Source organism: Alienimonas chondri, assembly GCF_013036045.1.
GTDB classification, from domain to species: Bacteria; Planctomycetota; Planctomycetia; order Planctomycetales; family Planctomycetaceae; genus Alienimonas; species Alienimonas chondri.
Window position 1 is genome coordinate 1 of the sequence record NZ_WTPX01000021.1, and the last position, 48,180, is coordinate 48,180.

32 protein-coding genes are annotated in these 48,180 nt (G+C 68.1%); 16 read left to right on the plus strand and 16 right to left on the minus strand.

The annotated features are described in order from the left end of the window. Positions 1-226: 226 nt before the first annotated feature. Positions 227-829, minus strand: a complete 603-nt coding sequence (locus tag LzC2_RS05080; protein ID WP_171184441.1) for a hypothetical protein — start codon at positions 827-829, stop codon at positions 227-229. A 440-nt stretch (positions 830-1,269) separates the two neighbouring features. Further along, complete coding sequence (locus LzC2_RS05085) at positions 1,270-2,787, minus strand: hypothetical protein (RefSeq protein ID WP_171184442.1); 1,518 nt, start codon at positions 2,785-2,787, stop codon at positions 1,270-1,272. Positions 2,788-3,117: 330 nt separating this feature from the next. Here LzC2_RS05085 and LzC2_RS05090 point away from each other — a divergent pair, with 330 nt between their 5' ends. Further along, entirely contained in the window at positions 3,118-3,543 is a 426-nt protein-coding gene (locus LzC2_RS05090) for a hypothetical protein (protein WP_171184444.1), read from the plus strand. A 236-nt stretch (positions 3,544-3,779) separates the two neighbouring features. Here the strand turns inward: LzC2_RS05090 and pstB are convergent, their stop codons facing one another. The 4 genes from pstB to LzC2_RS05110 all read right to left on the minus strand — a co-directional run bounded on the left by pstB (position 3,780) and on the right by LzC2_RS05110 (position 10,543). Beyond that, entirely contained in the window at positions 3,780-4,709 is a 930-nt protein-coding gene (gene pstB, locus LzC2_RS05095; RefSeq protein WP_171184446.1) for a phosphate ABC transporter ATP-binding protein PstB, read from the minus strand. Between the two features lie 51 nt (positions 4,710-4,760). Further along, positions 4,761-6,593 (minus strand): phosphate ABC transporter permease PstA, encoded by a 1,833-nt coding sequence (gene pstA, locus LzC2_RS05100; RefSeq protein ID WP_206678562.1) that lies wholly within the window; start codon positions 6,591-6,593, stop codon positions 4,761-4,763. Positions 6,594-6,659: 66 nt separating this feature from the next. After that, positions 6,660-9,422 (minus strand): ABC transporter permease subunit, encoded by a 2,763-nt coding sequence (locus tag LzC2_RS21755; RefSeq protein WP_206678563.1) that lies wholly within the window; start codon positions 9,420-9,422, stop codon positions 6,660-6,662. 20 nt (positions 9,423-9,442) lie between these two features. Next, positions 9,443-10,543, minus strand: a complete 1,101-nt coding sequence (locus LzC2_RS05110; protein WP_171184448.1) for a PstS family phosphate ABC transporter substrate-binding protein — start codon at positions 10,541-10,543, stop codon at positions 9,443-9,445. 538 nt (positions 10,544-11,081) lie between these two features. Here LzC2_RS05110 and LzC2_RS05115 point away from each other — a divergent pair. From LzC2_RS05115 to LzC2_RS05130, 4 genes are all read left to right on the plus strand, one after another. Beyond that, complete coding sequence (locus LzC2_RS05115; RefSeq protein WP_171184450.1) at positions 11,082-11,504, plus strand: hypothetical protein; 423 nt, start codon at positions 11,082-11,084, stop codon at positions 11,502-11,504. Continuing rightward, on the plus strand, positions 11,504-12,526 hold the full coding sequence (locus tag LzC2_RS05120; protein WP_171184453.1) for an MOSC domain-containing protein: 1,023 nt from the start codon (positions 11,504-11,506) through the stop codon (positions 12,524-12,526). The genes LzC2_RS05115 and LzC2_RS05120 overlap by 1 nt, the downstream gene beginning before the upstream one ends. 154 nt (positions 12,527-12,680) lie before the next feature. Beyond that, complete coding sequence (gene csrA / locus LzC2_RS05125; RefSeq protein ID WP_171184454.1) at positions 12,681-12,869, plus strand: carbon storage regulator CsrA; 189 nt, start codon at positions 12,681-12,683, stop codon at positions 12,867-12,869. Between the two features lie 194 nt (positions 12,870-13,063). Beyond that, a complete protein-coding gene (locus LzC2_RS05130) occupies positions 13,064-13,726 on the plus strand; it encodes a cysteine hydrolase family protein (RefSeq protein WP_171184456.1) in 663 nt (220 codons plus the stop codon). Positions 13,727-13,739: 13 nt separating this feature from the next. On the opposite strand, the gene LzC2_RS05135 is transcribed toward LzC2_RS05130, so the two are convergent. Both LzC2_RS05135 and LzC2_RS05140 read right to left on the minus strand, forming a co-directional pair. After that, positions 13,740-14,363, minus strand: coding sequence for an FMN-dependent NADH-azoreductase (locus LzC2_RS05135; protein ID WP_171184458.1), 624 nt, complete (start codon positions 14,361-14,363; stop codon positions 13,740-13,742). Positions 14,364-14,490: 127 nt separating this feature from the next. Beyond that, positions 14,491-15,867 (minus strand): Gfo/Idh/MocA family protein, encoded by a 1,377-nt coding sequence (locus tag LzC2_RS05140; RefSeq protein WP_171184460.1) that lies wholly within the window; start codon positions 15,865-15,867, stop codon positions 14,491-14,493. Between the two features lie 236 nt (positions 15,868-16,103). Here LzC2_RS05140 and LzC2_RS05145 point away from each other — a divergent pair, with 236 nt between their 5' ends. Together LzC2_RS05145 and LzC2_RS05150 are read left to right on the plus strand one after the other, a co-directional pair. Next, positions 16,104-17,816 carry a hypothetical protein gene (locus tag LzC2_RS05145; protein ID WP_171184462.1) on the plus strand — a complete coding sequence of 571 codons (1,713 nt, stop codon included), beginning with the start codon at positions 16,104-16,106 and terminating at the stop codon, positions 17,814-17,816. Between the two features lie 109 nt (positions 17,817-17,925). Next, entirely contained in the window at positions 17,926-19,215 is a 1,290-nt protein-coding gene (locus LzC2_RS05150; RefSeq protein WP_171184464.1) for a putative sugar nucleotidyl transferase, read from the plus strand. Between the two features lie 90 nt (positions 19,216-19,305). Here the strand turns inward: LzC2_RS05150 and LzC2_RS05155 are convergent, their stop codons facing one another. From LzC2_RS05155 to LzC2_RS05170, 4 genes are all read right to left on the minus strand, one after another. Further along, entirely contained in the window at positions 19,306-20,790 is a 1,485-nt protein-coding gene (locus LzC2_RS05155) for a Gfo/Idh/MocA family protein (protein WP_171184465.1), read from the minus strand. A gap of 103 nt (positions 20,791-20,893) precedes the next feature. Then, on the minus strand, positions 20,894-21,595 hold the full coding sequence (locus LzC2_RS05160) for a response regulator (RefSeq protein WP_171184467.1): 702 nt from the start codon (positions 21,593-21,595) through the stop codon (positions 20,894-20,896). A gap of 122 nt (positions 21,596-21,717) precedes the next feature. Next, entirely contained in the window at positions 21,718-22,515 is a 798-nt protein-coding gene (phoU, locus tag LzC2_RS05165) for a phosphate signaling complex protein PhoU (protein WP_171184469.1), read from the minus strand. A 173-nt stretch (positions 22,516-22,688) separates the two neighbouring features. Continuing rightward, positions 22,689-24,092, minus strand: coding sequence for a sensor histidine kinase (locus LzC2_RS05170; protein WP_171184471.1), 1,404 nt, complete (start codon positions 24,090-24,092; stop codon positions 22,689-22,691). A gap of 151 nt (positions 24,093-24,243) precedes the next feature. On the opposite strand from LzC2_RS05170, the gene LzC2_RS05175 reads away from it, so the two are divergent. The 3 genes from LzC2_RS05175 (at position 24,244) to LzC2_RS05185 (ending at position 29,258) form a co-directional block, all read left to right on the plus strand. Further along, complete coding sequence (locus LzC2_RS05175) at positions 24,244-25,290, plus strand: DMT family transporter (protein ID WP_171184473.1); 1,047 nt, start codon at positions 24,244-24,246, stop codon at positions 25,288-25,290. A gap of 62 nt (positions 25,291-25,352) precedes the next feature. Continuing rightward, positions 25,353-27,839 carry a DUF1588 domain-containing protein gene (locus tag LzC2_RS05180; protein WP_171184475.1) on the plus strand — a complete coding sequence of 829 codons (2,487 nt, stop codon included), beginning with the start codon at positions 25,353-25,355 and terminating at the stop codon, positions 27,837-27,839. 72 nt (positions 27,840-27,911) lie between these two features. After that, positions 27,912-29,258 (plus strand): DUF1552 domain-containing protein, encoded by a 1,347-nt coding sequence (locus tag LzC2_RS05185; RefSeq protein WP_206678564.1) that lies wholly within the window; start codon positions 27,912-27,914, stop codon positions 29,256-29,258. A gap of 218 nt (positions 29,259-29,476) precedes the next feature. Here the strand turns inward: LzC2_RS05185 and LzC2_RS05190 are convergent, their stop codons facing one another. From LzC2_RS05190 to LzC2_RS05200, 3 genes are all read right to left on the minus strand, one after another. Then, positions 29,477-32,398: an alpha/beta fold hydrolase gene (locus tag LzC2_RS05190; RefSeq protein ID WP_171184477.1), complete on the minus strand. Its 2,922-nt coding sequence runs from the start codon at positions 32,396-32,398 to the stop codon at positions 29,477-29,479. 100 nt (positions 32,399-32,498) lie between these two features. Then, complete coding sequence (locus LzC2_RS05195; protein WP_246254768.1) at positions 32,499-35,216, minus strand: PVC-type heme-binding CxxCH protein; 2,718 nt, start codon at positions 35,214-35,216, stop codon at positions 32,499-32,501. 136 nt (positions 35,217-35,352) lie between these two features. After that, on the minus strand, positions 35,353-36,414 hold the full coding sequence (locus tag LzC2_RS05200) for a ThuA domain-containing protein (RefSeq protein WP_171184481.1): 1,062 nt from the start codon (positions 36,412-36,414) through the stop codon (positions 35,353-35,355). 159 nt (positions 36,415-36,573) lie between these two features. Between LzC2_RS05200 and LzC2_RS05205 the strand changes: the two genes are divergently transcribed. From LzC2_RS05205 to LzC2_RS05225, 5 genes are all read left to right on the plus strand, one after another. After that, complete coding sequence (locus tag LzC2_RS05205; RefSeq protein ID WP_171184483.1) at positions 36,574-39,042, plus strand: DUF1592 domain-containing protein; 2,469 nt, start codon at positions 36,574-36,576, stop codon at positions 39,040-39,042. Continuing rightward, positions 39,039-40,406, plus strand: coding sequence for a DUF1552 domain-containing protein (locus LzC2_RS05210; RefSeq protein ID WP_171184489.1), 1,368 nt, complete (start codon positions 39,039-39,041; stop codon positions 40,404-40,406). The genes LzC2_RS05205 and LzC2_RS05210 overlap by 4 nt, the downstream gene beginning before the upstream one ends. A gap of 2 nt (positions 40,407-40,408) precedes the next feature. Then, positions 40,409-41,833 (plus strand): ankyrin repeat domain-containing protein, encoded by a 1,425-nt coding sequence (locus LzC2_RS05215; protein ID WP_171184491.1) that lies wholly within the window; start codon positions 40,409-40,411, stop codon positions 41,831-41,833. A 377-nt stretch (positions 41,834-42,210) separates the two neighbouring features. Further along, positions 42,211-42,624 (plus strand): hypothetical protein, encoded by a 414-nt coding sequence (locus LzC2_RS05220; protein WP_171184493.1) that lies wholly within the window; start codon positions 42,211-42,213, stop codon positions 42,622-42,624. 173 nt (positions 42,625-42,797) lie between these two features. Continuing rightward, the gene (locus LzC2_RS05225; RefSeq protein ID WP_171184495.1) at positions 42,798-44,303 is read left to right on the plus strand and encodes an efflux RND transporter periplasmic adaptor subunit; all 1,506 of its coding nucleotides are present in this window, start codon (positions 42,798-42,800) and stop codon (positions 44,301-44,303) included. A gap of 53 nt (positions 44,304-44,356) precedes the next feature. Here the strand turns inward: LzC2_RS05225 and LzC2_RS05230 are convergent, their stop codons facing one another. Further along, complete coding sequence (locus tag LzC2_RS05230; protein WP_171184496.1) at positions 44,357-44,713, minus strand: four helix bundle protein; 357 nt, start codon at positions 44,711-44,713, stop codon at positions 44,357-44,359. A 74-nt stretch (positions 44,714-44,787) separates the two neighbouring features. Between LzC2_RS05230 and LzC2_RS22105 the strand changes: the two genes are divergently transcribed. Next, on the plus strand, positions 44,788-48,144 hold the full coding sequence (locus LzC2_RS22105) for an efflux RND transporter permease subunit (RefSeq protein WP_171184497.1): 3,357 nt from the start codon (positions 44,788-44,790) through the stop codon (positions 48,142-48,144). The last annotated feature ends 36 nt before the right edge of the window (positions 48,145-48,180 follow it).

Consider the following 48,180-nt stretch of genomic DNA (forward strand, 5'->3'; position numbering starts at 1 on the left):
TGGACACATCCGGCCCGGTCGGCGTCGCCTCGTGAGCGTGGCGGATCGGCCGAACCTCGTGGGCGATGGACGCCGACCGCCAGCGTCGCCGCGAATACTAAAGAACCAAACGGGTACCCTGCCGGGGAGGGCGTGTCTCTCTAGTGCCCAATGAGGAACCCCCGCGAATAACGGCGGACGGAATATCATCGGCCGCCTTATTGGGGGACGTCGATGCGTGAAGCGCTTATCGCCATTTAAGCTCTCCCTTGCGGCGGCCATCGCCCTCGTCGGGCAGAGGGTCGAAAATTGTTCGACAACGCTCTTCGTCAATACCGACTTCCCCGAACTCCGTTTCCACGCTCTCCACCGACGCGCAATAGCGGGTGCCCCCGTCTCCGAAAATGCGAAAGCTGAAAGGATATTCGGAGACCCTGTCGATTACCTTTATCTCTACCTGCCCGCCCGCCGGGATGCGGCTTAGCCGCACGATCTTGCGGCCGTCAATGCCGTCGGCGACAGTCTTTTCGACGCTGCACGCGATTTCGGGGGCTTCGCTGATGGGATTGAAGACGACGGACACCTCCCGGGCCGGGGTGTCGGCGGAGTTGTTGATAAAGACGGCCAACGTGCCGGATTCAGGGCGGCTATCGGTCGTGAGTTTATTCTTTTTCACGAAGTGATAGGACAATTGCTCTGGCTGTGCGTAGTAATAGGGACTGCTGGATTTGGCGTAGTAGGCAGCCCAAATTGAGACGGTCAGCGCGAAGGCGGAAAGCGCGTGGGGCGTCCACTCTTTCACGATCGCCCATTTGCTAGGCTTCGGTGCGGCGGTCGGTGCGGCGGTCATCGGTTTTGCGGGTAGGTCGGACGGGCGGAGCGCGGACGGATCGACCGCGGGGCGGAGCGCCGCCCGGGGAGAATAACGCAAGACGGGCCAGATCGGTTCACGGTTATTCGGTGCAAGCGGGAAGGTTATTGTGCTTTTGCACGTCACGCGCTCCGGCCCCGGCCCTTGGGGGGCCGGGCCGTCGCTGCTATTGCATATCGGACTGATTCGGTTTTGTCTTTTGCGCCGCCGGCCTTGGGGCCGGCGGCAGCGTCGAATCGGAATAAGGTTTGAGTCGGGACGGGTTATTCAGTTCGGTCGAATATCTCTCTGATCGCGACAGTTTGTTTTTCTGCTCTATTTGCGCAGCGAGAGCACCCCAACACCGGCCGCTCCCCCATACACCCGGAAGAGTTGGCCGTAAGCCGTTGTGCCAGAAGGCTTTGCGGCTGAAAAATCCGCTACCCCAGAACGGGGTCGAAATCGAACCGTTCCCGGTACTTTCCGACCATGAGAGAACGCGCCAAATCGGCGTCGCCGACCTTCGTGATAATCGAATCGTGCACCGACAATGCGTACGATCCGCGGTCCAGAAACGCCGTCAGAATATCGCGAATCAGGGCGCCGTCGGCACATTGCAATTCCAGTCCGACGCCGCTTCCGAAGTGATCCGCAATATCCCGGTGCGCCGATCGGATGCGGTGTAGCATGTCAGCCGCGGTCATCCCGTAGAGGCGGCAAGCGTCGCCGACCGTCGGCCCTTCCTTCGCGTTCCCGACGAGGTTGAAGCCGACTCCGTCGTCGTTCCCGATCGCGCCCACGGCCGAGCGTTCGGTGCGAGCGTTCAGGGCGATATTGGTCCAGACCTTCACGGCCCTACGCAGGTCCGCGAACGCCGGGGCGTCCGGGGCGCCGCACAGTTCGGGCAGGATGCGGCGGGTGCGGTACAGGTCTCGCGCCCGTCGATCGATCCCGGCCCGGTGATAAAGGATGCGGATGTGAAACGAGGCGTAGTCGAGTTCGACGGTCTCTTCGCCGTCGATCGTGATCGTCTTCCGCCAATCCTGTTTGATATTCGTGTGCCCGTCCGGCGTGAGGGAATAAAGCCGGCCGCCGCGGTCGAAGGTTTCGTTAAAGATCGCTTGCACGTTGACGAGCAATTGCCGCCGCGTCGCCCGCCCGGTTTCGTCGGTGCGCGTGTAGCCGAGCGCGTGATCCGCGGCGGCCTCGTTTAACCGGAGCACCTGTTCTTCGTCGGCCCGCACACGTTTGAGCGTCGCGGCCGTCTGCCTTCCCCACGTCACGGGGTTTCTGTCCTTGTCACGCAGGATCACCGGGGCGAATTCCGCAAACGGCGCCGGCCGGCCCCTCCGGGCGAGCGTGCGGCGGTCCCCGGATGCGGGGGGCGTCGGCTTGGGCGAGACGATGCGGCGAAGGGTCATATCGGTATCGTCTAGCAAGGTGCGGAGAGCGGCCGAAGGTGCGTAGCGGGTGACGAGGCGACTCCGTTCGCTCCCTTTGCAGATCTCCGCCAATCCGGCGGCCACGAGGGCGTCCCAAGCCTTCACGCGCTTGGCGCCGGGCGTCCCGTTCGTCCGGGAGTCGCTGACGACGACGCCGGCCGCGTGGGCGAGCATCAGCGTCGCCCAGCACAGCCGGGCCGCGGCGCGGGCGGCGTCGCGGGTCCGGGGAGTGTCCGGCAGCGCCGTGAGGAGCGGCAGCACGTCCGCGTCGAACCGTTCCACGAATTCGTCGGCAAGCGGGTAGCCCCGCACCGGGATCGACATCGCCTCGTCCCACGCCCCCGCCTCGTCGTTCCAGTGGAAACGTAGGGCGTTCGGGTTTTGCTCGCGGAGTCGTCGGGCCGCGTCGCGGACCGCCGGCGGAGCGATTCCCCGCAAGTTGGGCCACGGGCCGGGTATAAATACGAGCGTGCCGGCGTAAAGCCGCAGGCATCCGTGAGGATATTCGGTCGTCATTGAAGTATTCCCATTGAAAACGACCGCCCGACCGTCGCGGCGGGAATAAAACCGCGACGGTCGGGGGCCGAAAGAGCCGGCGGTAGCAACTCCGCCGTCGACCATCATGCCCCCGTTTATATTCCCCGCAAGCTCCAATCGCAGGTTCGCTTTATGAATGCCTTATAGCGGTCGATAAAGTTTCTGCGGCGGTTTCGTCCGCAGCGCCTCGTGCACGCTATCGGACGTCCGGGAGAGGTGAACATCCGGGCGATGTGAACGCTTGTGCTGATCGCGGGAGCCGATTAGCGTTTGCAGTCTCGTTATTCCGCCGGCACACCGCGAATATCTATGTCGACTCCCGCCATCGCGTCCGCCCAATCCGGCGACTTCAAAGGCACCGTCGCCATCGACGGATTCGACCGGAGACTTCTCGACAAGCTCCGGCCGAAATGCAATCTGCCGGGCGGTTACACGCCGATCGGGTTCAGCCTCTATCGCGGCGGAACGGCCGGCGGCGCCCCGCCGCGGTGGCAGGTCCGCGTCGTCTGCGTCGATGCGAGCATTGCCGGGGTGCTGCCCGTCACGGTGAGAGCCTACGCCGACGGCGAAGAGGAAATCCCCGCCTTCAGTTTCGCGACCGATCTCACCCTTGAGGACGTTTTGGAACACGCAAAACGGTTCAACCTGTTCGCGTTCGATCGGCACATGATCGGCGGCAAGCCGGTTCGCATCGTGGAAGAGGTCGCCAGCGTCGCGACCGACGAGGAAGAGTAACCCCGGTCCCTGCCGCCCCCCCGCGGGGCGTGAGGTTGCCCCCGGCCGGCAGCGCCGTCGGCGGTTGGCCGTTCACTCCGTCCGCAGTTCGCCCCAAACGGTGCTCGTCTTACCCGTCGCGACGAACGCCAGTGTGTGACGCCAATTGCTTGGCGGAGACGACGAGGTACACGGGCGGACGAACGATCGGCGGGACGGCGGGCGAGGGTCGATCCTAGTCGCCCGCGCTCCGCCGATCAGCCGAAGCGGCCGGTGACGTAGCTGTTCGTTTCGTCCAGCTTGGGGTTGGTGAAGATCGCCTCGGTCGGGCCGTACTCCATCAGACGGCCGAGATACATGAACGCCGTGTACTCGCTGATGCGGCTCGCCTGCTGCATGTTGTGGGTGACGATCAACACGCTGTACTCGCCCTTGAGCCGCTGAATCAGGTCTTCGACCTTCCCGGTGGCGATCGGGTCGAGGGCGCTGCATGGCTCGTCCAACAACAGAACTTCCGGCTCCGCGGCGATGGCGCGGGCGATGCACAGCCGCTGCTGCTGACCGCCGGACATGCCGAGGGCCGATTCCTGCAGGCGGTCCTTCACCTCGTCCCACAACGCGGCGCCGCGGAGGGAGCGCTCGCAGACCTCGTCCAGCACCCGGCGATCCCGTTCGCCGTCGATGCGGAGGGGATAGACGACGTTTTCGTAGATGCTCATCGGGAACGGGTTGGGCTTCTGAAAGACCATCCCCATCCGCTTGCGAAGCTCGATCACGTCCACGTCGCGGGCGTAGATGCTGTCGCCGTTGAGGGTCATATCGCCCTCGATCCGAACGATGTCTAATAAATCGTTCATGCGATTCACGCACCGTAACAGCGTGCTCTTGCCGCAACCGGACGGGCCGATCATGGCCGTGACCTGCCCCTTCGGCACGTCGAGGTTCACGTCGAACAGCGCCTGCTTCTCGCCGTACCACAGTTTGAGGTTCTGCACCCGAAGCACATGCTCTTCGGTCGCCAGTTCCGGGTGCACTTCCGCGGGGATGACCTCCCCGCGGGAGATCGCGGCGAGTCGGTCCGAGGGCGGTTCCCTGGGCGGAGCGCCGGCCAGAATGACTTCATCACGGCCGCCCCCGGTCGAGCGGGCGGCACGGGCGTTCGGCGGGGCGAGCGGGTGGGCGACCATGAATTCTTTGGTAAGCGAGGGGCGTCCGCCCTCTGAAAGAGACAGGAGATTCTAAAACGATGCGGAGGTGAATCGGCGTCGCAATCGCGCCCGCAGCCACATGGCGGCGAGGTTCAACGTGGCGACCAGCGCAATCAACAGCAGCATCGTCGTGTAGACCATCGGCCGGGCGGCGTCTCCGTCCGGCGCCTGGAAGCCGAGGTCGTAGATATGAAAGCCCAGGTGCATGAAGCTGCGTGAGGGGTGCACGAACGGGGCTTCGAGGTCGACCGGCAGCGCCGGGGCGGTGTTCACGGCGCCGACCAACATCAACGGGGCGACCTCCCCCGCCCCGCGGGCCACCGCGAGGATCATTCCGGTCAGAATCCCCGGCAACGCCCGGGGCAGCACGATCCGGCGGATCGTCTGCCATTTGCTCGCTCCGCAGGCGTAGCTGCCTTCCCGCATGCTGTTCGGCACCGCGGAGAGCGCTTCCTCCGTCGCCACGATCACCACCGGCAGCGTCAGCAGGGCGAGGGTGAGACTCGCCCACAGCAGCCCGCCTTTGCCGAACGTCGGGTCCGGCAGGCGTTCGGCGTAGAACAGTTGGTCGACGCCGCCGCCGATCAGGTAGCAGAAGAACCCCAGCCCGAAGACGCCGAACACGATGCTCGGCACGCCGGCAAGGTTGTTCACCGCGACCCGCACGGCGCTGACGATCACCCCCTGCTTGGCGTATTCCCGCAGATACAACGCCGCGAGCACGCCGAACGGCACGACGAAGACGGTCATCACCAGCGTCATCGTGACCGTGCCCCAGATCGCCGGCCACACTCCGCCCGCCGTGCCGGCCTGTCGGGGCTCTTCGCTGAGGAACTCCCACCACCGCGACAGATACACGCCCAGCCGGCCCCACCAGGACAACGCGTTCGCCCGATAACCGCGGACGACCTCGGCGGTCTCGACCTCCACCTCCTGCCCGGAGGCGGTTCGCATGACGAGATACTCCGCGGCGTTCTCCGCGGACAGCTCGCTCATCGCCGCCAACCGCGGTGCGTCCTGAATGTCGTTTCTCCGTTCGAGCAGAACGTACTCTTCAATCGCTTCCCGCAGGTCCGCCGGCTTCTCGGCGAGTTCCGCTTCGAGCCGCGTTCGCTCCGAGGCGCTGAGGGCGGATTCGCTCAAGGCGCGGGCCAAGTCGCGGCCGTCGACGCCCGTACGCATCTCCGCCGACCGCACCCGCAGTTCGGCTTCGCGGATCAGCACGCCGCCGGCGCCGCTTTCCTCCTCCAGTTCCTCCCGCCGCTCGTTGCGTTCGAGGGCGGCGGGGCGGAGCTTCTGAAACGCCTCCCAAGCCGCCTCCGGCCCCTCGTAGGTTTGCTCCGGCGTCACCAGACGGACCGGTTCGCCGAGGAACCGCCCCTGATCGGAACGTTCCAGTACCACCGCCCACGACGGCGTCGTCTTCGAGCCGGGTTGAACCTCGAACGCGTCGACGTAGGTGAACGTGGAGCCGCTCTCGCGGCGATTGTCGGTGCGGAGCAGTACGCGAACGGCTTCGATGGCGTCCTCGCCCTCCGGGAAGGCGGCGAGAGCGACCGGCCGGGCCTCGGCGGGCAACAACGGGACGGAGGCCCGCCGCAGTTCGTAGGTCTCCGTGCCGTACTCTTCGCCGAGCACGGCGGAGCCGTCCCGCAGCGTGACCCGCACCAATTCGCCCGGCCAGAACGTGCCGATGCCGTTCCACAGGATCAGCGCCAGCAGTCCGCCGATCATCGCCAGACAGATCGCCAACGCGGCGCCGGAGAGCCAAACCGCCGGTTCTCCCCCCGCGACCACGCTGCGCGCCGGCCCGCCCCGCACGCGGCGGGCGGGAAGAGCGGCGGAGGTCGGGGAGTCAGTCAATCGTTCTCTCTATCGGGCGCCCCGCTTCGCCGTCGCCGACAGGCGGCGCGCCGTCGGGGCGAGGGGTCATATCTGGGAAACGCGCTTGCGGAACCGCAACCGCACGACCTCCGCGGCGGTGTTCACGGCGAAGGTGATCCCGAACAGCAGCAGCGCGGCGAGGAACAATGTGCGGTAGTGGGTCGTGCCGGGGGCGGCCTCCGGGATCTCCGTGGCGATGTTCACCGCCAGCGTGCGGAAGCCGTTGAAGGGGTTCACCTCCGTGATCGCCGTCCCGCCGGCGGCCATCAGCACGATCATCGTCTCGCCCACCGCCCGGCCGAGTCCCACCATCAAGGCGCTGAACAGCCCGCTCATCGCGGCCGGCACCACGACCCGCACAGTCGTCTGCCATGTGGTCGCCCCGGCGCCGAGGCTGGCGCTGCGGAGGCTGTCCGGCACGCTGCTGAGGGCGTCGTCCGCCAGCGTGTACACGATGGGGATGATCGTGAACGCCATCGCGAAGCCCACGACCACGGCGTTGCGCTGCTGATAGGTGTCGACGATCTCCCCCCGCGGATCCCAGGCCGAACCGGCGATCGCGGCTCCCAGCTCCGTCAGCCCCTTCGCCGACGCCCACGCCAACCCCAGTACGAACATCACGCCGAGCAGAAACGTCGCCACCCGCAACAGGGCGAAGTGGTTTCGCTTCCAACCCCGCGCCCCGCGGACGATCCGCGGCGTCGCCACATAGGCGGATCCCAGCAGCGCCGCACCCGCGGCGATCGGCAGGGTGAGGAACATCCATGCCCCGACCGGCGTGCCGATGCGGCCGTTCAGCCAAGCCTTCACGTTTCCGGCGAACAACGCTTCCTCCACCGCCGGGGCGACCGCGTTCGCGGCCAGCACGCCGATCGGCAGGCAGATCGCGCAGGCGATCAACCGCCAGCGCTTGTGCCGGAGCGTGAAGGTCTGCGGCAGCGCCTGCCACAGATAGGCGCCCAGCAGCACCGCGACGGGAACCGTCACGATCCCGCACAGCACGGCGACCAGAAAGCTCTCCACGAACGGGGCGAACGCCACGGCGGCCAGGAAGCCCAGCACCACGCTGGGCAGTCCGGCCATCACCTCAACCGCCGGCTTCACCTTCGCCCGAACCTGCTTGGAGAGATATTCGCCGGTATAGATTGCCGCGAGAATCCCCAGCGGGGCGGCGAACAGCATGCTGTAGAAAGTGGCTTTGAGCGTGCCGAAGATCAGCGGCCACATCCCGTATTTCGGCTCGAACCCGACGCCGGCGCCGGTGCTCTGCCACTTCGCTTCCGGCCCCGGGCCGCCCTCGTACCAGACGGGCAGGAACAGGCTCGCCAGCGTGGCGTCCGCCGCGCCGGCGTCGAAGGGCGCCCGACTCAACGCGGTCTTCTGCCCGCCTTTGTTCAAGGCGAGTTCGTGTTCGATCAACGCATAAAGAAACGAGCGATCCGTCCGCGGCGTGAGCGTCACGGCGGTCGCGGCGCCGGCGGGCGTCGTCTCGCCGGCGAGCGTCGTTTCGCCGACGACGCTTTCGACCGTCGTCTGAACGACGCGGGCGGTCCCGTCCCCGTAGGCCACGGCCGCGAGGCGATCGACCGGGTGAGGACCGATCGCGGTGACCGCCGCGGCGCCCTGCGGGTACCGCTTGGCGAGGGTGAGAGAACGAGCGCCGCCGTCGGCGTTCCCGCGGGAGGCGAACCAACCGGTCAGTGCCCCGGCATCGTCGCCCGCCAGCAGCGTGCCCCGGCCGGTTACCCATTCCAGCGCCGTCAACGTCCGGCCGTCCTCGACCAGCTGCAACGCCTCGGCGAACTTCGGATTTCTCGCGTTACGGGTGTTAAACCGTACCGCACGCCCGTTCGGCCAGGCGGCGATCACCTCGGAGGCCCGCGCCGCGACCCGCACGAACGTCGGCGGGCCCGCGGGCAGTTCGGTTCCCGCGGGGATCGTCAGATCCGCCACGTCGCGGGGGGTCAGCGTCGAACCGGATCGACGGAAGGGCAGGAACTTCAGCCCCTCGCCCTCCACCCACCCCGCGACCGCCGGGCCGCTGCGGGACTCGAACACGCCCAACGTCCGCACCGGTCCGTCGCCGAGCGAAAACGTTTCTTCGCCCAGCTCCGCCACGACCGTTTGCACCCGGAATCGCCCGCCGCGGGTGGCCTCTGCGACCGCTCCGACTTCGAACTCGCCGGACGCCGGCACGGGAACCGTGTCGCCTTCTGCCATGTCTTGGGCGGCCGCGGGCAGCGACTCGGCGGACCGGAACGCTGAATCGAACCGCACCTCGCCGAGCCGGACGACCCCGTCCTCAAAGCCGACGACCACCATCACCCCGTCTGGAGCGGCGACGATCGACGTCGGCTCGACTTCGGAAAGCCGCTTCTCGCCCAGCGCCTGGCCGGTTCGAGCGTCGATCGCCCGCACAGCGCCGCTCGGATCGACGACCGCCGCGGAGACGGCGAACTCGTCCACCGCGAACCGCGCCGGCGCCACGTCGCCGGGCGCCGCCGGGTCCCCGGCTTCGTTCGGCTCGATTTTGTTCGGCTCGATCACGGGGGCGTTCGCCGCGTCGATCCGCGGCGTCTCGCCCCCCGTGAACGTCGTGGGGGTCTCCAGATCGCCCGGAGTGAACAGCGGCACGACCTGCCAGACCAACACCAATCCCACGCCGAAAATCGCCAGGATCGTGCCGACCCCGCCCACAGAAATCAGCGCGGACGCCAGCCGATCCGCCCATTTGACGGACGGCTTCGTCTTGCGATCCCGCCGGCGCCCCGTGAACGAGGCGCCAGCGGCTGGATTGGGGTCAGTCATAAATATCGACGAAGGGCCGTTCAGTTCGCGTCCGCGGAGATGCCGGCGACCTCGAGTTGATCGGCGGCCTCCTCCGCGGAGATCGGGAAGTACCCCGCCTGGACCACCTTCTGCTGTCCCTGCTTGCTGAAGACGTACTTCAAGAACTCGCGGGGCAGCGGATCGAGATCCTGATCCGGCGCTTTGTTGACGTAGATCAGCAGGAAACGAGCGAGGGGATAGTCGCCCGTGTCGGCGTTCTCGACGGACGGCTCGAAGTACTCGCCGCCCTCATCGGCGGCCAGGGGGAGCGCCCGCACGCCGGCGATCGTGCCGCCGACTCCGCTGTAAGCGATGCCGGCCGCGTCGTCGGCGACCGCCTGCACGGACCCGCTGGTGCCGGACTGCTCCTTGACGGCGTTGCTGTAGTCGCCGTCGCCCAAGGCGACTTCCTTGAAGTAACCGTAGGTGCCCGAGGCGCTGTTCCGGCCGTACAGGCTGATCGACTGCTCGGCGAGCGGCCCGTCGACGCCGGCCTGCCCCCACCGAGTGATCGGCTCTTCCATACCGAGGTTCCGGTTGGCGCTGAAGATCGCGTCCACCTGCGGCAGGGTGAGATGTTCGACCGGATTGTCCTTGTTCACGAACACGGCCAGCAGGTCGCGGCTGGTTTTCAGTTCAGTCGGTTTATAGCCGTACTTGGCCTCGAACGCCTGGATCTCACTGTCCTTCATCGGGCGGCTCATCACGCCGATCAGCGCGGTGCCTTCGATCAGCGCGGTCGGAGCGCTGCTGCTGCCCTTGGATTCCAGCTCCGTATCGACCGCCGGGTGAAACTCCTCGAAGCCTTCGGTCCAGTAGTCCATCACGGCCCGCATCGTATCGGACCCCTTGGAGGTGATCGTCCCGGTGACGACTTCGCCGCGCTCGTACACGGGGAGATCGGCATCGACGGGCACGGCGTCGGCCGAGACGACCTCGCCGTCGCCGCCGTCCGCGGGACGGGCCACCGGCGCTTCGGTGACGGACCCGGCGACGTCGCCGCCGGCGCCGCTGAGCGCATCATCGTTGGAGGAGCAGCCGAATGCCGTCAAACCGGCAAGCGACAGGGCGAACAGAACTCGGAGCGGCGGACGCGACATCGGAGGCGGGCGCGGGGTGCGGGAGGGAACGCCTCAAACCCTACCCGGGCGGCCGAAACGCGGGCACGCCTGCCGGTGAAGATCGTATGAAGACGCCCCCGCCGCCCGTCGCATCCGGTTCGACCGGCGTCGCCGGGGGCATCCCTCCGTCCCGCCGACGCGGCATTCCCTGCTCCGTCCCAGCTCCGTCCCGGCTCCGTCCCGGCTCCGTCCCGGCTCCGTCCCGGCTCGCCCGCCGTGCCGACCGGCTTGACCGTACGGCGGGAAGGGTCACAATGCCCCTCCATTCGCATCACCCCGCCGGGCGACGCTGTTCGATCTCGAATCGAAGGCGTCGCCGCAGCGGGAGCCGGGAGCTCCCCCGGGTGCGGCGGGCACGTCGTGAACCGGGTCAGGCCTTAACCGGAGCAGCCCTAAGTTTCGTGTCCGGGTGTGCCCGGGGGCGCGTCCCCCCTTCTTCCCCCGTGGGTCGTTCGCCGGAATCCGGCGAAGCCTGTCACGGTAGGCGAGCGCCGCGTTCGCCCGTATCGTTTGGAGCATGAGCGCTCCTCCCTCACCGGCCGACGACGATCCCGGGAGCGATGGCCCGATCCCCATTGCGGAGGGCATCGCGATCTCGCCGAGCGGCGAGGTCCGCGTCGACGAGGGACTGACCGAGACTCTGTTGGACCTCGCGGAGGCGCTCGAAGAGCGAACCGGTCGTCCGGTCGACGTGGAACATGTGGTGGCCGCCGCGGTGCTGGCGAACCGGGCCGGCAAGATCGGGTCTGACCGACGCCTGCGAACCGGGGACGATCTGCTGCTCATGGCGCTGATTCCCCAGATCGACGCGGTCTTCACACGATACGGCGGGCTCGTTGCGGAACCCGACGGCGACGCGGAACCGGGCCAAGAAGCGGCGGGCACGAACGAAGCCCCCGACGCCGCCCCCGCCCCCCAAGACGAACCGGCTGACGACTGATGACCGACGCCGCCCCCGGATCCCCCGCCGACGACGCCGCGGAAGCCGCCGCGGAAGTCCCCGGCCCGGAGCTGCGAGTCGGCCGCATCACCGTGTTCCCGATCAAGAGTCTAGACGGCGTCGATGTCGATGCCGCCGCCGTCCTCCCGAGCGGCTCGCTGGCGTGGGACCGCCGATTCGCCCTGTTCTCTCCCGACGGGGCGGTGGTGAACGGGAAGATCGAACCGCGGGTCCACCGGGTCGCCGCGGAGTTCGACCTCAGCGGCGAATGCGTCGCCGTCGGCCCCCGCGCGGCCGCGACTCACGACTCGGAGGGCGGCGGTCCCGGCCCGGGTTGCCAAACGTTTTCGCTGCACGACGAACGGGAGGAACTGGAAGCGTTCCTATCGCGGCTTCTCGCCCGCCCGGTACGGTTGCGGGAGGATCTGCGGACCGGATTCCCGGACGACGCTCTCTCCCCCGGCCCGACGATCGTGACCGCGGCGACCATCGCCGCGATCTCGGAGTGGTTCGACCTCCCGCAGCAGGAGGTCCGCCGTCGGTTCCGGGCGAACCTCGAACTGACGGCCCAGGGGACCGGCACTGCGGAACCGTTCGCCGAAGACCTGCTGGTGCCCGGCCCGGACGAAGAGATCGAGTTTTGGGCCGGCGAGGGCCGCTTCGTGGGGACCGGCGCCTGTGAGCGATGCGTCGTGCCCTCGCGAGACAGCCGCACCGGAGCGGCCATGGCGGGGTTCCAGAAGGAGTTTGCGAACCTCCGCAAGCGGGAGCTGCCGCCGTTCGCCCCGAAGTCGGCCTTCGACCATTTCTACCGCTTGGCCGTCAACACCCGGCCGCTGGGGCGGAGCCGCGGCGGGGGGAACGGCGGGGTCGTGCGCGTCGGGGACGCGGTGCGGATCATCGGACCGCGTCCGGCGGAGCCGCCGGACGAACCGGCCGCCGACTCTTCGCAACAGGAGCGATCCGCCCGGTCGAGCGGCAAAACCGGCAGTTCCGCGTCCGGTCGCCGTCGACGACGTTGACTTGGGGCAACGCGTTCCGCCTCGCCCCGGGGGCGCGGGTAGATTGCTCTGCCGTACAATCTGCAAGAACGCCCGTCACCCGGGTTGTCAAGCAACGTATACTTTGAACGGCGAAGAACGATTCAAACCACCCGCCCCGCGAAAGGAGGCCCCGATGCTGGTACTGAGCCGCAAGAAGGACGAGAAAATCATGATCGGCGACGACGTGACATTGATGGTGATTGAGATTCGCGGCGACAAGGTCCGCCTGGGCATCGATGCCCCAAAGGACGTCTCCGTGCATCGCGAAGAAGTGTTCATCGCCATCCGCCGCGAACGCGACGTCGCCCCCGCGGAAGTCTGAGCCGGAGATTCGATCTTCGCCGATCCGTGAACGCCCCGATCGCCGATCGGGGCGTTTTCGTGTGCGCGCTCGCGATTGCGGCCGTGTTACCGACGAACCTGGGTTGGACCGGCGCCCGGACGCGGGCAGTCCCCGACCGGCAAGTGACGCGAGGTCCGTAGGCTGCGGCCCCCGATCCCGCACTGCCCTCGCCCATGAACGCCCCTCCCCCGACCGGACCATCCTCGGACGAACCGTCTTCGGACGAGCCGCTTTCCGAAGACTCGCATGCGGGGGAACGCTGTCGCGTCGCTCTGCTGTTGATCGACTTCGTCAACGACCTTGATTTTCCGGACGGGGAGGAGCTTCGTCCCCACGCGGAGGCCGCTGCGAAGAACGCCGCGGCGTTGAAGCGACAGGCTCGGGCCGCGGGCGTGCCGATAGTCTACGTCAATGACAACTTCGGCCGCTGGAGGAGCGACTTCTCCGCCACGCTCGCCCACGCCACGCGAGACGGGAGCCGCGGCAAAAGGTTGACGGAAACGATCGCTCCGGACGACGACGATTACTTCGTCCTCAAACCGCGGCACAGCGGCTTCTACCGCACCGTGTTGGAGGAACTCCTCGGCGACCTCGGGGCCGACACGCTGGTCCTGTGCGGCTTGGCCGGCAACATCTGCGTGCAGATGACGGCTCACGATGCGTTGCTGAGGAACTATCGCGTGATCGTCCCGAGGGACGCCGTCGCCTCGAACCGGCCGGAGTTGAACGCCGCGGCGCTCGAGCAGATGCGGTTGGTCTGCAAAGCCGACGTGCCGGCCGCCGCGGAAGTGGACTTCGAGTCTCTGAAGCACGATCGCCGCGAAGCCTGCTCGTGAGGTCGGTTCGCTCTCAGAACGAAGCCGCCTTCGCCTTCGCGTCTTCGATCGCCGCTGTGCGGGCCTCAGCGGCGGCCTCCGGTCCCTTCGCAGCCGTGGGCTGAACGAGCAGCGAGTCCGCCGTCAGCCCGACGAAGCCGCACCAGAGGTTCATATACGGCGCCTGATAGTCATATCCCCCCGGCATGGACGGGTTGTATTCGCCGCCCCGGGCGCTGATCACCATGGTCGGGCCTTCGCACAGGCCGGAATAGTTCCCCGCGTCGTCGACGGAGAACAGCAGCCCCGGCTGGGTGATGACGTCGATGTAGTGCTTGAGGGCGTACGGAACGCCGAAGTTCCACATCGGCACGCTGAACACGTACTTATCGAACGATTTGAACTTCTCGCCCGCCGCGGTCACGGCCTCCCACGCGGACTTCTGCTCCGGCGTGAAATCCTCGCCGCCCATCACGGCGTACTTCGCGGCGATCGTGTCGCCGTCGAAGGCCGGGAGCGTCTCCGTAAACACGTCCAGTTCCTCGACCGTATCCGCCGGGTTGGCGGCGCGGTAGGCGTCGAGAAACGCCCGGGCGACGGCGATGGAGTGCGACCGAGCCTTGCGGGGAGAGGCTTCGACGTAGAGCAAACGAGCCATGATCGGGGCGTTCGAGCGGAGCGGGTGGACCGGGCGGGAACGATATCCGTTGCCACGCACATCTCCACCGGCCCCCCAAACGGTCGCTCCGAAATCGCTTGGGCTGGACATGCCGACCGTTGGAGGCTCAGGCGCCGCGGGGGTCGAGCCGCCGGTTCGCTTCGTCCAGCAGCTCGGCGTTCGGGCCGTCGGTGAAGCGTTCCGCCGCGTCGTCCCAGGCGAACGTTTCGCCGTACCCGTCCTTCAAGCCGAGCGTCAGCGAACCGAGGTGGCACAGCTTCGCGGTGTAGTGCCCCTGCGAGAGCGGCGCGACCGGGGTCTCCCGCGTCTTCACGCAGCGGAGGAAGTCCGCGACATGGTTGTTCAGTCGTGAGCTGCCCTTCGGGTCCGTCAGCGACGGATGCGCAACGGAGGCGCCGATCGCGGGGACGAAGTCCGTCAGTTCTCGTTCGAGGGCGGGCGAGGAGGCGGAGTGCTTCCGGCTGGTGTGTTCGACCCAGCCTTTCGTGCCTTCGACCCGCAAGCCGAACGACCGTTCGTCCGTCTGGCAGGTGACCGGCACGCCGTTGGTGAAGTCCAACCGGTACTTGCTGACCTCCGCGGTGCTGAACAGCGATCCGGGCGCCGGCCAGGTCGCGGCGAGGGCCGTTACCGCCGCGGGGCGGGCCTCCGGCATGCACCAGCCGGCCAGGTCGTTGCTGTGGGCGCCGAAGTTCGTGATCTGTCCGCCGCTGTAGTCCGTGATGAAGCGGAAGCGGTAGAAACAACGATCCGGGTGATACGGCGTCTTCGGCGCCGGGCCGAGCCATGCGGCGTAATCGAAGCCCTCCGGGACCGGCTGCGGCTGCCAACCGGGCCCGGGGCCGACCTTGTTGTTGGGGGCGATGAAGGTGGTGATCCGCTTGATGTCGCCCACCCCGCCGGCCCGGACGAAGTCGACAAGCCGCACGGCGTTGGCGTCGCTGCGGTGATGGCTGCCCGTTTGCGCCACGCGGCCGGTGCGCGCGGCGGCGTCCGCCATCCGTCGCCCCTCCGCGACGGACCAGCTCAGCGGTTTTTCGCAGTAAACGTCCTGGCCGGCCTCCAGCGCCGCGATGGCCAACCGCTCGTGGTGATGGTCCGGAACGACGATCACGACCGCGTCCACGCCGTCCCGGCCGACGACCTTCCGCCAGTCGCTTTCCATGAAGCAGCCGTCGCCGCTCTCGCCGTAGAAGTCGTCGACCAGCTTCTTGCCCGGTTCGCGGCCGCAAAACTGCGACTCGTCCCGGTAGCCGCCGGACCCGCGGTTCACGTCGCACACCCCGACCACCCGGCAGGCGGGGTTGGCCAGAAACGTTTTCGTGTCGAGGAACCCCTGATTCCCCAGACCGATTACCGCCACGTTGATCTTGTCCGCGGCGCTGGGCCGCCCGAACGCGAACTGACGACACACCAGCGGCCCGGCGACGGCGGTCGCCGCGGCGGCGCCAAGAAAGGAACGGCGGTTCGGAGCAGCGGGCATCGGGGAGCTTTCGTCAGGCACTCGTCAGGCAGAAGACGCATCGGCGTCAGCTTACATGGAGCGTCGGCGTCGATGCGATCGTCGGCGAGGAGGGCGACAGTGGGGGTTCTCCCGGTCGGGAAAGCGATTCTTCTGGATAGGATATTGAACCGGCGGCGGACTGGCGTCGTTGTCCGTCTGTCGGTCCACCCTCGCGCCGCATCCTGTGTCCCGAATCCCCTCACTCAAGGTTCCGCATGTCTCGCCCTCCGCTGCTTCGAATCTCGTTCGCAAGCCTGCTCGCCGCCGGGCTGTGTCTGGCGCCGTCGCCGGACGGCGCGGCGTACGCTCAAGATGACGTGAAAACCGCCGGGGATGCGGCGGATCCGTTCATCGCGGACGCCGCCAAGCTGATCCCCGCCGACGCCGGGATCGTGGTGCGGATCGCCGATCCGGACTCCGCGCTGACGCACCTGACCGCCTTCGTGCGCAACGCCGCCCCGCAGTACGCCGCACAAATGGCCGCCGGTCGCGGCGTGCTCGGCATGAGCGTTCAGAACGTGACGCTGACCGGCGTGAACCTGAAGGAACCGTGGTACATCGTGGCGATTCCCCGCCCGGACGAGCCGCCCGCGACGGTCTTTTTGATGCCCGCCGCGAACGTGCAGGCGATGGAAACCGGCATCGGGCCGGGCATGTCCCTGAAGACGATCGGCACCTACGCCGCCTACACCGACGCCGGCGAAGAGATCCTCGAATCCTTCGGCGAAGGCGGCCGGTTCGCGTCGATGCTGCCCGGTTCCGCCAAGGAGATCGCCGCCGATCACGACATCGCGATCGCGATCAACGTGCCCCGCCTGCTGGAGGTGTACGGGGACCAGTTGAAGGAGGGACTGGAAGCGGCGAAGGAGCAGGCGGCACAGAACGCCGCCGCCGGTCCGGACGCCGCGGACAGTCAGGCCAAGGCGATCGATGCGTTCAGCGACCTGCTGGAGCAGTCGGGGATGACGGTCGTCGGCTTCAAAGCGACCGAAGATGCGTTGTCGTTCAAGAAAGTGTCCGCCTTCGAGCCGGGTTCGGACGTCGCCGCGGCCTTGGCGACGCAGGCTCCGAAGCCGTTCGCGTCCCTCGGCAAGCTGCCCGAGGGGATGGACGGTTATATGGCGATGGAAGGCGACTTCGCCCCGCTGCTGGAGTTAGTGAAGGGACTCGCTCCCGGCGAGGAGCAGGCGCCGCAGCGCGACGTTCTGTCCGCGCTGATCGAATCCGGCCTGACCGCCACCGCCGGCGGGTTCCAACTGGGCGGGGACACGATGTTCTCCGGCGTGCAGGTCACCACGGTGAAGGACGTCTCCGCCGCCAAAACGGCGATCGAGAAATACCTCAAAGCCGCGGACGGGATGGAGCAGATGGGTCTGCGGACCACCATCGAAGACGCCGGCACGATGGAGGTCGGCGGGATCACGCTCCAGAAGTTCATCACCGATCTGGAAGCCACGGAGCAGACCGAGCAGGCGACCGCCGCCGTCAAGGCGTTCCGCACGCTGTACGGCGAAGCCGGCAACGAGCAGATGATCGGCTACACGGAGGACGCGCTCATCCAGATCAACGGCGGCGGCGACGACTTCGCCCAGGAAGCCGTCGAGCACGCCACCGGCAAGAGCGCCCACTCCAACGAGGCGTTGGACGCCGTCGGCGCCGTGCTGCCCAAGCAGGGCAACCTGTTCGCCGCGATCGACCTGGCCTCGGCCATTCAAACCGGGCTGGCCGTCGCCGTGGAGAAAGAGCTGTTTCCGCCGCTCTTCTCCCCGGAGATGATTCGTGCGGTGCAGATCGACAGCAGCTACGCCGCGCTCGTCGTCACCGTCGAAGGTGACACGGTGGTTGCCGAGGGGCTCATCCCCGCCGAACAGGTCCGCAACATCGTGGACTTCGGCGAGGCGTTGCAGGGCGGCGCCGAGCGGTTCTGAATCGCTCCCCCGTCGGTTGAATCAGTCGACGAACGCCCCGTCCCCCGCTTGGGGGGCGGGGCGTTTTCTCGTCGACTCCTTTCGGTAAACGGGCTGCTATGGTGAGGACATGCCCGGCCCCGTCACCCTGTTTGAAGATCCGCGGTGGCTTCGGCTGCTGCCGCTGGTCTATTTAAGAAGCGTCGGCGAGCTGTTGTGCGGCTCGCAGACGCTACGGGAGCGGACCGAACGCCGCGTCGTCGCCGCCGGACTGAACGGCGAGTGCGGGCTGTGGGTTCGCCCGCATCTCGCCGAGCTGACCCGCGAACGAACCGAGCGGCCGGTCAACGAATCGCTCGCGGCGGGTTCTCTTCTGCTCAGCGCCCGCGGGTGGTGGCGACGCCTGCCGAACAGGGATCGCCCGGCGCCGTGGGTCGGGACGGTCGGTTCGGCGATCGCCTGCGTGGCGGTCGACGAGGATCTTGCGGAGGCGCTCACGCCGGAGGCGTTGCTCAACGAGGTCCGCAGCGAGGCCCTACTGGCGGGGCTGCCGCGGGTGGACGTGTCGGAGGACGTTACGCTGATCGCCTACCCGTGGGATCTCGTCGCCCACAACGACGCCCTCCTGCGGGCCGACTGGGAGGAACGCGCTCCCGGCCGTGAGATCCTCGGCCACGTGCACGCCGGCTCGCACCTGCTGGGCGAGGACATTCACATCGGGGCCGGTACGAAAGTGCAGCCCTGCGTCGTGATCGACGCGACCGAGGGGCCGGTCTGGATCGGGAAGAACTGCACGATCCAGCCGCACAGCTTCATCGAGGGGCCGTGCTACCTCGGCGATCGCACGCTGCTGCAACCCGGCGCCGTCGTGCACGAGGGCTGCACCGTGGGGCACGTCTGCAAAATCGGGGGAGAGCTGGAAGCGTCGATCTTCCACCCCTACAGCAACAAACAGCACGACGGCTTTCTGGGGCATGCCGTGGTCGGCAGCTTCGTGAACGTTGCCGCGGACGTGGTCGCCAGCGATCTGAAGAACACCTACGGCCAGATTCGCGTGCCGCTGGGCGGCCGCGAGGTCGACAGCGGACGGATGTTCGTCGGCCCGACGATCGGCGATCACTCCAAGGTCGGCATCAACGTCAGCTTCCCGACCGGCGCCGTGATGGGCTGTTGCAGCAGCGTCGTCGGACCGGCGGCGCCGAAGTTCACCCCGTCCTTCGCCTGGATCGACGCTACCGGCGGAGCGGACGTGAAGTGGGACCGCTACGACGCCGACCGCGGCCTGGCGATCGCCAAGACCGTGATGGCCCGCCGGAACCTGACGATGAGCGCCGCGGAAGAAGCGGCGTTCCTCGACGTCCGCACCCGGGCGCTGGCCTCGGAACATGCCTCGCAGGTGCGGATCGAGTCGGGCGGCTGACCGCCCGACTCGCCGCTGACGCCAAGCGGCGCGCCGCCCGAAGAACGCACGCCGCCTCACGGCGACGGCGAACCGGGCAAGACGCTCTCGTCAGCCGATCTCCGGCACGACGTAGCCCTTGCGGTATTCCCGCTTGAGGAAGCGGTTCGCCACGTCGGCGTGCTGGCCGGTGAACTGCTCGGTCTCCGGATCGTGGGCGAGCATCGGGCTGGAGGCGATCACGGCGTCGGACGGGGCGACGCCGAACCGGGCGAGTTGCGTCTTCATCTCGTCCAGCACGAGGGGCCAGGTGTCGAAGCCGACGTCCGAGGCGGCCCCGGCCTGGGAGGACATCTCGCGGCCGACGCGGTAACCGACGTTGGCCAGATTGCACCAGCCGGTCGAATGGTGGCCGACTTCGATTTCGGCGTTGAGGGTTTCGTTCTTTCGCGAGCGAACCGCGTCGAGGAAGTTCTGGAAGTGCAGCTTGGTCATGTCGCCGCCCTTGAAGCTGCGAAGCTTCTTGCCGTCGCTGTCGTACGCCTGACCGAAGCCGCGGCCGCCGAGATAGACGCCGCCCTCGCACTTCACCGCATAGCCGGTGCTCGGACCGCCGACGATTCGACCGGCCTTCGAGGCCCATTGGCCCTTGCCGCTGTCCGGGGAGGCCGGCAGATTGCTCAGGGCGATGATCGTGGGGATCTTGCCGGTGTCGAAGTAGGTGTAGTGCACGTTCGGCGTGTCGCCGGCGTCGTCCCACCAGACGCGACCGCCGGTCGCCAGCACGCGGGTCGGGAGCGTCACGGAATCCTGGAAGACGACGTTCCGCACGTCGTCCAGCACGTGGACGCCCCAGTTGCCCATCTCGCCGCTGCCGGTGTTCCAGTCCCAGTGCCAATCGTAGTGCAGCGAGTTGCGGTAGATCGGCTCCTCCTGGGCGGGACCGAGCCAGAGGTCGTAGTCGACCTCCTTGTCGATCTCCAGCGGCGTATCCCGTTTGCCGATCTCGGCCCGCCGGCCGAACCGGTTGGCCTGCACGTATTCGATCTCGCCGAGGGCTTTCTCGTTGTGGAGATAGTCCTTGATCTGGGCCTGCATCGGATCGCTCCGCTGCTGGGTGCCCAACTGGCAGACGCGGTCGTACTTCCGGGCGGCCTTCACCACCTGCCGACCTTCCCACTGCGAATGGGAGAGCGGCTTTTCGACGTAGACGTCTTTGCCCGCCTGCATGGCCCACACGGCGGCGAGGCAGTGCCAGTGGTTGCAGGTCGCGATGACGACGGCGTCGACCGCGGGGTCTTCCAACAGCTTGCGCAGGTCGGTGTAGACGTTCTCGGCGTCGACGCTCTCCGCCGTCTTCTTGGCTCGCCGAATATCCGGATCGGCGACGGCAACGACGTTCACGCCGTCCAGCTTGTGAAATCCGCCGATGACCTGATTGCCCCGGCCGCCGGCGCCGATCAGGCCGAAGCCGATCTCATCGTTCGCCGCGGCGTGCCGCGACTTGGCCGAAGCGACCTGCGGACCGTACAGCGCGGCCGCGGCGCCCGCGGCGCCGGCCGACTGAATGAAGGACCGTCTCTTTAAACCGGACATCGCAATGCGCCTGATTGATGACTGAAAGGGATGTTTCCCTCAGCGTAATGGTCGCTGCACGGTCCCGCAAACTTCTGCCGATGGGTCGCGCCGATCGCGACGGTCAGGCGTCGGAGACGGCGCTTTCGTTGAACCGGTAGCCGACGCCGCGGACGGTTTCGACCGTCTCGGCCCGCTCGCCGAGCTTCTGCCGCAGGCTGCGGACGTGCACGTCGATCGTGCGTTCCAGTGCGTTGGCGTCGCCGCCGCGGCTGGCGTCCATCAATTCATGCCGACTGAACGGGCGCCCGGGCTGACGCATCAGGGTCCACAGCAACCGGAACTCCGTCGGCGTGAGGTTCAGATCCTCCCCGGCGGCCAGCGCGGTGTGCCGTTCGCGGTCGACCTCGATCCCGGCGCCGGTGACCTTCTCGGCCTCGGCTTCTTCCGCGTCGGGACGGCGGAGCAGGCTCCGCACGCGGGCCACCAACGGCTTCATCTTGAACGGTTTGGTGACATAGTCGTCGGCGCCCATGTGGAAGCCGACCAACTCGTCCACCTCCTCCCCCTTCGCCGTCAGCATCAGCACGCGAACGCCTTTGGTGCGGGCGTCGCTGCGAAGTTCGCGACAAACGGCCAGCCCGTCCATCACCGGGAGCATCAGGTCGAGAACCACGAGGTCCGGCAGCAGCGCCTTCGCTTTCGACAGCCCGTCGCGGCCGTCGCGGGCGACGTGCACCTCATGGCCTTCCGACTCCAAGTTATAGGCGAGCACTTCGGCGAGGCTGCGTTCGTCCTCGACGATCAGAATGGTCCTGCGGGGCATCTTCCCAGCTTGAACGACCGATGCGGCCGGAGCGCGAAGAATCCGTGAAGGTTCGGAGAATCTTGCGACGCCGCCGCCCGGACGATCCGGTCAGGAGACGGGCCTGGTAATAAACGGGCGACTCAGGAAACGCCGACGAGGTCCGGTTTGGGATGGGGGACGTCGACGTCGACTGGGCCGAAGCGTTCCTCGGCGGTCTCGCCGGCGCGGCGGTCCGGGAAGCGCTTGCTGTGCCGAACGATCTGTCCTTCGACCAGGTAGATCGCGTCCTTCGCGATGTTCGTGGCGTGGTCGGCGATCCGCTCGATGTGCCGGGAGACGCTGAACAGCCCGACGGCGGCTTCGACCGCGGCGGGGTTCTCCCGCATCAAATCGGTCACTTCGTTGAGGGTCTCCCGGTTCAACCCGTCGACGATGTCGTCGTCGACGCACACCTTGCGGGCCTTGGCGGGGTCGAGGTCCACGTAAGCGTCGATGCTGCGACGCAGCATGTCCAACGCCACGCGGGCCGCCTGCCGGACGCGTTTGAGGGCGGGCAGGTCGCCCAAACCGACCGGATTCGATTCGCCGGCCTCACGGGCGGCGCGGACCGCGGCGGCGGCGTGGTCGGCCCGCTCCGCAATGTGCACGCCGAGATCCGCGACGCGTTCCAATTCCTTCGCAATCCGCAGGACGCTGACGACCCGTCGCAGGTCTTCCGCGACCGGGGCGTGCAACGCCAGCACCCGCAGGCAACGCTCTTCAACCTGCACGTCGTACCAATCGACGCGCTTGTCCGCGGCTTTCAATTCGGACGCGAGGTCATGGGCTGCCCCGCCGAGACCGTCCACCGCGGCGCCGACCAACTCTTCGGTCAAAGCGCACATCGTGAGGATGTCCCGGTGGGTCTCCTCCATATCCCGACTAAGAGAGAGCGACATCGAATGGTTCCGAACAGGCAATTGTGATCCGCCGCGGGCGGAGGGGCATCCTACGCCCCCGTCATCCGTGCATCATACAAGTTCGATCAGTCTTTGGAGAAGATTCCAGGAAGGAGACCCCTCCAAGGGTGCACTTTCCGCCGCAGTCGTTCTCGCCACGGGGAACCCCCGCGTCATGCGGACGGTAAAGTCACTGTAAAGGTCGCGCCTTCGCCGACGACGCTCTCGACGGCGACCGATCCGTCGAACACGGCGAGCATCTGCTTGACGATCGCCAGCCCCAAACCGGTGCCGCCTTTCTCGCGGCTGCGGGCCGGATCGACGCGATGGAAGCGCTGAAAGACGCGGCCCAGGTGCTCCGCGGGGATGCCTTCGCCGGTGTCGATCACCCGGAGCTTCACGGTCGGGCCGTCCTCCCCGACTTCGGAACCGGCGTCGGAATTCCAGTCGACCGTGACCCGGCCCCCCGGCGGGGTATGGCGGAGGGCATTGGTCAGCAGGTTGTCCAACACGGTCGCGAGGGCGTCCGCATCGGCCCGAACGTACGCCGGTTGCGGCGGCGGAACGGCGGAGAGACGCACCTCCGCCTTCGTCGCGGCGGCCCGCAATCCTCGCAGGACGTCCTCCACGACCGGCCCGACCGGCAGGCGGCGGACGTCGAACACGTCTCGCCCGCTCTCTACCCGGGCCAGCCGGATCACGTCCACCACCAGATCGTGCAGGCGGTCGGCGTGGCCTTCGATATCCGCGAGGAACCGTCGCGCGATCGGCGGCCCTTCGAGCGGGCCGTCCAGCAACGTCTCCGCGAGCGCGCTGATCGCGGCGATCGGCGTCTTAAGTTCATGGGAGACGTTCGAGACGAAGTCCCGGCGGACCGATTCGAGCCGACGCAGTTCCGTTACGTCGCGGATCTGCAGCACCACGCCCGCGGCGCCTTTGAGAGCGGCGACGCCAGGCAACGGATCAGCGCGCAGCGCGAGCGTCGCGTGTTCGACCTCGAACTCCGCGTCATAACGGCCCTCCCCGCTCAACACCGTTTCGCAGGCATCGGTGACGGCGCTGCGACGCACCACCTCCCACACCGGCCGCCCCTTCAAATCGCCGCGGGGGAGCCGCAGCAGAGCGGCGGCGGCACGGTTCACCAGCAGCAATCGCTCGTCGCGGTCGACGGCCAGCACGCCCTCGCTCATCCCTTCCAACGCGGCGAACAGCCGGTCGCGGTCCTCGGTCAGTTCGAACAGCGCGGCGTCCAGCTGGTTCTTCCGCTCGAACACGGCTCGCACCGCGGCCCGCAGATCCGGCTCCGGTTCGCTCGGATCCAGCAGGGGCAACGGCGGGGCCGTGCCGCGACGCAGGTCGTTCGCCAGGTCCGCCAGTTCCCGGTCCCGTCGCGCCCGCCCCGCGATCTGCATCCAGGCGGCGATTGCCGCCCCGATCAGCAGCGCCGCCCCGGCCGTGAGCCGCAGTCCCGCCGAACTCGACGTCAGCCCCGCGATCCCCACGGCCACCGGCGCCAGCCAGGGCAGCAGCGCCGGCCATTCCGCCGCGAGCGGGCGCGGCGGGGTCGAATCGGACACTGAGAGGTTCGCGAAGGGAACGCGGAGCGGAGCCGGTCTTGTCCTCACGGCGGTCCGCGACCGCAACCCCACCCCGAAGTCTTCACGGTTCACTCCCGGTTCGGCCGCGGAGTCGCTCGCAGTTCCTCCGGTCGTGCCTATCGTGCGTCGCTTGTCGACTCTCCCCCCGACCGCCGACGACGCCCCAGGCCGCGCGGTGCGGGTCGGCACGGCGCTGGGGCTGTGCAGCGCCGTCGGCTACACGGTGGCGAACTCCGCCCTGCGGGACGTGAGCCGGCCGGACGACTTCGCCTGGTCGCTGTGGGTCACGCTGTGCAAATCGGCGCCGGTCGCCACCGCGGCGTGGGCGATCGTCGCGGTGCGAGCCCTGCGGGGGCGGAAAGCGTTGCCCTCCTTCGCCGTCTGGCCGCGACTGATGGCGGCGGGCGTGCTGGCTCAGTTGGGCGGGAACCTGATGTTCCAGGAAGCGCTGGGCGTGCTGGGGCTGGCCCTCACGGTGCCCGTGACCTTTACGGGGATCATCCTGAGCGGCGCCGCATTGGGTCGGTTCGTGCTGGGCGAACCGGTGGGGCTGCGGCAGGGAGCGTCGATCGTCCTGCTGATCGCGGCGACCGCGTCGCTGGGCATGGCGGCGCCGGATGCGGCGGACGCGGTGATCGCCCAGGCCGTCGCGGGAGCGAACGCCGACCCGGCCGCCGTCGCGTTCGCCGTGGCCACCGCGCTGGCGGCCGGGTGCGCCTATGGGGTGATGGGCGTGGTCATTCGCGGGAACACGGCTCAGGGCGTGGGCGTGGCGGGAACGCTCGCCCCGCTGAGTCTCGCCGGCTTCCTCAGCCTCAGCGCGTTCCTGCTGCTGAAGACCGGAGAGATCCCGCTGACCTCCACGCCGCCCGAGGCCCGCCTGCCGCTGTTGCTCGCGGGGACGGCGAACGTCGTCGCGTTCTTCTGCATCGCCGCGGCTCTGCAACGGATTCCGGTCGTCCGATCGAACCTGTTGAACGCCTCGCAAGCGGCGATGGCGGGGGTGGTCGGCGTGGTCTGGTTCCGCGAGCCGCCGACCCTCTGGCTGCTGACCGGCACGGCCCTGACGATCGCCGGTTTGGCGCTGCTGGGATTGCGTCGGCCGCGGTCCATCAGGGCGAGGCTGAGTGGGCGACCGCGTGAAGAAACCTTTGCGGAGGCGGTTGAAACGGTGTAAACTGATGGATGCGCCGTCCCTCGGCGTCGCCCCGCAGCCCCCGCCTCACAACCTGTTCTCCCGTGGCCCTGATAGGCTCCTCCGTTCGCCGGTTTGCGCCGGTCTCGCTCCTCGCTGTCGTGGCGGCGCTGTGCAGCGCCGCCGTCGGTCAGGCCGCGGACGAGACGCCCGCCCCCGCGGAGGTTCGCGCCTATCTGGAAGCGAACTGCGGCGACTGCCACGCGAACGGCAGCGCCGAGGGCGGGTTCGAACTCTCTTCTTTGCCCGATGACCCCACCCTGCAAGACGCCGGGCGGTGGGATCGCGTACACGATCGCATCCGCGACGGCGAGATGCCGCCCCCCGATTACGACGAACTGAACCGGTCCGAAAAGCGGGAATTTCTTTCGGACGTCTCCCGTTGGCTCGCCGCCAAGCAGCATCGCGAGATCGCCGAGGCCGGCCGCTCGCGGGGCCGGCGGTTGACCGCTCTCCAATTGGAGCGGTCGCTGCAATCCGTGTTGGGCATCGACACGCCGCTCTCGCACCTCCTCCCGCCGGATCGTCGCCATCACGGCTTCACCACGGTGACCGAGGGCGGTCTGAGCCATCACGATCTGGCCGCGCACCTCGAAGTCGTCGACGCGGCGCTGGACGAGGCGTTCGCACGCGCGCTCTCCTCTGACGAAACCTGGACGAAAGAGCTGTCCGCCAAGGATCTCGCCCGCAGAAATCCCCGGAGCCGCACCCGCGAGCCGGAACTGTTCAAGGAGATGGCGGTCACTTGGCAGACGCGGTTGGTCTACGTCGGCCGTCTGCCGGTCACGACCAGCAGGGACGGCGGCGGCTGGTATCGGTTCACGTTCGACGCTGAGGCCCTCAAGGCGCCGCCGGAGGGGCTGTGGTGCACGGTGCGGACGGGTCAGTTGACCTCCAGCGCCCCGACGATGGCGGACGTCGGCACGTTCCTCGTCACGGACCAGCGGAAAACCTACGCCTTCGAGGCTTGGCTGCCGGAGGGCCACATGTTCGAGGTGCGGCCGAACGACCAACGCCTCAAACAGGGCTCGACGCCCGGCGGACAGGTCGGAGCCGGCGAAATGCAGCCTCAGAACGTCGCCGGGCTGGGGATTCACCATGCCACCCTGACCCGCTTTCACCGTGGCCTGGACGACGCCAGCGTTCGCGAGCGTCTCTTCGGCGATGTGGAGGTGAATTGGGTCAAAAACCCCCGCCGCGGGCGCGGCGAGCCGGCCGGTTCGTTCCAGCCCCAGCCGCGGAATGCACGGGGGGCGATCGCTTCGCTAATGCGGGCCTTCGCCGATCGCGCGTTCCGTCGCCACGTTGATTCCGCCGCCCTCGCCCCGTACATCGCCGCGGCCCAGAACGATCTGGCCGGCGGGAAGTCCTTCACCGAGGCGCTGCGGGCCGGCTATCGGTCGCTGCTGTGCAGCCCGCGATTCCTGTATCACGTCGAGGAACCGGGCGAGTTGGACGGTCCGGCGCTGGCGTCGCGGCTCTCCTATTTCCTCACCGGCGCCCCGCCGGACGCCGAATTGACGACGCTCGGCGAGAGCGGCGAAATCCTCAAGGACGACGTGCTGCGGGAGCAGACTGAACGTCTGCTGACGCAGACCGCCGAAGAGAACGACCGCTACGGTGTGAACGGTCTCGACCGGTTCGTCGAGGACTTCGCCCACGAGTGGCTGGATCTCTCCGAACTGGACGCCACGGAGGTGACGAACCTCTATCCGAACTGGGATCCCACGCTGCAGATCTCCATGCGGGACGAGGCGCACGCCCTGCTGCGGACGATGCTCGCGGACGACCTGTCGGTGACGCACGTGGTCGACGGGGACTTCGCCTTCGTCAACGAGCGGCTCGCCGATCAATACGACCTGCCGCTCGAACAGAAGCCCGAGGCGTGGCGGCAGGAAAACGACGGCCTCACCCGGGTGGACCTGCCGTCCGACAGCCCCCGGGGCGGATTGCTCACCCTGGGAGCGATCCTGAAGCTGACCGCCGACGGCGCCGCCACCAGCCCGGTGCTGCGGGGGGTGTGGGCCTCCGAGCGATTGCTCGGCATCACCGTGCCCCCGCCGCCGGAGAACGTGCCCGCCGTCGAGCCGGACACCCGCGGCGCCCGCACGATCCGGGAACAGCTCGCCAAACACCGCGCCGATCCCAGCTGCGCGAGCTGCCATGTGAAGGTGGACCCGGTCGGTTTCGCCCTCGAATCCTTCGATCCCGCCGGCGCCTACCGCGACAGCTACATGGCCCGACGGAAAGGGAAGATCGTGCCCCGGGCGCCGATTGACCCGAGCTACGACATGCCCGACGGCCGGTCGTTCGAGGACATCGTCGGTTTCCAACAGCTGGCCGCCGGTCAGCCGGACGACCTCGCGGCGAACCTCGCCCGGCACCTGCTGACCTACGCGACCGGGGCGCCGCCCTCCTTCGCCGATCGGCGGGCGATCGACGACATCGTCTGGAAGTCCCGCGACGACGGCTTCGGCACGCGTTCCCTGCTGCACGCCTGCATTCAAAGCCCGCTGTTCCGCAGCAAGTAGCCCCCGCACACGACCGCGGCCAGCCAACGGCTCGCCGCTCTCCCCCGCATTCCCCCTTCCGTTCACATCCGCATGCCTGCTTTTCGCCCCGCCCGTCGTCCCGGCGACGCCCTGCCCCGCCGCACCATGTTGAGAGCGGCCGGGGTCGGCCTGGCCCTGCCGTGGCTCTCCGCGATGGACGGCCGTTCCTCCGCGGTCGCCGGCCCGCTCGATGAGACGCCCTTGGCGCCCGAGCTGCCGGAGATCGAGCAACAGGACGGCCCGCCCCGCCGGTTCGTCGCCTTCACGTTGAGTCTCGGCCTGCTGGGCGAGAACCTGTATCCGGAGCAGACCGGCAAGGATTGGAAGCCGTCCCGCTATCTCGAACCGCTGACGGACCTGCGTGACCAACTCACGCTGCTCAGCGGCGTTTCGCACCCCGGCGTCCGCAGCGGCCACCGGGCGGAAGCGAGCCTGCTGACCGCTAACCCCGCCGGCGGCAACGGCCGCGGCCGGAACACGATCAGCCTCGATCAGTACCTCGCCAAGCACCTCGGTGCGACGACGCGGTTCCCGTCGCTGGTGTTGTCCGGCGGCGGTTCGAACAGTCCCTGCTACACCGACGGCGGGGCGATGATCCCGGCTCAGGAAAGCGTCGAGGAACTCTTCGCCGACCTGTTCCTCGAAGAAGATCCCGACGTCCGCCGGCTGCACACCGCCCGCGCCGCCCACGGCCGCAGCGTGATGGACCTCGTGCTGGATGACGCGAATCGCCTGAGCCGCGAGGTCGGCCCCGGCGACCGCCGCCGCCTGGACGAGTACTTCTCCGGCGTCCGCGACCTCGAGGTGCGGATGGCCGCGGACGAACGCTGGGCCAAAGCGAAGAAGCCGCAGGTCGACGTGGAGCCGCCGGACGAGATCCGCGACGCGAACGAGTTCATCGCCAAACAGTCGCTGATGGCCTCGGTCGTCAAGCTGGCGTTGGAGACGGACTCCACTCGCTACGTCACCCACCACATCGGCGGATCAAACCGCACCGCGCCATTGCCGGGGGTGAACACCGGCTGGCACAGCCTGTCACACCACGGCAAGGACGAGAAGAAGCTGGAGCAGCTCGCGATCGTCGAGGGCGCCCTGATCGCCAGCTGGGCCGACTTCCTGCGGAGCCTGTCCGAAGTGAAGGAGTCCGGCCGCAGCCTGCTCGACAGCACCACCGTGCTGCTGACCTCGAACCTCGGCAATGCCTCGAACCACGACAACCGCAACATGCCCGTGCTGCTGGGCGGCGGCGGCTACAAGCACGCCGGGCACCTCGCTCACGACCGCAGCGACAACGCCCCGCTGCCGAAGCTGTTCACCACGATCGCCAACCGTCACGGCCTCGCGATCGACCGCTTCTTCGGCGAACCGGGTACGCAGAGCGGGCTGGAACTGGCGTAGCTTCGAGGGGCTGCTTGACCAACTTGAAGCGCCCGCGAGGGACACGGATGCCACTTAGGCTCCGCCCTCGCGGGCGCCTCGCCTGTTGCATCCGATAGATCAATGTGGCGTTTGTCTGTGCGTCCGAAGCGAAAGCGAGGCTCAGAACCGCTCCGCCTCGCTTGCGCTTCGGGCTCACGGAGGGCTCCGCAGACCGCTGCAGTAAACCGTGGAAGGCACTACCGCCCCGGTACGTCGCCGCTTTGCCACGCTTTCTGCAGGAACGTGTCGATGCGTTCCATCGTGGGCGTGAACCACGGTTCCCAGTTCCATTCGCCGTGCAGGCCGCCGGTGAGGACGAAGGTGTCCACGGTCACGTCAAGGTTCGACAGCTTGTCACGCAGGCTGTCGAACGAATCGAGCGAGTTCTCCCCGATCAGCAGCATCGGCGGGGCGTCCGCGGTCGCCCAATGGGCCGGCGAGGCGGCGGCGTAGCGCTCCGGCATTTCGTCGAACGAGCCGCCGAGGAACAGCTGGTAGTTGGATCCCGGTTGCCGGGACTGCTCGACGGCCCGTTCGCCCTCGGTGTCCGTCGGGCCGGCGACGACCACGGCGGCCTGCACCTTCGCGGAGACGGCGTCAACGCCGATCTGTTCGTCGGCGGGCGGGTTCATCGTCGCCAACAGCGCGGCGAGGTGGGCACCGGCGGAGAAACCGACCGCGGCGATGCGATCGTCGTCATAGCCGTACTGGTCCGCATTGGACCGCAGGAACTTCACCGCGTCCCGCACGTCGTCGATCGCCGCGGGGAACTTCGCGGTCCCGGAGAGTCGATAGTCGATCGACGCCACGGCATAGCCGCGTTCGGCGAGCCATAGGCCCTTGTTCCGCTCGCCGGCACGGTCGCCTTTCTTCCAGCCGCCGCCATGGATCAGCACGACGAGAGGCGGAGCCGTGCCGTCGTCCGTCGCTTTCGGCAGGTACAGATCGAGCGCCAGCTCGCCGGTGTCCCGCGTCGCGAAGGTCACGCCGTCCTTTACCGTGACGCCGTCCGCCGGTTCCAACGCCGGACGCACCACCTCGTAGCCCATCGGGGCGAGGGTCGCCTTGAGCTCGCGAAAGTTCTGCGGCTTCTGGCCTTCCGGCAGGTTCGGCGGCATCCCCTCGGCCGCGCCGCCGGCCGCCGGGGCGTCCCCTTCCCGCATCGCGGCGCCGGCCGTGCTCGGTTCCAAGCCCTTCAGATAGGCGAGCAACTCGAAGATTTCGTCCTCGGTGAACCGGTCCAGCAGCGCCTTGGGCATGAGCGAGGTGTCCGACTGGATCATGTCGAGAATGTCATCCCGCTTGATCACGTCCGGCTGTTTCGCCTCCGGGTTCTCGAGGATCGAAACGGATTCCTCATCCTCCGCGACCACCAACCCGGTGAGAACGCGGCCTTCCAAGGTCACGAGCTGGCGGACGGCGTACTTCGGATCGACGTGGGCGCTGGGGTCCAGCATCTCCCGCAGCACGATCCTGCCGTCCCCCTTCCAGCGCTCAAACACGCCCACCAGCGACGGGCCGACGAGGCTCGCGGTGGAATCGGAGCGGTGGCACTGGGCGCAGGTGGCTTCGGTGAAGATCCGCTGACCGATCTCCGGCGAACGGCCGGCGAGCTTCCGTTCGAGCGGGTCGCCGTCGGCGGGCAACAGATCGTCGACCGTCCACTTCTGCACGAACTCCCGCGTGTTGCCGATCGGGTCTTCCGGCACGGTCGGATTCGCGAGGTAGGCGTCGAGGTCCGGGACGACGACCATCACCCCGTACATCCGCATCCAGTGGCGGGGAAAGGTGCAGACGTAGGGGTACTCGCCCGGTTCGCTGGGGGCGGTGAAGGTGAGCCGGGAGGAGGCGTGGGCGTCGACCAGTTCCGTCGCGAACAACACGTCCTCACCGTCCGGGACGTACGGGTTGCCGGCCGATCCGCCCTCCGGGCCGACTTCCATCCCGCGGGCGGCGACGTCGCGCAACTGCCCCGGTGAGGTGACGACGAGGTTGTGCGGCATCAGGTCTTCGTTCTCCAGCAGCACCTGCACCGGGCGGCCGGCTTCGACGGCGAAGTAGGGGAGGTCGTAGCGCATCTCCTCCTCCACGGTTTTGATGCGGACGACCCGGACCACGACTTCCCGCAGCCGGCTCCGCAGCGCCTTCGCCTCGGCCACCGGCATCCGGGCGAACAGCCCGTCGGCCAACGACATCGCGTTCAGGAAGTCGTCGGTGGTGCGGTCGGCGGCGGGGGTGTTCTCCGCCAACTCGACCAGCGATTCGGCGAGCGTCGCGCTGACGCCCGGGTCGCGGTCCTCCGCGGGGACGGTCGCCAGCGTGCGGACGACCGTCGATCGCAGCGCCTCATCCCCCAGCAGCGGGGCGAGACGCAGGAAGGTGTCCGCTCGCTCCGTCGGGATCGAGGCGAGCGCGGCGATCGCGGCCCTCTTCACCGGCTGCGACGTGGACTCCAACAGCGCCACGACGTTCTCCCGCTGGGTGCCGCGGAACTCCGCCGTCGGCACGAGGGGGATCGCCGCGAGCCAGTCCCGCTGGCTTTCGAGCGTCGGCTTGGCGAGTTCCCACGCCGTTTCAAAGTCTCCGGCGGCGATCAGCCCGGCATACGCGGCGATGCGCTTCGGCCGGTTCTCCGCTTCGGTCGCGGCCTTCAACGCGTCCAGTTGCTCCGGGACGTACGCGGCCGGCTGTTGGAGCAGCAACGTCGTCAATTGGCTCGCGGCCCGGCGATCGCCGCGGTCCTCTTCGCCGAGCGGTTCGAGGACCCGCAAGATCTCGGTCACGGCCTCGGTGCCGTTCAGTTCGACCAACCCCGCCAGCGCCGCGGCCCGTTCTTTCGGGGAGACGCCGGGTCGGGTGAGGATCGCCTCGTACACCGGGGCGTACTTGGGATCGGTGGTCTCCCGTTCGACCAGCAAGAGCCGTGCGTCGTCCAGCCGTTTCAACTGGAACTCAACGATCCGCGGACTTTTATCGAGGAAAATCGTGGGCGGCTCCGGCTTCTCTGCCGGCGCCATCCCGGGCATCGCGTGATCGGCGTGGTCGCCGTGTTCATGCTGGGCAAATACGGGGGAGGCGGCGAGGCCCAGAAGCAGGGCAAAGGATAAGCAGCGAGACATGGGCGAGGCGGCGGCGGGGTGACGCGACGTGGGTGTCAAAAGATAACGCGGAGGCCCCGCGGGGCCTCCGCGTTACGGGCGGAGAGGCTCTTTACACGGGTTATTCCAAGGCCCGGAGCGTTTCTTCCAACGTGTAGTTCAGGAACGTGTCCGGGTCTTCGTTCGACTCCAACACGCCGAGCGCCAGTTCGAGGGCTTCGTCCCCCTCCATGTAGCTCAACGCCCGGAGGGCCTCGGCCTGCACGCGGGGATGCTCGTCCGCGATCCGCGGGGCGAGCAGGTCCAGCGGAGCGTCGACCTCATCCAACCAGAACGACAGCACCCGCACCGCGGCGGCCCGAGCGTGGTAGTCGTCGGCGTTCAGGAGTTCCTTCAACAGCGACTCGTTGACCTTTTGATGAGTCTGGTACTGCCAGAGGGCTTCGAGGCCGTGGTGGGTGAAGTTCTCGTCCTTCGGATCGAGAGCGTTCAGCCAGACGTCGACCGCGGCTAATACCTCGGCGCTGTCCCGGGCGGCAAGCTGCCGGCGGGCCATGTAGCGAGTCCGCAGCTCGGGAGCTTTCAACAGATCCAGCAGCGCCGGGATCGGTTCGCCGTCGATCTTGGGAGCCTTCACCAGCGGGCGATCCGGGTAGGTGACCCGCCAGACGCGACCGTGGGACTTATCGCGGTTGGGATCGCGGAGGTTGTGCTGCAGGTGGCCGATCAGAGCGTTGTGCCAGTCGACGATGTACAGCGAACCGTCCGGGGCGAACTGCATATCGATCGGGCGGAAGTTCCCGTCGCCGCCGGAGATCAGCATCGGCCGCTCGGTCGCGGTGAACCCGGTGCCGTCCTCCTGCATGTCGTAGTGCAACAGGGCGCGGTCGCCGATGACGTTCGTCACCAGATAGTCGCCCTGCACGTCCTCCGGGAAATGCCGGCTGGAGATGAGTTCGATCCCCGCAGACGGCCGGATCCGCTTCTTAAAGAACGGCGGATACGGGCGGTTCGGGTCGAGTTTCATCTCCTTGACGACGCGGTTCATCTGCGAGCCGCCGGGGTGCTTCTGCGGCCATTCGATCCGACCGGAGATCGGCGTGCCCCAGTAGTTTTCGCCGGGGGAGGCGTCGCCGATGAATTCCTGTCCCCACTTATCGAAGACATGCCCCCACGGGTTCGCGAAGGCGAAGGAGGTGTGCACGTCCACCGCTTCGGTGCGGGGGTTGTACCGCCAGATGCCCGCTTCGCTGAGCCGGTCCAGACCGTAGGGGTCTTCGACCTGGCTCATCTTGAAGGTGCCCTCCTGGAAGTAGAGATTCCCGCCCGGTCCCCACTCGAACGCGGCGATGCCGTGGTGGCTGTCGGCGGTGCCCAAGCCGGAGATCTGGCGAACGCGAACGTCCTTGCCGCCTTCGGTGAACTCGCGGGAGACGTCGATGTGGTCGTCGCCGTCCGTGTCCTTGAGGAACAGGATGTCCGGCTGCTGGGCGACATAGACGCCGCCCATGCCGAACTCGAAGCCGGTCGGCTGATGCAACCCGCCGGCGAAGGTCACGCAGCGGTCGGTTTTGCCGTCGCCGTCGTCGTCTTCCAGGATCAGCAGCTTGTCGTCGAGCTCCGTTTTGGGCTTCCAGTGCGGATAGGACGGCATGACGGCGACCCACAGCCGCCCCTTATCGTCGAAGTTCAACGCCACCGGGTTCGCCAGTTCGGGGAATTGCTCCTCCGAGGCGACCAGTTCGACTTTGTAACCCGGCGCCAAATCGAACGTCTCAAGCTGCACCTGAGCGCTGGAATACTCGAGCGAGCCCAGCTTGCCGCGTTTGCGGTTCGGGTCGTCGTCGCCGCCGACGTTCGACTTGGGATTCAGGAACGGCAGCGTGTCGGAGTCGTCCACCTCGTCGGGGACGCTTTCGCCGGAGGCCACGGCCCAGACGCGTTCGTCGCGGTTGGCGCTCATCTGGTCGAGAATGGCCAACTCGCGGTTCATCACGTCGCGGTTGTTATAGGTGCCGTCCGACCCCGCGTTGCCGCGCGGTCCCCAGATCGAATAGCCGTTGACGGCCCGATAGCGGTGCCACCAATGAAAGTTTTTATCGTTCAGTTCCGCGATGACCGCGGGGTTCGGCTCGCTCGGTCCGCCCTCGCCGAACAGGCCTTCCTGAAGGATCGGGGCGAGCGCCGCATACCCGGCCGCGTTCAGATAGGCGCCGTTCTTCGTCAACCGTTCGTCGCTTTGCTCGAAGAGCCGCAGCGTCGGACGGAACAGATCGACGAAGCCGACGTCCGTCGCTTCCGCAACGGCCTTCAGGCCGTCCGTGTACATTTCCAAACGTTGATTATGCGCCTTGCCGGTCGGAAGGTGCGGCTCGCCGGTGACCTCAAACGCGATCGGCGAGACCAGCACGATCCGCGGGGCGCCGTCGCCGCTGTAGTTCTTGGTCTTCGTCTCCTCGACCAGCCGGGTCATATCCGACTTAAAGTCTTCAAGACCCTCTTCTCCGGCGAACGATTCGTTGTAACCGAAGAAATAGAGAATCACGTCCGCTTCGACGTGCGTCAGGTGATCGTCCGGCGAGCCGAAGTCGCGGGTGCGGATGCGAGTGAACGGCTCGTCGCCGGGGAAGGCGAGGTTCCGAACGACCAGTTCCCGGTCCGCGAACCGCTGATGCAACAGCGCTTCCCACTCGTTGTGGTGCTGCAATCCCTCCGCGAGGGCGTTGCCGACCAGGGCGATATGGTCGTCGGCCTTTGGTTCTAACTCCGCCGCGTCGGCGGAGGTCAGCGAGACGGGTAGTACGCAGGCGAGCAGCGCCAGCGGGGATGTACGAATCATCATTCTTGAGAAGAAGTTCCGGGAGCGGGCAAACCGGGCAACAACGCGACGAGCGACGGGATCCCGTCGCTCGTCGCCGATGCGTTCAGTGTACGCAGCGGCCCGGGGAGTTGGCGACCGTGCGATCGACGCGGGTTCAGTCCGTCTTCGCGTCGCCGGCGGGCGGGATCGGCGTGTCCCAGCCGGCCATGTCCGACGGTTTGACGCCTTTCACATGGCCGCCGAATCGGAACGTGTTCGGTTGATACGGCCCGACCAGCGACACGTTCATGTCCGGTTCGATCTTCTCCTCCAGCCCCGCGGCCCAGAAGCAGGCGTTGACCAGCATGCGGCGGAAGCCGTCGTTGCGGAGATCCTCGGAGGCGCCGTACGTTGTCGTGAACACGCGACGAGACCCCGGATTCGAATCGGCCGGCCCCCAGGGGAGTTCGTACGTCCGGACCCAGGCCCCCGGCGCCGGTTCCTTGTCTTCCGCGGGCGGAGAGTCCGGCGTCATGCCCTGCAACGGCTGGGCGAAGGCCAACGTCGTGCTGTTCGGCATCGGGTCGGCCCAGTAGCCGCCGGCCTCGACCCACGGGTTCTTCACGCCGCGCAGGATGGGGTGATCGAGTTGCTCCTCATTCAGATCGAGCCGGGTGCTCATCACGTGGTTCTTGCCGTAGTGCCCCGCCCAGGTCTCGCCGAGGATCTGACGCCCGAATCCGCCTTCGTAGCCCTGCTCCTTCGACTGGAAGCTGTACCGGCCGTACCCGCTGTCGCCGGACATCTTGAAGGCGTGCGTCGCCGTCCGCAGACCGACGACCGGCCCGCCGCGGCGGAGGTAGAGGTCGATGTGCCGCATCTGATCGTCCGGCAGATTTTTGAATCGCAGGAAGTTGACCATCAGGTCCGCGTCCTTCAGCGCCTCCAGCCCCGGGATGTCGTCCGCCGCCGGATCGATCTCCCCTTTTTTGTTCTGGCTGAACAGCACCGTGCAATCAAAGCCGTGCCGCTTCGCGAGGATCCGGGCGAGGGCAGGGACCGTTTCTTCGGAGCGATACTCGTGGTCGCCCGCGATCAGCACGACCTTCGTGCCGGCGCCCGGTCCTTCTTCGCCTTTGTAAACGAGCGGCCCGTCCGCGGCGGACGTCGTTGCGGAACTAACCGTGAGGGCGACGCCGAACGTGAGGACGGCGGCGAGAATCGGGAGCGGCTTCATGAGGACTCGTCCGGGACGCGATGGAATCGGAGAATCCCAACGCATCGCCGGACCAAACGCCAGCGTCGACGGACTGACGGTGTTCTCTCGACGGACCATCGCATAGGCTGAATCCGATTCATCCTCAGCGAGCCTTCCCCTTTGCCGCCCGGAGTCCGCGTGACGTATCGCCCCGCATCGACGGCGCTTGTCGCGGCGCTCTGCGGAGCGCTGGCCTCGATCGCTTCCGCGACCGAACCGGATGAATCCTCGACGACGGCGGACCCGGTCGCGGGGCTGCTGACGGCCTCTTGCCTCGACTGTCACGCCGGCGACTCGGCGGAGGCGGGGTTTGATCTGGCGTCGCTCGACGCCCGCTCCCCGGCGACGCAGGCCGCAGCGTGGGAAAAGGTCGTCCGCAAGCTGCGCACCCGGCAGATGCCGCCGGCGAACGCCTATTTCGACGACGAACCGCTCCGCGACGCCGCGCTCGCGCGGCTTGAACTGGCCCTCGATCAGCACGCCGCGGAGTTCCCCAGTCCCGGCCGTACGGCGACGTTCCGCCGGCTCACCCGGACGGAGTACGCCAACGCGGTGCGCGATCTGCTGGGGGTGAAAGTCGATGCTTCCCTCTGGCTGCCGAAGGACGAATCGAGCCACGGGTTCGACAACGTGACCGTCGGCGACCTCTCGCCGACCCGCATGGACCGCTACGTCACCGCCGCCCGGTCGATCGCGCGGCAGGCGTTGGGGCGACCGGGCCGCGGGCCGTCGGGTCGCACGGTGCGTCTGCGGCCGGACCTCACCCAGGAGAACCACCTCGACGGCCTCCCGCTGGGCACGCGGGGCGGAGCGCTCCTCTCCCACCACTTCCCACGGACCGGCGACTACGAGATTCGCGTTCGGCTGATGCGCGATCGTAATGAGGAAGTCGAAGGGCTGAGGGGCCGCCACGAACTCGACCTGCTGCTCGACCGCGCCCCGATCGCCCGGTTCGAAGTCAAACCGCCGCGACGCGGCAAGGCCGGCGACGGCGGGGGCGACGACGGCTGGGAGGCCGCCACCCACGCGGACGTCGACCTGCACCTCGCGAAGCGGGTGAACGTGACCGCCGGTTCGCACGAGGTGGGCGTCGCGTTCCTCAAGGACGACGCTTCATTGGTCGAGACGGCCCGCCAACCCCACGAGGCCCGCTTCAACTTCTACCGCCATCCCCGCCGCACGCCGGCGGTGTATGAGGTGACGATCACCGGCCCCTACGGCGATCCGGCGGCGGATTCCTCGCCGGGCGACTCGCCGAGCCGCGAACGCATCCTCACCCACACGCCGGACGGTCCCGAGCAATGGGCTGGGTCTACGCACGCGATTCTCGCCCCATTGCTGCGTCGGGCGTATCGACGGCCGATCACGCCCGACGATCTCGCCAAGCCGCTCGCGCTGTTCGAAGCCGGGGCAGCGGTTGAGGGAAGCGACGCGGAGCGGTTTGAGGCGGGGATCGAACTGGCCCTCGCCGGCGTGCTGGTGAACCCCAACTTCCTGTTTCGCGTCGAACGCGACCCCGTCGATCTGCCGCCCGCGACCGCCTATGCGGTGGACGACGTCACGCTGGCGTCGCGGCTATCGTTCTTCCTCTGGAGCGCCCCGCCGGACGACGAATTGCTGACGCTCGCGGAGCAGGACAAATTGGGCGACCCGGCGACGGTGGACGCCCAGGTCCGCCGCATGCTGGCCGATCCGCGGGCCGCGGCGCTCGCGACGAACTTCGCCGGGCAGTGGCTGCACCTGCGGAATCTGGAGGGCATCACGCCGGACATGCGGGCGTTCCCGGACTTCGACGACAACCTCCGCACCGCGTTTCGCCGCGAGACCGAACTGCTGTTTGCGGAGATGGTCGAGGAGAACCTCCCGGTCACCCACCTGATCGCCCCCGGGCATGCCTGGCTGAACGAACGCCTCGCCGCCCACTACGGGATCCCGCACGTCCGCGGGAGCCATTTTCGCCGGGTGAACCTGCGTCGGGTCGATCTCGGAGCCGACCCGGCCCGTGGCGGTCTGCTGCGGCATGGCAGCGTGCTGACGGTCACCTCCTACGCGACCCGCACCAGCCCGGTGCTGCGGGGGAAGTGGGTATTGGAGAACCTCCTCGGCACCCCGCCCAAGCCGCCGCCGGACGATATCCCGGCTCTCGAAGAGAACACCGTCGCCGCGGGTCTGTCGGTCCGCGATCGCCTCTCCGCTCACCGGGCGCACGCGGCGTGCGCCTCCTGCCATGACCTGATCGACCCGCTGGGATTCGCCTTCGAGAACTACGACGCCGTCGGTCGCTTTCGGACGTTGGAGGACGAACTCCCGGTCGACCCGAGCGGCGCCTTCCCCGGCGGGGGGGAGTTGTCCGGCGTCGCCGATCTGGAGCGGGAACTGCTCGCCCGGCCGGACCTGTTCGTCACGACCCTGACCGAAAAACTGCTGACGTATGCTTTAGGTCGCGGCCTCGATCACCGCGACGCCCCCGCCGTCCGCGGCATCGTGCGACGGGCCGCGGAGGACGATTATCGGTTTGCCTCCCTGATCGCCGCAATCGTCGACAGCCCGCCGTTCCGTCAACGGACCGCGGCGCCGCCCGTCTCTCTCTCGGAGAACTCGAAATGAGCTTCGTCCCCCGTCGCGCCCTGCCGCGTCGCACCTTCCTGCGGGGAGCCGGCGCCGCCCTGTCGCTGCCGTTGCTCGATGCGATGGTGCCGGCGCTGACCGCCGTCGAACGCACGCCCGCCGCCCCGGCGAAGCTGCGGCGGCTGGGTTACGTCTACATGCCGATGGGCTGCGCCCCGGAGGCGTGGAAGCCCGCCGGGGGACTGACGCCCGGCGGCGATCCGCTGGGCGCCCTGCCCTCGACGCTCGAACCGCTGGAGGCCGTCAAGGACCGCGTCACGGCGATCGGCAACCTCGAACTTCGCAACGCTTACCCCGGCACACACGCCACCAGCAACGCCGCGTTCCTCTCCGCGGCGAAGGCCAAGCGGACCGAGTCCGCCGACTATCACCTCGGCACGACGGCGGATCAGATCGCGGCCCGTCAGCTCGGCGTCGACACGCGGTTGCCGTCGTTGGAGTTGGCGATGGATCTGATGTCGATGGTCGGCCAGTGCGACAACGGCTACGCCTGCGTCTATCAGAACAACCTCGCCTGGTCCTCGCCGACCACCCCGCTGCCCGCGGAGGCCCACCCGCGGTTGGTGTTTGAAACGCTGTTCGGCGAGGGCGGCACGCCGGCCCAGCGACGGGCCGATCTGTCGAATCGAGCCAGCCTGCTGGACAGCGTCACCGACGAGTTCGCCCGGCTCTCCCGCACCCTCGGCGCCGCGGATCGCACGCGGGTCAGCGGCTATCTGGAGAGCGTCCGCGAAGTCGAACGACGCATTCAGCAAGCGGAGGCCGAGACCCGCGACAACCCCCTGCCCGACCTCGATCGCCCCGTCGGCGTGCCCGCGAAGTACGCGGATCACGCCAAACTGATGTTCGACCTGCAGGCGTTGGCGCTGCGGGGCGACATCACCCGCGTCGTCACCTTCCAACTCGCCCGCGAGACCAGCAATCGGACCTATCCGGAGGTGGGCGTCGACGATCCGCACCACCCGCTCACCCACCACGGCAACGACCCGGCCAAGGTGGCGAAGGTCGCCAAGATCAACCGCTTCCACGTCGGCCTGTTCGCGGACTTCCTGAAGACGCTGCGAGACACCCCCGAAGCCGGCGGGAGCCTGCTCGATCATTCGCTGTACCTGTACGGCAGCGGGATGGGGAACCCGAACGTCCACGACCACGTCGATCTGCCGATCCTCGTCGCCGGCGGCGCCGCCGGGAACATGCGCGGCGGCCGACACATCCGCTACGCCGAGCCGACGCCGTTGGCGAACCTGCACCTCACGCTGCTGAACAAGGTGGGCGTGAATCAATCCGCCTTCGCCGACAGCGACGGCGAGGTCGCCGACCTGTTCGATCCGCTGGGGGTGTGACGATGAGCGCCGCGTTCCTCTCCGCCCTGCTGTTCGCCGCGGCCCCGCCGGCCGACGCGCCGCTCGCCGACGCCGTCGAAACCCGCGACGCCGCGGCCATCGATCGGCTGCTGGACCGGGAAGAACCGGGGGTGAACCTCGCCCAACCGGACGGCATGACGGCCCTGCACTGGGCCGTGCGACGCGGAGAGGATTCGATCGTCGCTCGGCTGATCAACGCCGGGGCAGACGCCACCGCGGAAACGCACTACGGAGTCACGCCGCTCGCGTTGGCCTGTGAACTAGGTGATGCGGGGATCGTGCGGCGACTGTTGGACGCCGGGGCCGATGCGAACGCCCGATTCCCGGACGGGTCGACGCCGCTGCTGAGCGCCGCCCGCACCGGTCGCCCCGCGGCTCTCAAAGCTCTCTTGGAGGCCGGGTCGAAGCCGAACGCCGCCGATCCCCGCGGTCAGACCGCGTTGATGTGGGCCGCGGCCGCGGGGCATGCGACGGCGATCGACGTGCTCGTCGCCGCGGACGCCAACGTGAACGCGACGCTGCCCTCCGGCTTCACCCCGTTCCTGTTCGCCGTGCGGGAGGGCGAGGTCGCCGCCGCCCGCCGGTTGCTCGCCGCGGGGGTCGACGTGAACGCCCCCGCGGAGGTGCGAAAGGGCGCCCGCAATGGACTCCGCAACGGCACGCCCCCGCTGGCGCTCGCCGTCGAAAACGGGCACTTCGAATTGGCCGCCGCCCTGCTGAACGCCGGCGCCGCCCCGGACGATCTCCGCTCCGGCTTCGCGGCGTTGCACGCGATCAGCTGGGTGCGCAAGCCGATGCGCGGCGACGGCGACCCGGCGCCGACCGGCTCCGGTTCGCTAACGAGCCTGGAATTTGTGCGCGTGCTGATCGACGCCGGCGCCGACGTGAATCTGCGGTTGAAGGGGTCCCCGCCCGGCCATCCGGGGCTGAACAAGAAGGGAGCGACGGCGTTCCTCCTCGCCTGCGAATCGTGCGACGTGCCGCTGATGACGGCGCTGCTGGACGCCGGAGCTGACGAAACGCTGACGAACGCCGACGGGACGACGGCGCTGCTGGCCGCCGCGGGCGTCGGGGCGCTCGGCAGCGGCGACGAACCGGCCGCGACGGAGGCCGAAGCCGTGGAGGCAGTGCGTTGGTTGCTCGACCGCGGGGCGAAGATCGACCTGGTCGATGACCGCGGTGAAACGGCGATGCACGGCGCCGCCTACAAGAACCGTCCGGACGTGGTCCGATTGTTGGCCGAGCACGGTGCCGACCCGGCGGTCTGGAACGTCGAAAACCGGTCGGGCTGGACGCCGCTGGAGATCGCCTCCGGCCAGCGTCGCGGCAACTTTCGCCCCTCCCCGGAAACGATCGCCGCGATTCAAGCCGTTCTCGCCCGCCCGTTCACGGTTCGCTCCGACTGAAGCGATCGAATCCATTTTCTTCAGGCGGCCCGAGACGGACTGAACGGCGATCAACCCGGGCGCTGACGGGGGCACGGCCGACGTTGAAGACGGAGAGCGCTCCTCCGGAGCAAGGAGCCAGTCCGGGGTCGTTGGCAATACCCCCCGATTGAGAGGGGAGGAACCGTAGTCGAAACGACGGCGCGGTGACGCGGGTCTGACGACGGCGAACGCCGTCCGAGCACGACGTTTGCCTACTTTGCAGGCGAATTGTTCGTGCATTGGGTTCGGCACGGCCGCTGCATTCCTATCACGGGCGGTTTCCCCCGATCCGCCTTCCCGACCCGCGTCGAACTGCTACCGTACCCCGGTATCGACCGCTCCCTCGTGAGCTGACCGTGTTCCGCTTCGTCACCCCGCTGGCCACGCTCGCCGCCGTGCTGACGCACGCCGTGCTGGGGTGCTGCGTGCATCACGCCCATGCGGGCGAGGCGCTGGGACATGGGAACGGCGTCGTGGAAACGCACGCCCATCACGGCGATGAGCCGCACGACGGCAACCACGACGATCACGGGCACGAACGTCACGGGCAGGACGACGGCGGCGGGTGCCACGAGTCCGACTGTTCCTGGCTGACGGCGCCGTTTACGGCTCCGCCGATCCTTAATGCGGGCGGTTTCTCGGCCCTGCTCGACGCGCTGCGGACGAGCGACGTTCGGGCGGATCGCGTCGCTGCGTGGGATCGCGGGGATCGATCGGGGTTTCGAAGCGGTCCGGGCGACCGCCTGCGCACGCGGGTCTTCCTGCTGTAGCGCGTCTCTGCGCCGACCGTGACGTCGGCGGCGCCTCCCGGAACTGACGGTCTGAATCCTCATCCGTGACGGATGCGGAATCGCCCGCGTCGCCCGGTCTCTTTCTGCCCCCGGTCCCGCCGTTCGGCGCGGCCTGCGCAGTCGCTTCTTCAACCTTCTCCCTCGGTGCTGCCATGCGCCTCGGCAAACGAAACGTCTCGGTTCTCAATCTCTCGCCAACGTGGCTGTCGATCGCGGCCGTCCCGGCCGTCGCGTTGGCTCTGTGGCTCTCCGCGGACTGGTGGGGGCCGCCCGTCTCCGCGATGGTCTTCGGAACGCCCCCCGGCGAGACGACGGCTGAGGAGGCCCACGACGACCACGGGGCCGGCGCCGGGGCGAACGAAGAGATTCGTCTGTCCGAGCAGGCCCGCGGGACGATCGGGGTGCGGACCGCGGAAGTCGCGCTCACCGATTTCGACCGCACGATCACGGTGCCCGGCGTCGTCGCGGAGCGGCCGGGCCGCACGTCGCTTCAGGTCTCCGCCCCGATGACCGGCGTGGTGACGGACGTCTTCGCCACGGAGGGGCAGGCGGTTCGTCCCGGCGAGACGCTGTTCGTCATGCGGCTGACGCACGAGGACGTGGTGAACGCCCAGACGGAGTACCTCAAAACGCTCGAATCGCTCGATGTCGAGGACCGCGAGATCGGCCGCTTGCAGACCGTCTCCCGCGGGGTGGTCGCGGGGAAGGTCGTGCTCGAACGACAGTACGAGAAGCAGAAACTGGAAGGGCTGCTGAAGGCCCAGCGCCAAAGCCTGCTGCTGCATGGGTTGGAAGAGGCGCAGGTGGACCGGATCGCCACGGACCGGAGCCTCGTGCGAGAGATTCGGGTCGTCGTCCCCGAGCCGCACGATCCAACCGCCGCGGGACATGACGAGCGCCATGATCCGACCGTTCGGGAGGCGGTTCGCGGCCTGCGGGCACAGGCGATCAGCTATCAGCCGAGCGCGTCGGAATCACAGCCGCCGCTGACGCTCGAACGGCTGACCGCCCATGCGGGCGATGCGGTCCAGGCCAACGCGCCGCTGGCGGAGTTAAGCGACCTGTCCCTGCTGTACATCGAGGGCCGCGCCTTCGAGCGGGACGCCGCGTTCGTCGCCGCCGCGGCCCGCGACAACCGGCAGGTCGCCGCGCTCCCCACGGACGAACTCTCCTCCGGTCCGGGCAGAACGAGCGCCGATCCGGTGACGGGGTTGGAGATCGCCCACGTCGCCAATCGCGTCGCGGCCGAGAGCCGCGCCCTGCCCTTCTACGTCCTGCTGCCGAACGAGATCGTCCGCGACTCCCGGAGCGTTCCAGGCGGGAACGGCGGCGCGCGCTTCCTGACTTGGAAATACAAGCCCGGCCAGCGGATGCGGCTGCGGGTGCCGGTCGAAACGTTCCGCGACGTGATCGTGCTGCCGGTGGCGGCCGTCGCGGAGGCGGGGGCGGAGCGGTTCGTATTCGTCGAGAACGGTTCGACCTTCGAGCGTCGGCCGGTGCGGGTGGAGTTTCGCGACGGCGGTTCGGTCGTGATCGCCGACGACGGCTCGCTGCTGCCAGGCGAGAGCGTCGCCGTCACCGCCGCTCACCAGTTGCAGATGGCGCTGATGAACGCCGCCGGCGGCGCCCCGGACCCCCACGCCGGCCACAGCCACTGAAAGGGGTTGAAGGTCGAAGGTGGAGAGTTGAAAGGCAGACCGCCGTTTCTCGTTCACGAAGCGCTCAATGACCGCCGCAGTCCGCTCAGCATTCGAGCCAGCTCCTCCGCTTCGGCATAGAGCGACTCGAAGCGTTCCTCAGTCAGAAAGCCTCGCCGGCGGGCGATGTGCAGTTGGGACGCCACCTCCATCAGCGACCCGTACGCGATCCCAATGAAACGGATGAAGTCTTTGCTCGATCCCCGCCCGCTGCCCTCAGCGATGTTCGACGAGACGGAGACCGACGCCCGTCGCATTTGGTTCGTGAGTCCGAACCGCTCGTCCGCCGGAAAACCCGCCGTCGCGTCATAGACGGCGTCCGCCCAGTCCACCGCTTTTCGCCAGACCGTCAGCTTCTCGAATCCGAACACGGCACGCTCCGGTTTGAGGCGGAAAAGCCGGCACTCTCAACTTCCGACCATCGACTCTCAACTCTCAACACCCCATGCTCAATGCCGTCATCCGCTTCGCCCTGCACAATCGCCTGCTGATTCTGGCGGGGGCGTTGCTGGCGTTGGGTCTCGGCGGGTGGCGGACCGCCGGTCTCACGATCGACGTCTTCCCCGACCTGAACAGGCCGCGGGTCGTCGTGATCACCGAGGCCCCCGGCATGGCGCCGGAGGAGGTGGAGACGCTCATCACCTTCCCGCTGGAGACCGTGCTGAACGGGGCGACCGGCGTGGAGGCGGTGCGAAGCAGCAGCGGCGTGGGCATCAGCGTCGTCTACGCGGAGTTCGCCTACGGAACCGATATCTACACCGACCGACAGATCGTCGGCGAGCGGCTGCAACTCGCCGCGGAGCGGATGCCGGAGGGCATTCGACCGTCGCTGGCCCCGATCAGTTCGATCATGGGGCAGGTCTTAATGCTGGGGATGTGGAGCGAGGACGGCAGCACCGGCCCGCTGGAATTGCGGACCATCGCCGACTGGACGATTCGCCAGCGCCTATTGACGATCCCCGGCGTGAGCCAGGTGTTCACGATGGGCGGCGGACGGAAGCAGTTTCAGGTCCTCGTCGATCCGGACGCCCTGCGGGCCTACGGCCTGACGTTGGAGGACGTGAAGCAGGCCGTCTCCGAGAGCAATCTCAACGCGACCGGGGGCTATCTGGACGAGCGCGGGCCGACCGAGCTGCTGGTCCGTGGGCTGGGCCGGGCGAAGTCCGCGGAGGATCTCGCCGGCGTCGCCGTGACGATCCGCGACGGACGCCCGGTCACGCTGGCGGATCTCGCCCGCGTGGTCGAAGCGCCGCAGGTCAAACGGGGCGACGCGGCGGCTCGGGTGAAAACCGAGGACGGCGAGAGCGGCGGGCCGGCCGTGGTTCTCACCATCGCCAAGCAGCCCGGCGCCGACACCCGGGCCGTCACCGACGCCGTCAACGCGGCCCTCGCCGACCTCGCTCCAGGCCTGCCGGACGACGTGCGGGTCCGCACGACCTACTCGCAGCGGAGCTTTATCGATCGCAGCATCGAGAACGTCGTGGAAGCCCTCGCCGACGGCGGGGTGCTGGTCGTCGTGATCCTGTTCGCCTTCCTGCTGAACTTCCGCACGACGTTCATCACCCTGACGGCGATCCCGCTGTCGATCGTGGTCACGGCGCTGGTCTTCGCGGCGTTCGGGCTGGGCATCAACACGATGACGCTCGGCGGCCTCGCCGTGGCGATCGGCGAGCTGGTCGACGACGCGATCGTCGACGTGGAAAACATTTTTCGCAGGCTCCGAGAGAACAAGCAGCGACCGGCCGCCGAGCGACTGCACCCCCTGATCGTGACGTTCCGGGCCAGCACGGAGATCCGCAGCTCGATCGTGTTCGGGACGGCGATCGTGGTGCTGGTGTTCCTGCCGCTGTTCGCCCTCGGGGGGATGGAAGGACGGCTGTTCGCTCCGCTGGGCGCCGCGTACGTCGTGTCGATCCTGGCGTCGCTGGCGGTCTCGTTGACGGTCACGCCGGCGCTCTGCTCGCTGCTGCTGGTCGGCAACCGCGGTTGGCACGTCGTCTCCCCGCTGCTGGGGCTGGGGATGAGCGCGGCGACCTTCTACTGGATCGCCCCCCGAGCCGCGGAGATTGTTCACTGGGACGCCCTGCACCCCACGCACCCGCTGTGGTGGACGCTGGCCCTCGCCCCGGCGTTCTGGATCGCTGTGGAGGCGCTGGACCGCTTCACCTCCGGCGGCGAAGAAGAAGGGCTGTTCCTGCGAGGGTTGCAGTGGGCGGCGGGCGGGCTGATCCGCGGGGCGACGCTGTTCGCCTGGCCCGTGCTGCTCATCACGGCGATCGCGGTCGCGGCGGCGGGGGCGAGGTTGTCCACGCTGGACCGGGACTTCCTCCCGCCCTTCAACGAGGGCGCCGTGCAGGCGAACGTGATTCTCGCCCCGGGCACGTCGCTGGAAACGAGCGACGAGATCGGCGCGATGGTCGAACGGCGTTTGATGCAGATCGACGCCGTCACCGCGATGGTCCGCCGCACCGGCCGGGCCGAACTCGACGAGCACGCCGAGGGGGTAAACGTCTCCGAAATCGTCTTGGACATCGATCCGAACGCCCCGCAATCCCGCGAGGAAACGCTGGAGGAGATCCGCGAGGCGCTCGCCGACGTGCCCGGCGTCGTGGCGTCCGTCGAACAGCCGATTTCGCACCTGATCTCGCACATGCTCAGCGGGGTGAAGGCGGACGTGGGCATCAAGCTGTACGGCGACGATCTGGACGTGCTCCGTCGGGAAGCTCAGCGGATGAAGGTCGCCGTCGCGGACGTGCCCGGCCTGACGGACCTGATCGTCGAACCGCAGGTGGTCATTCCCCAGCTGCGAATTGAGGTGGACCGCGACGCCCTCGCCGCGAACGGCCTGCGACCGGCCGAGGTGATGCGCTACGTCGGCACCGCCATGAACGGCGAGGTGGTCTCCGAGGTGCTGGACGGTCAGCGCACCTTCGATCTGCTGGTGCGGCTGGACGAGCCGTTCCGCGAAGACCTGGACGCCCTCCGTCGTCTCGCCCTGACCACGCCGGAGGGCGGACAGATCCCGCTGTCGTCGGTGGCGCAGGTCTACGAGGGCGGCGGTCCAAACACAATCAACCGGGAGAACGTCCGCCGTCGCATCGTCTTGCAGGCGAACGTGACCGACCGCGGCGTGGTGGAGGTCGTCGCGGACGTGAAGGCCCGTCTCGCCCAGCTCGATCTGCCGCCGGGGTACTACATCGAGTACGGCGGCCAATTCGAGAGCCAGCAGAGCGCGACCCGCGTGTTGGGCGCCCTGACGGCGGTGTCGGTGCTGGGGGTGTTCCTCGTGCTCTATACGCTGTTCGGATCGGCGAACTTCGCCTTACAGGTGATGGCCGCGCTGCCCACCGCGTTCGTCGGCGGGGTGATCGCGCTGGTCGTCACGGACCAAACGCTGACCGTCGCGGCGCTGGTCGGGTTCATCTCCCTTGCCGGCATCGCCAGCCGCAACGGCATTCTGTTGCTGAACCATTACCTGCACCTCGTTCGGCATGAGGGCGAGGACTGGACCCGCGGCATGGTCGTGCGAGCCGGCCGGGAACGGCTGGCGCCGGTGCTGATGACGGCCCTCACCAGCGGCATCGGCTTGGTCCCGCTGGCGCTGGCCGCCGGCGAGCCCGGCAAGGAGATCCTCTACCCGGTCGCCACGGTGATCATCGGCGGACTGCTGACCAGCACCGCCGCGGAGTTCGTCGTCCGTCCCGCACTGTTTTGGGCGATCGGCCGCCCCGCCGGCCGGCGACTGGCCTCGTCATCCGGCGGCCCCGTGAAGCTGACGGAAGAGTCCGAAGCCCACGCCTGAAGCGTTCCCCGGGCGCCGGCCCCCCCGCCGCCCACT

Bases quoted from the DNA above. Each gene is read 5' to 3' on its own strand.
- LzC2_RS05080 (WP_171184441.1), bottom strand. From the start codon at position 829: ATGACCGCCGCACCGACCGCCGCACCGAAGCCTAGCAAATGGGCGATC.
- LzC2_RS05085 (WP_171184442.1), bottom strand. From the start codon at position 2,787: ATGACGACCGAATATCCTCACGGATGCCTGCGGCTTTACGCCGGCACG.
- LzC2_RS05090 (WP_171184444.1), top strand. From the start codon at position 3,118: ATGTCGACTCCCGCCATCGCGTCCGCCCAATCCGGCGACTTCAAAGGC.
- pstB (WP_171184446.1), bottom strand. From the start codon at position 4,709: ATGGTCGCCCACCCGCTCGCCCCGCCGAACGCCCGTGCCGCCCGCTCG.
- LzC2_RS21755 (WP_206678563.1), bottom strand. From the start codon at position 9,422: ATGACTGACCCCAATCCAGCCGCTGGCGCCTCGTTCACGGGGCGCCGG.
- LzC2_RS05110 (WP_171184448.1), bottom strand. From the start codon at position 10,543: ATGTCGCGTCCGCCGCTCCGAGTTCTGTTCGCCCTGTCGCTTGCCGGT.
- LzC2_RS05115 (WP_171184450.1), top strand. From the start codon at position 11,082: ATGAGCGCTCCTCCCTCACCGGCCGACGACGATCCCGGGAGCGATGGC.
- LzC2_RS05120 (WP_171184453.1), top strand. From the start codon at position 11,504: ATGACCGACGCCGCCCCCGGATCCCCCGCCGACGACGCCGCGGAAGCC.
- csrA (WP_171184454.1), top strand. From the start codon at position 12,681: ATGCTGGTACTGAGCCGCAAGAAGGACGAGAAAATCATGATCGGCGAC.
- LzC2_RS05130 (WP_171184456.1), top strand. From the start codon at position 13,064: ATGAACGCCCCTCCCCCGACCGGACCATCCTCGGACGAACCGTCTTCG.
- LzC2_RS05135 (WP_171184458.1), bottom strand. From the start codon at position 14,363: ATGGCTCGTTTGCTCTACGTCGAAGCCTCTCCCCGCAAGGCTCGGTCG.
- LzC2_RS05140 (WP_171184460.1), bottom strand. From the start codon at position 15,867: ATGCCCGCTGCTCCGAACCGCCGTTCCTTTCTTGGCGCCGCCGCGGCG.
- LzC2_RS05145 (WP_171184462.1), top strand. From the start codon at position 16,104: ATGTCTCGCCCTCCGCTGCTTCGAATCTCGTTCGCAAGCCTGCTCGCC.
- LzC2_RS05150 (WP_171184464.1), top strand. From the start codon at position 17,926: ATGCCCGGCCCCGTCACCCTGTTTGAAGATCCGCGGTGGCTTCGGCTG.
- LzC2_RS05155 (WP_171184465.1), bottom strand. From the start codon at position 20,790: ATGTCCGGTTTAAAGAGACGGTCCTTCATTCAGTCGGCCGGCGCCGCG.
- LzC2_RS05160 (WP_171184467.1), bottom strand. From the start codon at position 21,595: ATGCCCCGCAGGACCATTCTGATCGTCGAGGACGAACGCAGCCTCGCC.
- phoU (WP_171184469.1), bottom strand. From the start codon at position 22,515: ATGTCGCTCTCTCTTAGTCGGGATATGGAGGAGACCCACCGGGACATC.
- LzC2_RS05185 (WP_206678564.1), top strand. From the start codon at position 27,912: ATGCCTGCTTTTCGCCCCGCCCGTCGTCCCGGCGACGCCCTGCCCCGC.
- LzC2_RS05190 (WP_171184477.1), bottom strand. From the start codon at position 32,398: ATGTCTCGCTGCTTATCCTTTGCCCTGCTTCTGGGCCTCGCCGCCTCC.
- LzC2_RS05195 (WP_246254768.1), bottom strand. From the start codon at position 35,216: ATGATTCGTACATCCCCGCTGGCGCTGCTCGCCTGCGTACTACCCGTC.
- LzC2_RS05200 (WP_171184481.1), bottom strand. From the start codon at position 36,414: ATGAAGCCGCTCCCGATTCTCGCCGCCGTCCTCACGTTCGGCGTCGCC.
- LzC2_RS05210 (WP_171184489.1), top strand. From the start codon at position 39,039: ATGAGCTTCGTCCCCCGTCGCGCCCTGCCGCGTCGCACCTTCCTGCGG.
- LzC2_RS05215 (WP_171184491.1), top strand. From the start codon at position 40,409: ATGAGCGCCGCGTTCCTCTCCGCCCTGCTGTTCGCCGCGGCCCCGCCG.
- LzC2_RS05225 (WP_171184495.1), top strand. From the start codon at position 42,798: ATGCGCCTCGGCAAACGAAACGTCTCGGTTCTCAATCTCTCGCCAACG.
- LzC2_RS22105 (WP_171184497.1), top strand. From the start codon at position 44,788: ATGCTCAATGCCGTCATCCGCTTCGCCCTGCACAATCGCCTGCTGATT.